We start from the raw sequence: 57,671 nt of genomic DNA on the forward strand, positions 1-57,671 counted from the left end.
AGACCCGCGCTTCCGTTGGGCGATGCGCAATGAATTTACGCTATGGAAAGACCTGAGCTTTTCATTTAACATCTACTCTTCGATGGGCCATAAAAGCCTATCAGGTAATTACCTGAACAACGATGATGATGGGGGCCGGATGGCCTATGGCCTGGCCAATCTGCCGGCCAAAGAATACTGGACACCGGACAACCCAACGGATCGCTATGGCCGGATCGAAGCCAAAGGACCTGTCGGGGCAGAGGGTGCCCAGCGGCTTTACGACCGCTCTTTTATCCGGCTGGACAATATTTCTGTGGGCTATACACTGCCGGCATCGCTGACATCCAGGTATCACTTAAACCGGGTGAAACTATATGGAACGGTGCGCAACGTGGCTACCTGGACCAAAGACTGGGAATATGGTGATCCCGAAACATTTCATCCCAGCAATAACCCTCAGGGATGGGCCTCTCGTGTATTTACCTTCGGTGTGAATTTATCTTTATAACCTGATTAATTGATAGCTATGAAATATACAATAAATACAACCGGATCTATCAGCAGGGGTATCGTCCTACTGCTTGCCGGTACGCTTGCAGTAAGCAGCTGTTCGAAAGAATTTCTACAGCCAGACCCGCTGTCTATCTATTTACCCAATGAGACCTTTAATACCGAGTCGGGACTGCTGTCGGCCATGGCCATCTGCGACCGTCATCTGAAAGGGTATTGGGCCACGGATAATAATGAAATGCTGACCCTGGGGACAGAATACATTTTCTCCGAATTGATGGTCGCAAGTAATACGGACAAACGCAGTATGATGGCAGACGTCGCCAACATGCTGACGCCGACCAGCGACAACTCCACCCTGCAGAATCTGGACCGCTCAAATAGTATGTGGTATTTATGGCAGGAAACCTATAAAGGCATCAGTTATGCCAATACGATTATCAAGTATGTGGATCAGGTGGAGACCTTGAGCGAAGAGGATAAAAATGCCTACAAAGGACGGGCTTATTTTCATCGTGCTTTTCGGTATATGGCATTGGTATTTCAATACGGTGACGTCCCTTTGGTCACGACAATTATTGATGGGCCAAAACAAAACTACCGCAGTACCAAACGCGACGCTATTCTGCAGCTGATCACCAAAGATCTGGAATTTGCTGTCCAATGGGTGCCCGACCAAAAAAATATGAACCTAATCGGCATGATCAATAAGGGGGCCTGCCGTATGCTGCTCACAAAATGTTACCTGGCCCTGGGAGAATATCAGAAGGCGAAAGAACAGACGGATATCCTGATTGATCAATCGGGTTATTCCCTGATGACCGAAAGTTTTGGGACGTTCAACGACGGGGGTGAGGCGCAGACCTGGCCCATTAGCCGCAATGTCATCTGGGATATGCACCGCCCCGAAAACAAATTGATCCCGACCAACCGGGAGGTGATCATGGGCATGCCCAACCGTGGTGCCGATGCGGAGTCTTTTGTCAAAATGTTAACCATGCGCATTCTATATCCTTTCGTATTCGATAGCCGGATCCAGACCACCGATGGGCAGCAGGCCTTGCTGAATATTAAACGGAACAGTGGGGATTATAATGCAAAATATGATTATATGCGCGCTTTCGGCCGAGGTATCGCTACATTCCGGCCCACGGCTTTCCAGTCAAAGGGGGTATGGTCTGTCAACGGTAAACTGGATGATGGCGACTTGCGCCACAGTTCCAAAGTAGGGAATTGGGTGCGCATGGAAGATTATAAGGTAAATAACAAAGCGTCAAAAGATTTCGGAAAACCGATCACATTGAACGATCCGGAAACGGGCAAATTGTTATGTACAGATTCCATTCGCCGTTGGTACGACGTACCGCATTATAAGTTTTTTCTGGATGATCCCGTCAGTGAGGCAAATATCAGCGGATCGGACGGCTCAAGGGGCGCAACCAATGGTAGTATTGCCGACTGGTATCTATACCGTTTGGCGGAAGCTTATCTTTTGCGTGCTGAAGCAAAATATTATATCAATCCCGCCGATGGAACGATAAAAGATGATCTGAATGCGGTGCGTCAGCGGGCAAAATGTACGGAACTGTATCCGGGCGCCGTAACTATCGGTGATATTATGAATGAAAGGGCACGTGAACTCTATTGGGAGGAATGGCGAAATGTCGAACTGAAGCGGGTATCCCTGTGCTTGGCTCGCAGTGGTAAACCCGATGAATGGGGGAACGTGTATAATCTGGAAAATTTCGATAAACAGAGCGGTACAGATGCTACCGGTGGGAGCTACTGGTACCAACGTATCGTGCATTACAGCCTGTACAATAAAAGCGTCATTCATGTGAATGCTACAGGCCTCAGTGATATCAACTACACCATGGATAAAAAGAATATGTACTGGCCAATTCCGAATGTGGCAATTACCTCCAACATTAAAGGGCAATTAAAGCAAAATTATGGCTACGACGGCTATAACGCGGCGACTCCAGTATGGGAAAAGTGGGAGGATGCAGTTGCGGATGAAGCCAAGGCAGAATAGTCAGGCGTATAGGGTCCGAGCTGATTTGCACAGACGCGAATCGCTCAGGCCTGTTTTTGAAAGTTCAATAGATTAAAAATCAATACTTTTTGTTATGATAAAAAATGTGTTTTTGTTTTTACTTTTTCTTCCGTTTAAATTTTGTATTGGACAAACGGAGCTAACAAATTTTCCTGCGGGAGCAGACCCAAAGGAAGTAGGCTATCGGATTGCGCACCGTTTTATCACGGGCAAACATATGCTCCATGCGGGTAAATGGATCAGCTATCCCGAGACTTTTTACTGGACGGGTGCTGTTAACTACGCCCACCTGACGGGCGATCAGCAGCTGACACAGGCGATGAAAGACCGCTTTTCTAAATTAACGTCAGTGGAACAAAACCTGTTGCCGATCAAAAATCACGTCGACCTGAATATGTTCGGAAGTCTCCCTTTACGGCTTTATCAACTCACTAAGGATAAAAGTTACCTAGATCTGGGGCTTCCTTACGCTGATACGCAATGGGAAGTACCGCAAAACGCCAGTCAGGCTGAAAAAGACTGGGCACAAAAAGGGTATTCCTGGCAGACGCGTCTTTGGATTGACGATATGTACATGATTACAATTGTACAGGCAGCGGCTTTCAGAGCAACTGGCGACCCGAAGTATCTGGATCGCGCGGCCAAAGAAATGGTACTTTATCTAGATGATTTACAGCGTCCCAATGGCTTGTTCTATCATGCGCCGGATGTCCCTTATTACTGGGGGCGGGGCAATGGATGGATGGCAGCAGGGATGACGGAATTATTGCGGATGTTGCCCCGTGATCACCGTGATCGGCCCCGTATCCTGAAAGGCTATCTGAAGATGATGAAGAGCCTTAAAAAATACCAGTCGAAAAGTGGTTTATGGAATCAATTGATCGATCAGCCGGATTGCTGGGCGGAGACTTCCGGATCGGCAATGTTTGCCTATGCGATGATATCAGGGGTTAAACAGGGCTGGCTAAATAGTAAACAATATAGCCCGGTAGCCCGGAATGCTTGGTTGGGATTGACAAAATATGTGGACGATAAAGGCGCTGTATACGATGTCTGTGTGGGGACCAATAAAAAGAACGACAAACAGTATTATTATGACCGTCCCCGCCATACGGGCGATTATCATGGACAGGCACCTTATTTATGGTGTGTCAATGCACTGCTGGAAGACGGCGACAAGTAGGTCATGTGACGTAGTCTGTTGCTAAGTGCACTGGTTGCAATGTACTTAGCAATAGACTGGTCCAAATAAAACGATTCGCGGGAGGTCGACGATTTCGTCGGTTAACTGCCGCCGTTTGCTATTCATCCCGCAGGCTATCCACCGGATTGACCATCGCCGCTTTGATGGATTGATAGCTGACCGTGAGCAGTGCCAGTGCCAAAGCGCCCGTTCCGGCAATAAAGAAAAGATCCCAGGTCATCTGAATGCGATAGGTATAAGTGCTCAGCATACGCTCAGTGATATAATAGGCGATCGGAAAGGCGACCAGGCAGGCTAAAAGCACCAAAAGAACAAATTCCTTTGACAGCATCCGCGTGACAGAGAAGATGGAAGCACCCAGCACCTTACGCACACCGATTTCCTTGGTTCTGTTCTCAGCCATAAAGGCGGTCAGACCGTATAAGCCCAGGCAGGAAATAAAAATGGTCAATAAAGAAAAGAGGCTGGAAAGCTTGCCCAACTGCTGGAAATCTTTAAATTTTTCGGCATACTTGGCATCCACAAAGTAATACTCAAAAGGATAGTCGGGATTGTATTTCTTGAAAATTTCCGCTATCCTGGACAGTGCGTCCGCTGTTTCGATAGATTTGTTTAACCGGATATTCGTGACATTGGAGCCCGAAAAAGCACCCTGAATAACAAGCGGTGTGATGGGATTAAAAGGAGATTCTTGTACGAAATCTTTGATGACGCCGATGATATGCCAGTTCCTGCCATCAACAATGGTCTTACCGACGGGATCATCAAAATTGAACACCTTTGCGGCAGACTCATTGATGAGCATGGCGGCAGAATCCGTTGGGAATTTGGCCAGGTCAAAGTCCCGGCCACGCACTAATTGCAAACCAGCGGTACGGACCAAATTGTCGTCTACACCCATACGCGCGAAAATGGTGTTGTCGTCTTTGGGCTTACCATCCCAGCCCATGGAGTTGTTGCTCCAGTTTTCGGTGAGCGGAGAGGAGGTTCTGGCGATATCCGAGGCAATGCCAGATTGAAGCAGCGCATTTTTGATCAGCGTCCCGTTTTTACGGATATCGCCTTGATCAACGACATGGATAAGCTTGTCTTTGTTATAGCCTATTTCTCGGTCCTGCGCATATTTTATTTGTTTCCGGATAGATAATGTTGTTATAATCAGTGTGATGGCAATACAAAATTGAGCAATAACCAGTACTTTCCGAGGATTAAATTTGCGTTGGATATGGAGCAGCTTGCCTTTTAATACTTTTACGGGAGCAAATGCCGATAGATAGAAGGCGGGATAGCTCCCCGAAAGAATGCCAGTCAGGAGTACAAAGCCCATAAATACTGACCAGAAAAGCATATCATTAAATGGTATGGATAATTCTCTTGAAATTAAATCGCTAAAGGAAGGGACTGCGATCTGGGTGATCAACAGTGACAAGAAGCCCGAAATAAAGGCAATCAGAATGGATTCGGTGAGGAACTGCCCGATTAATAATCCTTTATGGGCACCGATCACTTTTCTGACTCCAACTTCCTTCGCTCTTTTTTCACTCTGAGCCGTACTTAGGTTCATAAAATTGATGCAGGCGATGATCAGAATAAAAGAGGCAATAGCGATAAATGAATATACCATCCCGATGCGTTGTGAAGTCGGTTTGCCCATATCGGTAAAGTTACTGTAAAGCCATTTATCTGCAATAGGGGCGATAAAATTTTCCACTTTGGTTTCGGTATGCCGCTGCATAAAACCTTTTATTTGCTGCAGAAATTTGTCGCTATTGACATTTTTGTCCAGTTCAATATAGGTCTGTACAGACTGATTTCCCCAGTAATCATCCGAATAACCTATTTTTTCCATTAATGTCCAGGGGACCAGATAAGCTGTTCCTTTCATAAAGGAATTATCGGGGATGTCTTCAATGATGGCCGAGACTGTTGAAGTCTGGGTGCTGTCCAGTCTGATGCTCTGGTTGATGGGATCGGTATCACCAAATAAGCGCGCTGCCAAAGATCTGGTCAAAACGATCTGGCCGGGATTTTTCAGCGCTTCGACGGGATTGCCTGCGACAATTTTATAATCAAATATTTTTAAGAACGTACTGTCTACAAAAACACCTTGCTCTTTTGAAAGTTTGGTTTCGCCCCGCGTCAGTAGGAATCCGGTACCCTTGTTGACCCTCGTAACATGATTGATCTCCGGAAAGTCTGTTTTCAAAGCGGCAGCCATTGGCTTGGGGGTGTAAAAATGCTGTACAGGACTGCCTGCCCAAACATCCTTTATGCCGACGGCATAAATTTGGTCAGTCCTTGAATAAAAACGATCAAAGCTAAATTCGCTTTTTACCCATAACATAATCAAGATCGCTGCAGCCATTCCCGTCGCCAACCCGACAATGTTTATTGCTGTAAAACCTTTGTTCTTCAGGAGATGCCGAAAGGCTATTTTGAAATAATTTTTAAGCATAGGAATCGGTTTTTTATTCCTAGTGCTACCAATTCGTTTGCCAATCGGGTAATGTGTTGAAAATAAATTATTTATTATCTTTGTGCATGCGGAATTTTGTTCGATCCCGAACGGTTTTTGTACGGAAACGGACAGTTTTGAAGTGAAAATAGTTATTAAATTCAGTAATTTAATAACTATTTTTATAGGGTATTCGCTTATTATTGAACCGAGAGATGATAAAAATAAAAGCCATAATTGCTGTTGTCGCGATTTCTTTCTTTTCCTTGTCGCTTACAGCACAGGTGGACAACGAAAACATAACTAAGAAACTCGATAAAATCTATAAGCAATCATCATTTCCAGGCTTTGCTGTTGCCGTGATCAAAAACGATTCCATCCTTTTTTCCGGTGCCTATGGGTATGCAAACCTGCGCGAGAAAGTTAAATTTTCCGAGAATACCATTATGCCGATCGCGTCGGTAAGCAAAACAGTGATTGCTTTTTCACTGGCAAAAGCTTTTGAACTGGGTTATTTCACCGAACAGACCCCCATCAATACGATTCTTCCTTTTAACATTAGCAATCCACACCATCCCAATGATACGATCCGTGTCGAACATTTATTTACACATACTTCGGGAATAATTGATGATAAAGAGACCTTTATCAGCGGCTATCAGCTTTCAAATACACCAACTATTGCATTAGGTACTTTTTTGGAGGAACATTTGGATGCAAATGGACGATCCTATAGTCCCAATAATTTTGCCAGTGAACCGGTCGGAACCACATACAGCTATTCGAATATTGCAGCGGCATTGGCGGCTTATCTGATCGAAGTAAAAGCGAAAATGCCCTTTCATGCATTTACCGAAAAATATCTATTCAAACCGCTTAACCTGCAAAGTACCAGCTGGTTTTACGATCAGGGTAAATCCGATCGGTATGCCAAACTCTATGAAATCAATGTGCCGGATTTACCCTATTATAAAGCACTGATGAATGCAGATAAAAGCCTGAAAGATTATTGTTCGATTACCTATCCCGACGGAAGCCTGAGGACATCCTTGGTTGACCTGACGGCTTATTTAAGTGAAATCATGAGCGGCTATCAAGGTCGCTCGAAGCTGATGTCGAAGGCTTATTACGCCCCTGTTTTTCTAAAAAGGTCCGGGAAAAATGGACAGGCCATTACGGACAAGGGGATAGCGCAGCAAGCGATGTTCTGGAACTATAACAACAAAGGACGTTTGACCCATAACGGGAGTGATGCGGGGGTATTTGCCGTCGTTTCCATAGATGTTGAGCATAATATCGGTAGAATACTTTTGATCAATGCCAACATCGATACGGATAACAACATCAAATTGATCAATAGCATCAAAGAAATTTCGGGTGTTTTGGATACCATCTACTAAAGCTTTCCTAATTCATCGCTCTTATGCTGCATATCGCCTGCGGAGCACACAAATGCAGAATGATTTCTATACTGAAACAAAAGCATTATTTCGAAATTTAGGGGTTAATATATTCTTTACCTGGCCTTAATATTGGATTTGTATTAAACTTTGATCTTTACGGCAGGAAAAGAATTATTAGATCTACAAAATATGCTTGTGAAAACCATTGACGCGGTACTTTTACAACGTCTAAAAAATGTAGATTACGGTGCTTTTGATGAGATTTATGCGCATCATTGGCGTACACTTCTTCCTATCGCGTTGTAGAAGCTGGGCGATGTGGACCTCGCGATGGATCTTGTTCAGGATCTCTTTGTAGATCTGTGGCAAAGACGGCATATGATCGATATCCACAGTGGATTGCGGGCCTATCTTATTTCAGCGTTATATCACAAGCTTTTCCAACATTTTAGAAAGGCTGGCATACATGAAAAACATATCGAGCAATATAGTCTGATGATTCAGGATGGCCTACAGGATATGTTTCCGCTCGGTGGCTATGAAGAAAACTATACTGAAGTGTTGGTCGCTATCGAACAGTCTATCGTGGAAATGCCAGACCGGATGCGTGTTGTGTTTAACCTCAAATATCAACGTAGCCTCAGTAACCATGAAATCGCGGAACAATTGGGTATTTCACTGCAGACCGTCAAAAATCAATTGAGTAAAGCTCTCCATCTTGTGTGGCAGCAGATGCGCCATCAGCAACTGAATCCCACTGTTTTCTTATCCTTATCTTTTCTGCTTTTCTTTTAGGGTCTGGTGTTCGTTTCCTAAACCAATAAGATTCCCCGCTTTGGGCAATAGTTTCCCGAGCTTAATTGCCACAGCTTTAACAGAGTGAAAAAACTGTTAACCTTTAGGAATGCAGCCAACATCTATTACGCTTTAAGTTGTCAAACCAGTGAATTATTTCTTAAATTTAGTGGCTCAATACTTCACATCACATGCTACAAACACCTCATAATGACTAGATCTCTTTTATTGCTATGGCTGCTATTATCTTCGACATTTTCGTTTTCGCAAGGTTTTAAAAATGACAGCGTAAAATCATTTATCGATAAAACGATTGAACTGATAGCAGCCAACTCAATCCATACGGAAAACCTCGAGGCCATAAAACGTGATCTATACCATAAATCATTAAACCTAAACTCCATTGATGAAACGGCACCCTTATATGAGGATGTATTTAAACAGCTTCATGATTATCACGGCAGTCTAAAATATAAAGGAAAAACATACGGATGGGACAATCCCGATGTAATGACAAATGCCTATCTAAAAGGTAAGTTAAAAGTTGAAAAGAAAACATGTAGTAAGATCATTGATAAAAAAATAGGGTATATCCGGATTGTTGGAAACAGTGATTTTGCCTTTCTGAAAGTAGATAGTCTGGCAAACGATATCGTATCGCATATCAATTCTATAAATTCCGCGCAAATCAAAGCCTGGATTATTGACTTGAGATTAAATACCGGTGGGAATATGTACCCGATACTATTGGGTCTCAAGGAATTTATCGGGAATAATATCCTATTCGGTGGGTTTAGGAATGGGCAAGATCAACCTACGGGCAATTGGGAGATCAAAGCAGGAAAATTGCTGATTGATGGAAATGTGCTGGAAAGAAAAACAGCTTTGTTCCATCCGATACAAACGGATGTTCCATTGGTTATTTTAACGAGCTGCTATACCGCAAGTGCAGGTGAAATGACTGCGCTTTCTTTTATCGGACGGAATAACACATTTATTGTAGGGGAACCAACAGCCAATTATACCACAGCAGTACAGGGCTTTGAAATAAACGATCATGCAGGAATTAACCTGTCAACAGACTATGTCGTAGACCGAAATTTAAAAGTCTATAAATCCAATATTTTACCTGATGTTGAAGTCCTAGAAGGCGATAACCTGGAAGATTTAAAAAAAGACCGAAAAATAATAAAAGCACTGGAGTTGTTCGGTAAATAGGCTTCTCTTCGTAAATTATCTGCTATGCCTTTTAGCTAAATTCCGGCCGTCGCTATGTATTTCCGCACATGGTGAATTTGCCACTTTCAATCTCTGGAATATCACAGTGAAGAAAAAGCTGTTGAAAGAAACTGCGACAATCGGAATAACAATGACTGACCCTTTCAATAAGATAAAGAATTTAAGCAGCTACGCTCAGACCTCCAATATGATGCAAAAAAGCAACTTTTCTTTACCTTTCCGCTCTTTTGGACTCTCTTTATCCTGGCAATTCGGAAAGGGAAAATATGGTAGCTATCGATCGAAAGAAAAACAGATCAATAACGACGATCAAAAATTATAAGGAGGTTCTCTTGGATAATAATGTGTCACTATTTGTCAAGTGGAGGAGATTAAATTTTAGCCAATCGATTGCATGCCTATTATTTTTTTTAACTTGATTAAATCTCCTATATTTCATAGTCCAATTTGTTAGATAAACCATGAAATTTAAGTTATTGTTATATGCCCAAGCCTTCGTTCTAGCGCTGATGGCCCCAAATAGTGGATCTGCGCAGCCTAAGTCGCAAGATTGGTTAATCAGTAAAACTGCACAGTATCAATCCCGCATTGCGGTCGACGGCAAAAATATTGTTTTGGAGAATGGACTCGTGCGCCGCTCTTTTTGGATCAGGCCGAATGCCTTTTGCTATGATTTTACCAACTTAATCACAGGACAGCAGCTGATTCGAGCCGTACAACCCGAAGCCCAGCTGCAGCTCAATGGCAAGTGGTATAATGTCGGTGGGGTGGATGGGCAAAAGGAACGCGCTTACCTGCGACCGGAATGGATGCCCACATTTACGACAAAACCCGAAGATTTTAGTTATGTAAAGCATTAAATCAGTGAACTGGATCCGCTGCTACCTTGGAAGGGGGATAAATGGTGGTCTACACATAAGGTTGCCGGAAAAGGGAAGGTGCTGACCTTTACCTATGCCGCTCCGGCTGCCGTCCCATTATCTGGAATTGAAGTAAAAGTGCATTACGCCATCTATGACGGGATCCCGCTGATCAGTAAATGGGTGACCGTGAAGAATACGGGCAACCAGACGGTGCAGATCAATCAGGTGATCAACGAGAAGTTGGCGCTGGTCGAAGAGGAAAGCGCCGTGGTGGGTTCGGTAGAGGACATGAAGAAACAGCATGGCCTTTACGTCGAAAGTAATTTTGCGTTTAACAATGCCATGCGTTACCACCTGAGTGATCAGTCCTTACACTGGAAAGCAGATTCTACGTATACCTCACAGGTGAATTACGACCTAAAAACACCGGCGATCATGGAGGTCTACCCCACTGTGGGTGTAGGCATCAAACTTGCTCCAAAGGATAACTTCAGTTCCATCCGATCCTGGGAGCTGCTCATGGATAGTTATGATCGCGAACGCCGTGGCCTGGCCATCCGCAAAATGTATCGGACCATCGCACCTTGGACAACGGCCAATCCGATCTTTATGCACCTGGTCAGCAAAAAGGATGAGCAGGTTTACACCGCCATTGACCAATGCGCTGCCACAGGATACGAAGCGCTGATCCTCAGTTTCGGCAGCCACGTAAATATGGAGGATACGACGGCTGGGAACCTTGCCGCACTGAAAAAACTGGCGGATTATGCGCACAGTAAAAATATTAAAATAGGTGCCTATTCTTTGTTTAGCTCCCGCAAGATCAGTGAAGCGGATGATATCATCAATCCGAAGACGGGAAAGACAGGTGGTACATTTTTCGGCAATGCCCCTTGTTTTGGTTCCAACTGGGGGATAGGTTATGCTCAGCGGATCAAGACATTTTTTGAAAAAACTGGATTTGATATCTGGGAAAATGATGGTCCTTTTCCTGGCGATCAGTGTGCCTCGATAAGTCATCCCGGACACCATGGACTGGAAGATAGCCAATGGGTACAATTTAACATGCAAAAGCAGCTTTACCATTGGCTAAATGCCCGCGGTGTGTATATCAATTCGCCGGACTGGTATTTTCTGGATGGTTCTAACAAGACAGGAATCGGATATCGGGAAGTGAATTTTTCATTACCTAGAGAAAACCAACGAATACTCAACCGGCAGAATATCTTTGATGCGCTTTGGGAGCAGAACCCGTCCATGGGCTGGGGATTTGTCCCATTGACTGCTTATCAGGGCGGCGGAAAAGAGGCGGTACTCGAACCGCTAAATGAGCATCTGGAGGATTATCGGCAGCTGATGATGCAGTATTACGGTGCCGGTGTACAGGCCTGTTATCGTGGTCCCCGTCTCTACGATACGGAGGAGACCAAGCAGACGGTGATAGATGTGATCCAATGGTATAAAAAATACCGCGATATCCTCAATGCTGATCTGATTCATTTACGTCGTGCGGACGGCCGCGACTGGGATGGTTTTTTGCATGTCAATGCAACGGCGGCAGGGATCAAAGGATTGGGCATGCTGTTTAACCCCTTGAAAACTGAGATCACACGTACGCTGGTGCTACCACTTTACTATACGGGTTTGTCGGGCTCCGCAAAACTGACTTTTGATGATAAAACTGTGAAAAAGATGTCCTTGGATCCGCTTGCTAAAATGACAATGACCATTACCATCCCGGCCGAGAGCTACCGCTGGTTTACGGTGGAATAATCCGTCCCCAAAGTACACGGTTATGAAACTTTATCGGTGTATAGGAAATATCGACAGAAAGGGATTATTCGTTTGAATTAGGAGTAGAGGGGGAGCAACTGCCGGGTTTGTTAATTTACCTTAATGTTTGTTAAATGTTTGCCTTAGCCTGCAAACATTTGCAAATTAAGTTGTTAATTAGCTATAAACGGAAATAAAATGGTTTCTGAATTTATTAAAAATAAACATTTGGCGAATCGTGCGGGATTTGGAATCAGCCTTGAACAGATCTCCGCCTTCGAACGGCTGTCTACCGCCGAAGTTTGGCAGACATATGCTCGGACACGGGATTTCGAACAGATACGCTTTAACGACACGGACACGGATGCTGATTACGTCACGCTTTCAAAATTGAACGCGGGGGCGAAAAAACAAATTCAGCAGCGTAACCGACAGCAGAATATAGAAATCAACCTTAATTTTTTGACAGCTATGGTTCACTCGGAAGATCAGCTGCGGGAAAAGATGGCTTTTTTCTGGCATGGGCATTTCGCAAGCCGCGTGGTCAATTCAACTTTCAGCGCGCATATTCTCAATGAGATCAGAAAAAATGCACTGGGAAATTTTCGGGATCTGCTGTTTGCTGTTTCCAAAGCCCCGGCTATGCTCAGCTTCCTCAATAATCAGCAGAATAAAAAAGGACATCCGAATGAAAATTTTGCAAGGGAGGTCATGGAGCTGTTCACGATGGGACGTGGTCATTATACCGAAGCGGATGTGCGTGAAGCTGCACGCGCATTTACGGGTTGGTCCTATGATCGGGATGCCCGATTTATGGAAAGAAAGAAGTTTCATGATCCCGGTATGAAAACATTTTTAGGAAAAACGGGAAATTTTGATGGAAATGATATCCTGGATATCATCCTGGAACAACCGGCAACGGCAAGATTTATTACAGCTAAACTGTATCGTTTTCTGGTCAATGAACAGGTAGACAATGAACTGGTCAATAGGCTGAGCAAACAATTCTATGATTCGGGGTACGATATCAAAAAGTTGTTGGATCATATATTTACCGCATCCTGGTTTTACGAACCTAAAAATATCGGCAGCAAAATAAAATCACCAGTAGAACTGATAGTTGGTATTATGCGTATGTTACCGATGAAAATAGAAAATCCCGAACACCTGATTGTTTATCAAAAACTATTGGGACAGTTATTATTATATCCACCGAACGTAGCTGGATGGCCTTCGGGAAAGGCTTGGATCGACAGTTCCACACTTTTGCTCCGGATGCAGATACCGCAGATATGGAGCGGCCTACGCCCGCTTGATCTCTCCCCACAGCAGGACGACGACCTTGACATGGGCTTAAAACAAAAGCGGAAGCTGAAAGGATTCAAAAATCCGAATATGTCGATCGCCTGGCCGGAGGTTGAAGCAGCATTTGCAGGCAAGGAACCAATACAGTTATTGTTGCAGAAGGAACCTTCTTTTAAACAGCATATACTTGAAAAATACGCTGCCGGAGACATCAGGATGTCGATTATTGAAACCATGAGTATGCCCGAATATCAGCTCTGTTAACTAAAAAAATAAGACCATGATCATCAAAAGGCGTGAATTTCTTAAAGCAGGTTCCCTAGTAACAGCATCTATGCTGCTGCCCAATTTTTTAAAGGCAATGACTTTGCCCGATGCCCTGGAAAGAGATCAGAAAATCCTGGTCATATTACAGTTGAGCGGCGGAAACGACGGACTTAATACGATCATCCCCCGGCGCAACGATATCTATTTTCGCGAAAGGCAGACGATTGCTGTGACGAACGCGCTTCCCCTCACCGACGAAGCCGGTATTAATCCTGCTTTGGGGTTTTTTAAAGAATTATATGACAACGGTGAAATGGCTGTGCTCAATAATGTGGGGTATCCCAATCCCGATAAATCGCATTTCCGGAGCATGGATATCTGGCACAGCGCAAGTCGCAGCGACGAATATCTGGAAAGCGGATGGCTGGGAAGATACCTTGATGAAGCCTGCTACGACTGTACCCATCCCACACAGGCTTTGGAAGTCAATGATATGCTGAGCCTTGCCCTCAAAGGAAAACACAAAAAAGCTTTTGCTTTTAAAGATCCCAAAAAGCTTTATCAAACCAGTCGAGAAGAATACTTCAAGTCGCTCTATGAAAACCATCAACATGAAGATGAGACAGTAGGCTATCTTTATCAGACATTGGGAGAGACCATCAACAATGCGGATTATATCTTTGAAAAAAGCAAAGCGAAGTCTACGGTGGCTCCTTATCCCGATTCGGCATTGGGAAAGGATTTCAGGACGGTCGCCTCCCTGATCAAATCGGATATTAATACGCAGGTGTATTACCTGCAGATCGGTAGTTTTGATACACATATTAATCAACGGCAAAGGCAGGAGGGGCTATTCCAGATCATTAACGACGCAGTTGAAGCCTTTGTGGATGACCTGAAAAAAAATGGCCTTTTTCAGCGGGTCATGTTGATGACTTTTTCAGAGTTCGGCCGTAGGGTAGCACAAAACGCAAGCAATGGTACGGACCATGGAACGGCAAATCAGCTTTTTTTTATTTCAGGAGGTTTAAAAGGGAAGGGCCTGCGCAATGCGTTGCCTGATCTGGAGCACCTCAACGCCGGCGATCTGGTGTATTCGGAAGATTTCAGGAAAGTGTACGTCACGCTATTGAAAAACTGGCTAAATGCGGATTCTTCTAAAATATTGGGCTGGAAGAACGGTATTTATGATTTTATTTAAAGGTTTGCGATTATTACTTCATTATGGCCGGCATTATCTTAAGGGGTGCCAGCATCAGGTATTTTTCCACGTTATTTATCGAGATTTAAGTATTTTTACGTGATTTATGGCTGTTGCATTGTTTTTTGGTTTTTTATCTACATCTTTAAAGCGTTATAAACGTGAAATTTGAGTCCATTACACAACCTTCCTGAAGAAACCTTGATTCTTTTACTGAAAAAAAAGAACCAGCAGGCCTTTAGTTATCTTTACGATAACTATGCGGATGCCCTCTATGGGGTGGTGTGTCGTATTGTAGCTTCCACTGAACATGCCGAGGAAGTGATTCAGGATGTATTTGTTAAAATCTGGAAACATGTTGATCTTTTTGATTCCGAAAAAGGCCGGTTATACACCTGGATGATCAATATTGCACGTAACACGGCGCTGGATTACCGCAAATCCAAGGGTGTGGTCAACGAAATGAAAAACCAACCGCTCTCAAATATCGTAAATACAGATGAAGAACGGGATCAGAGCGGAAGCGAACAACATACGAAAGCAGATTTTATTGGATTCAGAAATATTTTGGATAAATTAAAGCCTGAATGTCGTATCTTGATCGAGATGGCCTACTATGAAGGATATACGCAACAGGAAATTGCCGAACAGCTTGATGTTCCTTTGGGTACCGTAAAAACACGGACCAAGGCTGCATTTTTACAGTTAAAACAATTATTAAAGGACTATCGTTAATTTTGGATATCGCAGCATACATATCGTCAGGGATTATTGAATCGTACGTTTTGGGGCTTGCTTCCGAAGAGGAAGTTAGCATACTGAACTGTATTCGAAAAAATAATGTCGAAGTGGAACAAGCTATCGCCGAGGCCGAAAAAGCGCTCGAGGGATTAGCCGATATCCAAGCGATGGCGATGCCTGCTGCCTTAAAACAGGATATCTGGAATAGACTTGAAGCTGAAAATCTGGTTTTGAAGGATGATCAACCAGATGGTCTGTCGACGGACGAAGCCATATCCCATGATACTGTTGTCCAGGCGCCAATATCGAACACTGAGGAGCTGCCTAAGCGGATTGTACCGGCTAGATCCTATGGCTGGGCCATAGCTGCCAGCATATTGTTCGTACTCAGCGTCGGCGCAAATTTATTCTTCTATCAACAGCAAAAGGAGAATAAGGAAATGCTTGTCCAGGCAAATACCACGCTAGATACGCAAAATGCTACATTAGCTATTTTACAGGAGAAATGGAGCTTGGTGCAGAACCCGGCGGTAAAAACCATTGCACTAAAAGGTGTTGAAAATAAACCTGATTTACATGCACTCGTATTTTGGGATCAGACTTCAAAGGCGGTATACCTCAGTCTCGAACAGATGCCAGCTGCGCCAAAAGGTAAGCAGTATCAGCTCTGGGCGATGGTCGATGGTCAGCCTGTGAGTGCTGGTGTATTCCCTCTGAATGCCAAAGAAGCTATGGCGAGCAAGATGCTGGATGTTTCTAAAGCACAAGCCTTTGCCATTACGCTGGAAGATGAGGGTGGTAAGCCAGTACCTACCCTCACCGAACTATGTGTGATGGGCAGCATCTAAAAAGGTACTTCCCGCATTTTCTTATCTCACCAACAGCAACCTCTTATTTACGGTTACAAGTACTTTGCCGATATTCAAAGATTTCGATAATGGTTTCTGCAAGTTCCTTTCCGTAATGTTGCTCCACCAGATAAAGCGCAGCATCTATTCCTGCGGTTATACCTGCTGTAGTAATCAACCGTTTCTGGTCGACAAACCGTACTCCACGTTTAACAATACTTTTGGGATTATGCTTTTCTAAGGCATCCAGCAACATGACATGGGTCGTTATTTCATAATGATCCAATATGCCTGTTTTGGATAAGAGCATGCTTCCTGTACAAACGGTAAAAATAATTGTGCCTTTGTCATAGTAGTCTTTTAACCAGTTTATTAACGTATACTGGAAATCGTCATCCTGCAGGTATGCCATAACACAGTCTGGATTGGCACCGGGAACGACAATCATGTCCGGTCGGGGTGCAGTTTGTATTGAGTGCATTGGGATAATTGCCATGGTATCCGCTTCCATTTGTACGGCTTCTTTGGTCTTCCCGACCGTGTAACAATTATAACTCCCGGGAGCTATAACATTTGCCTTGACAAATACATCTAGTGGACCGTTGAGGTCAAGTGCCTCTATCTGATCATAAATAAAAAAGGCTACGTTCATGCTCTTGTTGTTTTGTTTCGGATTCATCATGATATACTATTATTGATCGTTAAATTGAGATATAGTTTTCCCTGCCGGTGAATGAACGCCAGCATTTTTTTGTATTTTTAATTTGTAGAAATGGATTATTCGGTGCCTTTACAAGTCTTCCGATATTGGAGCGGGGAGATGGAGAGGTACTTTAGAAATAAGCGTCGAAGAGAGATTACGTTTCCAAAGCCACATTTCTGTGCGATCATCTCGAAACTCATATCGGTATATTCTACCATGTTCTTTGCCTGGTCCAGCCGCATTTTTTCGAGAAACTTACCCGGAGTCATGCCTGATTCTTTTAAAAAGACCCTGGAGAAATTGCGGACACTCATATTAAGTGATTCAGCCATATAGTCTATACTGATTGCCTGGCCCAGTTTATCTTTGAGTAAATCTCTGATCGCTTTAGTGAATGGGGTTAACAGGTCATAATCGGTAATCGCATCACCGAACTGGGACTGCCCCCCGGGTCTTTTTAAATGCAAAACGAGATGTTTGGCTACTTCAGAAGCCAATGGTTTTCCACAATCTTCCTCCAATAAGGCCAAGGCGAGATCTATCCCTGAGGAGACCCCACCTGAAGTATAAATCCCCTGATCGTGGATAAAAAATGGATTGACATTAACATCGAGGTCAGGATAAGTCCGTTGCAGGATAGCGGCATATTTCCAATGGGTTGTGACTTGTTTACCCTCCAGTAGCCCAGCTTTTGCTAAAACAAAAGCACCAACACAGACTGAGCCTATACGCCTTACATGTGTTGCAATACCTTGCAAATAATGGTAAATATCAGGGTTTACTTCGTCCAGCAAATTAAGGTCAGTACCAGCAACGAGTAGTGTGTCTATTGAGCAATTGTGATCATAAATGGAATGGCTGCATGTGAGAGGTATTCCAGCATTTGAGTATACAATCCGATCAGGTGTACTGGATATCAGCTGAACTTGGTACTTGGGTGCATTATCAACTGGAGTAAAAAAGTTGGCCGACATAAATACATCACAGGGACCGGCAACGTCCAATAACTGAACCCCCGGTAATATCAAAAGTGCAATCGTTTTTATTCCTGTTTGTTTTTTTGTGTTTTCCATAGCTCACTTTTATGCTACAAATGTACTAAGATGTCGATATGGCTACAATGACAAATAATAGACAGTTTCGGCCATTCTAAATGAGGCCAGGTAACTTTTTACCATGGCCTCTGATATGGGAATGCAATTCGATCAATTTTATTGATGTGCTTACCGTTACTTTTTAACCAATAAAGGTAGGTATTTTTCGTAGCCTTTATTCTTCATGTCTTCTTTGGGAATAAACTTGAGCGAAGCACTGTTGATGCAGTAGCGGAGCCCTCCTTTATCCACTGGACCGTCGTCAAATACGTGCCCAAGGTGTGCGTCGCCGGTTTTGCTCCGTACTTCCGTGCGCCGCATGCCATAAGAATTATCTGATAATTTTTCTACCAGGCTATCGCTGATCGGTTTGGAAAAACTTGGCCATCCACAGCCGGACTCAAATTTATCGGTCGAGACGAACAGGGGCTCACCAGTAGTGATATCTACATAGATACCTTCTCTAAACTCATCATTGTATTCGTTGGCAAAGGCACGCTCGGTTGCATTGTTTTGTGTTACATCATATTGCAAAGGGGTAAGTTCCTTTTTCAGAGTCTCCTTGTCAGTCTTTTTATAGCTGCTGGAAGGAGCGGAGGCTGCTTCTGTCGTTTCCGGATTTGCCTTGCGCGCCATTTCAAATAAATCGGGGCCGATGTGGCAATAACCACCCGGATTTTTGTCGAGGTATTTTTGATGGTAAGCTTCTGCATCGTAGTAGTTCTGCAAAGGTTCTAATTCCACCACGATCTGGTTGGGATATTGTTTGGCCAGTGCGGTTAGACTTTCCTTGATCACAGGGATATCAGCTGCATTGGTATAATAGATGCCGGTGCGGTATTGTGTACCGATATCATTGCCCTGTCTATTGAGTGAGGTAGGGTCTATTGTTTTTAGGAATAGGTCAACCAGCAATTTAAGGTCAATGACCTCCGGATCGTAACTTACTTTGACCGTTTCTGCAAATCCGGTTTTCCCAGTTGAAACCTGGGTATAAGTAGGATCCTGCAAGTTGCCGTTGGCATAGCCGACTTCTGTTGCAGTGACACCGCGAACTTGCTTGAAGAAATGTTCGGTCCCCCAGAAGCAGCCGCCGGCGAAATAGATGACCTGATCGTTGTTGTGTATATTATTCATAGTATGTTGTTTAGCTGATTTTGATCCTGCGGCTTTCTGTGAAAAGCCGAGCTTGCTGACAATGAATAGGCCGATGCCCAAAGCCAGCAGCACAAATAACTGTTTCATATGACCTCCCTTTTTATTCCCTTGTCTTTTTATCCGGGCGTGTTGATTTTAATTCGTTTTGAATTGCGTGATTTCATGCAATTGTCGCTCTTTTTATTGATGCAAACACCATTCCCTTTCCATAGCTTTTTGCCGTAAAAATGGTTATTTGGGGTCTTTAGCAATTCCTTTTTACACTGGACAGACAAAGCCGTGCCCTATATTTTTTAATCCTGTTTTTTTGACCAGAGTTCCATGTTCTGAAATTTGAATTTGGCATTGTCAAATAGCGGGGCTACTTTGGGTTTCTGCTACACCGGGCTTCTTATTTCAACAGTTAAAGCTGTCGTTGACAATCCCAATTATTCTTCCGGTATTGTCGTGGCAAGGAGATAACCGCTTGGGGTGAGCCCTGTTTGTTTTTTAAAAAAATTACAGAAGCTGGACTCATTCTTAAAACCACATTCTATGGTGCTCATTTTGATGGAACGGTTTTGATGGAGACGGGCTTTAGCTTTTTTCAGCAATTCTTGATTACGGTATTTCATAATCGTAATTCCAAAGCGTTCTTTATGAAGATAACTTAAGTAGGCTGGTTGAATATTTAGCGCGTAAGCAATATTTTTTATCCTTACCAGATCATCACTTTCGGCGATGCATTTGGAGATAAGCAGACGTGCCTGCTGTACTATCAGATCAGGATCATACAACTGTCGTCCGGCTATTAATAATTTATCTTTGCAAAGGTAAAGTAGATCTTCAATTTTTCGCAAGATGCGGATCTTTGGAATAAGTGGCTTATTGCCAAGTTCGATAGTAAGATCGCGAAGAATTCGCCGGGTGTGCTGTGAAGCTATAAAACCGATGCTAGCTTTATATTGCCGGGGCTTTAATCTATTTGTGGCAATGATTTCGGTTAAAAATCCAAATTCGGCCAGTTCACCGAATTCAATTAGGTTGACAGGCAAAGTAAATCCTTGTATATGGTAATTTCCGGGCTCAAAATATACGTTAATGATAGTCTCGGGAACATAGAGGAATACACCATGTTGTGGGGGGAACAGATATTCCTCACGGCTCTGGCATTGGCCGTATCGAACAGCCTTACGCCCGTCAATATGGTAGAGCAAATGGGTTTGAGGATTGTGGATCTGAAAATTGATAGCTGTGTGTGTCGCGACTTCAATGGTATAGCTATAACTTTCCAGATTTTCGATACTTAAATATTCTTCAAATATTTTTATGCTACTGTTATAAAACAGTCGTTTACGACTCCCTGGTAATCTTTCCTTTATGGATTTTGTTGGCGTACTCCCCGCTAATAAACACATATTTGCTTCTATCAAATGAAATGATTTGGACTGCATACAACTGTTGATTTTTTTTGAAATATTTCAGGTTATTTAGAAAAACTGGTTTGTTGTAAGAATTAAAACTTCTGGACAAATAAAATAAAGTATAAGGGGTAAAACAAACGGATTAATAATAAAAAGTTGGAATCAGTAATATTTTACGGAAAGTGTAATAGTTAACAAATATATAATTAAAGGAAATTTTGTAAATTTGGGTTGGCGGTAATTTTTGTTTTTGATTTAATGAAACGAATCAATGTTTGCTCCGTAGCGACTAAAACTTTATTATACCGTCAAATTTGGTAAAAGCCAATTATTGATAAGATACCAATAGCTGTCTGAAAAATTTCAATAAAAGATATTTTATGTTTTACTTTTCTTATGAAATAAATAATGAATAAAGTTGAAGAAAGAACTGAAATTGTAACTGATGAAAAAAGGATGCTAATGTCCCCAGATAAGAGGTCAAACATTCAGAAAAGACCGTCTTTTTTCCAAATGGATAAAGAATTCCCGCTGGAACCTTTGGTGACTCTTTGGAAAAGAGAACGGGATTGTTCGGCATTAATGGAATATATTTTGCGAAGAAGTGATAAATCTGAGCTGAATAATCAAAAAAAGATAAAATGCCTTCAGGCTGTAATTGTTGTGAAAGGTCCACGTAAATCAGATGTATATATGCAAGATGGTACTATCTCTTATATAGAGGTTACTACAAAAGTGTTGATGTCCAATCCTTGGTTAGTAAAGGTCAGTGCAACGGTCTACTTAAATATGCTGTATTTTAGAGTGTATTTACATCGTCCGGAAGAGCTTAAACTTAATTCTCAAATAAAGAAAAAATTAAAACGCTTGTTGCCTGATGAGAAACTCAAAAAAATGACTACACCTTCACGTGACCTTAAAAACAACTTAAATATTTTTTGGGGAGCATTGCAAACAATCGATGAAGGAAGGTTAAATGATGAGTTTGATTTAATTTAACAGGATATTAATTCGAATTGTAAATATTGCCATATTGTATCTAAGCAGTTTGAACTTTAAGTAAAACAGTTATAAAAAGCTGTTGTTATTACAGTCTAAACCAGTGTATCACATTGAATGCGTCAAAACACCTTATAATAGAATAAAATGGCTCATAAACAATACTGACGTACTGTTGTCGCACTTTCTATTATTTTTACACGAACAGCGAAAATACGGGCTGTGTTCGTTTTAGAAGCGAAATGCGAATCATGGCCAATAATCGGGACCTGGAAGTAAAAAAAAATGAAATGAATAGCGCACAACAAACAAAAGATATACAGTTCATCAGCATCCATACACAGGCGGAATGGCGGCAGTGGCTGGTAGAGAATCATTTTGTCAAACAATCCGTGTGGATTATCTGTAATACAAAGAATTCGGGGCGGCCTGCTGTCGCCTGGAGCGAGCTGGTTGACGAAGCCTTATGTTTTGGCTGGATTGACAGCACACGAAAAACGATTACGAAGGGCACTTTTCAGCAGTTATTCAGTAGACGTAAACCCCGGGGAACCTGGTCGAAGATCAACAAGGAAAAAGTCGAGAAACTTATAGCCAGTGGAAAGATGACCGAAGCGGGACTCGAGGTAATCAGGCTTGCCAAGGAAAACGGTTCATGGTCCGTGCTTAATGATGTGGAGGAACTGCTTATCCCGAAAGATCTGGACAGGGCATTAAAGAGTTGTCCGGGAGCCGAGGCTTTCTTTGCCGGTTTGAGCAGATCAGCAAAAAAAATGCTGCTGCAATGGATTGCTCTGGCAAAACGTCCTGATACCCGAAACAGGCGGATTATCGAGATTGCAGAGCAGGCTGCCAGCCAAATGAAACCAAAACAATTCCGATAATTTTAAAGACTTGAGCAAATAAGCGGCTTGTTATTTGCAATTATGCTATATAACACTTGCCGTCGAGATGACATAAGTACTTAATTTGTTGGTTGGCTATTTGGTCTGCGTGTTATCGGGATTCTTACAATAGTAGGGGGGACAGTCGGGGTATATTTCGTCAGCGTATCAAATGTTGAATTTTTAGGAATTTAATCGTGATGCCCATCTGTCCGAGGTGATACATGTCATGGTGGATTAAACCAGTTAACAGATACTTATAATCGTGTGGAAAAGACGGAACTGCATGTGGATAAGTCGTTTGGAGGAAAGTGTCATCTTTTCCTTCCAGAAAAGAAATAATATCTTGCTGTGCTGTGTGAAGATCTTGCATTAGACTCTCCCAGCCACGTTTTCTTAGCTCATTATTGTTTCGCCAGTTTGCAGCATCACTCATTTCAAGTCCTCTCGGGTTTCCTTTTAATCGGCTTAATACTTCTCTGCGCCATTCGATTAAATGTGATGCTAACTCTGCCATGCTATGCATTTCGGGGATAGGACGTTCAAAAGCAGTCGTGTCATCCACCTGAGACAGCTTCTTTTCAAAATTTTCATCAATCCAAAGGTCCGCTGCTTCGACATCCCTCAATTGTTGTTTAATATCTCTTATTAAAATATCTTTCATCATGCTAAGTTTTAGATCTTTCTTTTTATGGGGGAACAGTTGCCGGAGCATAATTGTTTAAACCTTAAAGGACAAGTTTGTAGCTATGTACGTCGACATCAAATCTAAACACTTATAAAATTTGGGGTTGCAGTTTAGGAGGAATTGTACCACAATCGAATGCTAAGACAGATGAATTGACCTATTCTCGGGGGCGGGGGCGGGCTGGCCAGTAGTCACCAGTCTGAATCTATCGAAAACCTTTTTCTGGGATGCAGTGTGAAAGTTTTATATAAGGTTGATACCAAAAGTTACAGATGCGACAACCGTGATAGGCAAACTCGATGGTATGCAATTTGACGAAAAGGAAAAGTAGGCTGGATCTTTATATGTTGTCAAATACCGGATTCTAACTAATCTGCTGGGGCGTGTTAAAATATGGATTTTTAATATTATTGTTGTTTGAAGTTTAATTTGTTATGATTTTTATATAAATAAAAAGTGTACTAATAATAGTGGGTCGATATAACCATTGGTTATGGCAGTATTTCTGGGTTTTTTTATGAATTTCTGGACTTTTAGAACCTTGTTTTGCCCATTGGGGAAGTTGGCTATTGCTGTGAACAAAGTTGTTTTGGCTAAGGTGTATGGCGGGGACTAAGGAATATTTGTGCAGATGCGGTCATCTACATAGCATTTCAGTGTGATATCAGCTGACATGCTATGTAAATATGAAAGAAGTTATTATAGTCTAACCAATGCAGTGCTGCATTGATGGATGTAGATGTATTAATAAGGGGATTAGCGGGAGGTTTGCCCTTTCGGCCTAGAGGAACTTCATTTTCGAAAGAAAATTGAACACAGCGGCTAATTGGGCTCTGGAATGGATAGTGCTGTGGTGTCATTTCGAGCGTTGCGTGCGTATTCGGTTTATATGGGATGACGCCATCAGTAAAAATCATTGTTTTCTCCATGGCACTGAAAATCATTTACTAGTACAGCTTGTGCAAGCGATGCTTATTTCTAGCCTTATAGCGAGAAATTTGGATTTATTATATTTTTAACATGTTGTTTTTGAGTTATTTGTTTTGTTTTAATTATAGTAACTATTAATGTTTGTGTCGTGCTTTTTTTGCAGAATATGCGAGCATGGTGAATTTTTTTTCTGTTTTTTCCTGATCTTTTGTTCCCTGATCTTTTGTTCCCTGATCTTTTGTGTCTCGAAGAAATTTTCCCTTGACCATCCATACTTCGGTTTGATCTGAATATGCGTTCGTACTCGTAACCGCAAGAATTGTATCATCGCTTAGTACGGTGAGGCTATTCCAGAGACAGGATTTATTTTGCGGGATGACAAACGGGACCGATTTGTTTTTGAAATTCATTGCCCGTTCATTTCCGATCAGCACTTTCATATCGGCATAATCCATTTTGTTGGTGCGGCCCTCTGTGCTCTGATAGGAAAGTATCGTCTCACCTGTGCTTAACTGTCTAATATAGGGGGCTCCAGCATAGACTTCATTTGCAATGGGATCATGTAATGCGTAACTGCGATCAGCACTCTTGCCGGAGATGGTATTTGCCCAATTTTTTTGAAGTGTATTGCGTAGTATATAGGGTTTAAAAGTACGAACGGCATTGTCTTCTATGGCTAGAACGATTTCTTTTTTATTCCTCAGCAATAGTGGTACAGGCATCCCGTCCCGTTTTCCGGGGCGAAAGCTGACGATAGATGGTGTTTTGCTCCAGCTTGCTCCATGGTCAATGGATCGCAGCATAGATATATTTTGCTCATTGCTTTTTGTGTAGGGTCCTTCATTGGCAAAAAAGAGCTGGACTTCGCCATTTGGTAATTGGATGGCCGATGGTTCCCAGCATCCATTTTCGAATTGGTGCCCAGCTTGGTAAAGTATCTGTTCGGCTTCCCAGCTCTGTCCACCGTCCGAGCTTTGTCTAAGATGGATGCCGAACTTCCGGCTTGGGGAAATGTCATAAGGACGTGCATTATAGAATGCGAGAATACGCTGATCGTCGAGTTTAATAAGGTCTGGTACGCACATTTTGACGCCTTTCTTCGCTGCTGAAATAACGATGGGCTCTGACCAGCTGTCACCAAGATTCTGACTTTTGGCAGCAACAATATTTCCGTCTGCTTCATACACAGCGAGCAACGATTCGTCCGATAGCTGGATAATTCGGCCATAGCCGGAATATCTGGCGAAATTGGGTGAGGAGATCCGACGTCGGCTGGAATCGTCCCATTGGATGGTCCCGTTCTGTTTTATGTTGTTTACGGTTGCCGGCTTGAGGACTTGTCCTTCTGAAAAAAACGGCAGGGAAAGGAAAATAAAAGTTAGGGCTGAAGCTGGTTTAATTAAGTATTGGTAGAGCATATTACAACAATTAAGGTCTAGTGGTCAATAAGAAATCGTTCTTTATATGAAGTTACGATTATTTTCTAAATGTTGTTTCTGATAAATAACATTCCGGTGAACCCAATAACTCTGTTCCACGGATGCCGCTTTTTTCGGAGGCTTATGCGAATCTCGCCGCAGGTTTTAATATTGTTTACTTGCTGTTTTTTTGTGTTGCTATTACTCATTTTTAAAAAGCCTACAGCACATGATACGTTCGCAGATGCTTAATCTACATTAAGTTTTACGCTTAAGCTAGGTTATTGGTTTGTACCTCCTTGATGGCGTAAATTTGACTATACAAAAGCAAGCAAGTGTACTGTTGCTGATGTATAGATTCATAAGATAGGAGTACTAAAAATGAAAAAATCAATTGAAAAAATATTCCCTCGTCCTTCAAAACCAGGTATGGTAGGTGATGGATTCCGCGTGTATAATATGATTCCCGGTAACGGAATTACCAAAAGGCGGATGAGTCCATTCCTTTTGTTAGATTTTAATGCGGAGTTTGATTTTGGTCCATCTGATCATATCCGCGGAGTAGATGTTCATCCGCACAAAGGATTTGAGACCGTAACAATTGCTTATAAAGGCAGTGTAGCGCATCATGACAGTTCGGGCAACAGTGGTGTTATTAATCCCGGTGATGTCCAATGGATGACCGCTGGAGCAGGGATATTGCATAAAGAATATCATGAAGAAAACTTTTCTAAAACTGGAGGTCCTTTCGAAATGGTGCAGCTTTGGGTTAATTTACCAGCAAAAGACAAGTCTGCCACAGCACATTATCAGAATATAACCGCGGATCAGATGGGCAAAGCACTGCTACCTGATGGGGCAGGTGTCATCAACGTCATAGCTGGTACATTTCAGGATACAAAGGGACCGGCTGAGACATATACGGCAGTCAATCTCTTTGATATAAAATTGGAAAAGTTACACCAGGCAACGTTTAGTGTTCCACAACATCATAATTCTGCTATTCTGGTCGTCAATGGAGAAGCAGAGGTAAATGGGCAGTTGGCCAAAGAACATAGTTTCGTGCTGTTTGAAAATAATGGTGAGGAAATAGAGGTCAAGGCCAATGAACAAGCCGTCTTACTGTTTATGAGCGGAGAACCTATCGACGAGCCTATTGTAAGTTATGGCCCTTTCGTGATGAATACACAAGCGGAAATCTATCAGGCTTTTGAAGATTTTCAGGCTGGTAAATTCGGCACACTTGAATAGGTTGTTGATTTTAATAACGGGTTTGTGCTGTTTTTTTTGTGGGATCGTCCACTGTAGGGTAAGTGGGCAAGCCAACGGTAAAAATGGAACCTTTGTGGGGGATACTCTGTATATCTACTACACCCTTATTGCGTTCGATCAGGTCTTTGCATAATACGAGCCCCAGACCCGATCCGGGCTCGTCTTCCGTACCGAATGATTTGTGCTGGATCACATTGAACAGCAGTGCGGATTTGGAAGGATTAATTCCAATGCCCTCATCCTGGATATGAATATGGGTGTACTTTTCATCCTCAGTACAATAGATGCTTATTTTTCCAGCTACATAGCTAAATTTGATGGCGTTGCTAATAAGATTTCGGAGAATAATGATCGTATGATCCCTATTCGCGAGTATATGAGTTAATTCTGGTATGTCAATTTCAGTCTTGAGCTGTTTCGCCTGTATCTGATCAGCAAATAGGGTTATGATATCATAAACCAATGGTTCGATTACTACCAATGTCGCCGGACTGGTAATTCCGCGCATACTACTGCTGCCCCATTGAAGAAAATCGTCCAGTGCCTGGTTTTGATGCAGAATTTGTTGATACAGTTGCTGTATATATTCTTTTGATATATTATTGTTGAGTATTTGATCGCGCAGCATCAATACCAGTGCTTCGAGACTGGCAAACGGGCTTTTGATGTCATGGGCGACGATGGAAAATATTTTTTCCTTGTCACGGTTCATGGATTCCAGTTTGCGACGTTGTTCCTCGATCTTCTCTGTATTATTATAAATAATCTGTAGGAAGAAATTAACTGCGATAACGATAAACGCTAGCGCATTACAGATATTGAAGATCAGTCTGAACTTAGGCACACGTTGAGCCAGGGGGACAATCGTGGGATAGAAATAGAGTAAAGTGATAGCAATAGCAGTTGCAAGGCAGAAAATAATATGGATGCGGCGGTCGTCATAGAGTAATATTGATGCAATTAACGTACACAGCAGAAAATACTCGCCTCCATTTTTAAATAATATAGCGCCTAAGAAGAAAAAAATAAAATTACTGACCAATAACATTGCTTTTGCAAAATTATGTTTACCATCATATTGCAAAAAGAGCACAGAAATCGAACAGATTGAATTGGATAGGTTGATGGTTGACAGCAGATAGCGCTGGTCCATGGTGTTAAGGACAAAAAAACAGAGTGTGGGCAATAAACAGAGCATGGCAATCAGATTGAGCATCTGTATCCTTTTGAGGTTAACATAGGACATATCCGGATGCGTACCGATATTCGTAAGTATGTTCCAATATCTTCGGATAAAGCTCATAATTTTATTTAATCTACTAGTGAATATGAATCTGCTAAATTAACATAAATAAGGTGTTAGAGCGATGCTTAACGAAAAAAATGTTCGCAAAACTTTAGTTAACAGATGGCTGGGGCAGCTACGGATGTCTGTTATCATTCAACTGACTTAAGGCCTTCTGGAAAAGCCTCAAATCAGTTGTTGGGGAATTAGCTATTGTTTGGTTGCAGCCAGATAACTTTTTGGGCCGATTTATGTTGTCGGCCGATAATCTCTTGATATAGCTCTGGCCTTCGGGCGTTGATATAGCGATGTCCACCAGCCTGAATTAGTTTTCCAGGTGTAATTGTGGTAGTGACAAAATCGTCTTCAAAGGTACGGCATTCGGCCAGGATATCGCCGAAGGGGTCTATGATCATCGAACAGCCATTCTTTAACTGGTCATCATCCATACCGATGGGGTTTGAAAAAACAACGTAGACCGCATTGTCGTAGGCTCGCGCGGGCAACCATTTCATCAACCAGCTACGTCCTTTCATTCCGTCAAATTCCAGACGTAGTGAAGTCGGATCGTTTTCGCGGTTATGCCAGAGCCCTAGATCCACAAAACCTGCGCCCGGTCTGGATGAAGGTGTGCACATGGTCACATGTGGCATAAAGATGATATCTGCTCCCAATAATTTTGTCGCTCGTACATTTTCTATGACATTGTTATCGTAACAGATTAGAATACCACATTTCCATCCTTTAATTTCAAAAATAGTATAGTCTTGTCCTGCTGTTAGATGTGGGCTTATAAAGGGATGTAGTTTACGGTGTTTGGCAATTAAGCCATTTTTGTCTACACAGATATAAGGTTTGTATAAATTGTCATTTTCATCTTTTTCAAACAGTCCCGCGAGAATGGTAATGTTGTATTTGGCGGCAATGGCGATCAGCTTCTGCGTACTTTCGCCATCCGGAACAGGTTCGGCAATGTCAAGCATCTGCTGCCTGTCTAAATTTCGCGCAAAGGTATAACCTGTAATGGAGCATTCGTGAAAGGCAATCACCTCGGCTCCCTGCGCAGCAGCCTCTTTAGAGAGTCTCTCTATAACGTTCAAGTTATAGGCTTTGTCCGCACTTCTATGCTCGAATTGTGCAGTAGCAATTTTTAGCTTTTCCATATTTCATTGATTGATCTATGGACAAATCTAGCCCCGGGCAGTTAAGATAAATTGTACAAACCCGACATTGGGTCGTGCATGTCGTTAAACTCCATAAAATTGACGGCTAATCTACTTGTACCGTTCAGATATTCGGAAGGTGTGATACCAGTGTATTTTTTAAATGCCCGAATGAGGTGAGATTGATCAAAATATCCACTTTCATGGCAGATGGTTGTCAGACTGGTTATATCGGATTTACTGCGAAGCAACTTCAAAAAAGTATGGAGCTGGACAATGTTGGTGAATTTCTTGGGGCTCATTCCGATCTGTTCAGCAAATATTCTTTCCATGTGCCGCTCGGTATAGCCAGTATATCGGACGAGTTGCTCAACAGAAAGTAGTCCCTTGTGTTGATTAATATGTCTTAATACTGAGGAAAGTAGGGGATGACCGGAAAATTTACGTTGACTCATTAAATCGTAAAAAAAAGCATTTAATATCTGTATCTTATCCGTTGGTTGTTTGTACTGTACGAGAGCCTCATGGAGTCTTGTCGCTGACTGTCCAAAAATATCTCGGGTATTGACAATCTGATCTTTTAATTCACGGGCTGAGATACGGAGTAACTGGTATAATCCATCGGGTTGGAATACAGTGATAATAAAGGATGTCTTTTCGGCTAAAACGAGATCTTGAAAATGACTTATCTGACCATACAAAAATGATGATGGCAAGTAAAGACTATTATTCAGGGATAAACGGCCCTGACGAAGCAGAAAAACCATTCCGGTATTACCATCAGAGAATAAACGAAGTGTTTTTTGCTGAGCAGCATTACTTTCCAAAAAAAGATAGTGCTTAATGTAGGGCAATAATTCTTTTGAAGGGGGGATCTGCATGACCTGATCTGTGAGTTGATTTATTTCAAATTTACATATTTCCTTTTGCATGGAAAATTAAAAAAGGATTTGATATTTGGAACGATCAACTTTAGCTGTTAATACTTCTGACCGCTCGTCCCACTTTCATTGTTCCATTGTAAATTCAATTCATTTATAAACAAGGGACAAGTGAAAGTCCTCTCGAAATTAAATGACAGGGGAGAATCTCTATTCGCTGAAAAAAACATTATTCAGCGCTAGTATCCCGTATATTGCATTATCGTTTGGAAGTAATACCGGTATCTTGTAAGAGGTTTTCATGCTTCGACAGAGACCAAAAAAGAGAAATTACCGAATTGATCATTATCGGACGAACCTTATTTTGGTAAAAAGGTGTAATATGTTGTTATTAAGCCTATTCCAGGTATAGGTGTAGCTGCGTGCTTTGTAAATATTAGTTCTCCATGGACTGACGGGATTTGATTTCTTTATTAATTTGTGTATGATTTATATAGATCGGTATAAAAACACAGAATAGAGAGGCTGAAATGCCGGAGAGTGCATATTTTTTGGTCTTAATAGAAAGATAGAGTAGCACTACAATGGCTATGAACATAATAATACCGAAGGATATCATGACACCTAAAGATTGTTTTTTCTTGATGTTTAACTCATCGATAGTTAATTCGGATAAAGTTTTATTTTTAGGCATGGCTCAATTGGGTTAGTTACTATGGGCTCATTTCTATTAAGTAAACAATTTTTTATAGGATATTGGCAGATTTAAAGAAGAAAAGGGATATAAAAAATATCAAACGCTTTAGCCTTTTTGTTGTTCTTTATTTGAAATGGTATTACAACCAAATTTTGATCGTCTTTGCCCGGATGTTTACAGTGGTAGTAATACGATTGAATATATCATAAATAACCAAAAAACAGTATAGATGAAATCAACGAAATATATTGTGCTCAGTTTTCTCGAAAGTTTAAATAGGGAAGATTTTGCCGCCGCGTATGAGTTATTGGATAAGGATATGGTCTTTGAAGGAGTATTGGGGAGCCGACACACGGCTGATCATTACATTGCGGATATGAAGAAAATGAAATTTAAATATAATATCAAAGAAGTGATGACAAACGGTAACCATGTTGCAATCTTCTATAATATTGATATGGGAGGTAAGGAGATCTTTAGCGCCGGTTGGTACCAGGTTGAAAACGAACTTATTCTTAAAGTGAAGGTAGTCTTTGATCCACGGCCATTGATAGCAGATAAATAATAGCCCAGGGGTTTGTCGTTCTGGGCTTTTCAGTAAGTTATTCGGCCCTTTGTCTGAGATCTTCAGCAGCCCCGGTTTTACGTGACTGAACTGATTTACTGGATCCAAAATTATAGCTGTAAGATAAGGTCAGGATACGGGGCTCTCTTCTGCTCTTGAAATTTTCCTCGTAATTATTGTAGACAGTCAGTCCCTTTCTATTATTGCTGTTAAACGCATCGGTAAGGGCGAGTTTCAGGCTGTTCTTTTCCTTAAATTTCTTCTGCAACCCAATATTGACATTCCAGTAAGGGGAGATACGGGCAAAGGCATACACTTCTGTAGCTTTATAACTAGCCGCCAGTTCGGCGGCGAAATTTTTACCCAGTTTAAGGGTATGGATGCTATTTATATCGAGGGTAAAATTACCAATGTTGTTGATCTGTGTGCCCGAGACGTTACCCGTATAGGAACCATAATAGAAGTTGGCGTTATTGTTTATATCCCACCAATTGGTCAGCTTGAGCGGCGCGATCAGGTTGAGCGAATAATAGGCGGCTGATTTCAGGTTTTCCTCGGTCTGAACGTTGATATTTTCTCCATTTTCGAGTATGGGTTTTACAACAGTCGTGATGTTGTCGCTTATTTTACTATAACTCAGGGTAGCTATATATTTACCTTTGAAACTATATGTCAACTCGTAGTTTTGTGATGCCTGCGCATTTAGGTCGGGATTGCCAACACGGTATGTCGTCGCATTGATATAGTACTTAAAGGGATTGAGCTGTTGATAATTGGGGCGGTTAATACGACGGCTGAGATTAACTTCGAGATTATGGTCTGCTGTGAACTCATACGAAAAAACGACACTTGGAAATAATTGCGTGTATTTCCGCTTATTAATTTGGTCGGTAGTGAGCTGTGTTCCGGTAACATTGGTGTTTTCTATGCGCAGGCCGAGTACAGTTTTCAGCTTATCCCACTTTTTGGTTACATTCCCATAGGCTGCGTGGATGTACTCCTGATAGATGTAATGGTTGGATTTATTGCTGTCAGGCACTGCCGGTGATGTACTATGATCATAAAACTTGATATCGTTATCCGATTTAACATAACTCGTTTTAAAGCCGGTCTCCAGTTTGAGACCTCTTGGAAGGATCTTGATCCAGTCGCTCTTTAACGCATAGATATTCAAATCACCGTCAGTCTTGCCTTTTAAGAGATAGGGTGTACCTATAGGAGCACCGTTATTATCGCTGGTCCTGGTATCAAAACTTTGATTTGATGCGTTGATATAGCGAATGAAATCGAAATCGGTGCTCAGTTCGGACCCAAGGGTATCCATACGGTATTTATGATTGAGGTTTGCGGAGATGTTTTTTGTAATATTATCAGTCTGACTTAGTGTAGCGGTATGGTTGAGTGGTTGACAATCGGAATCCATTAATGTTGTTTTGCTATCGCCAAATGGTTTAAATACATTACTTGTGAAGCTGACAGAGGCACCCACTAAGTTTTTGTCCGTCAGGTTGTAATCGAAGCCAATTTTACCATTGTGGTTGCGGGAGCTGAACTTAAAGAAATTATCCTGAATGAATGTTTTCTCTAAATGACCTTCCTTATAAAATCTTCGATCGATCATAAGATCATTATAAGCCTCACGATAGGCAAAATTATAGTTGGCAAAAAGGTTGAGCTTATCATTACGGTGATTAATACTAAAGCTGTTGTTATTTTTAAGGTATCTGGCCGCGCCTAATGCTGTAGAGAAGCTGCCATTGGTCCCTTTATTTGTTCCTTTTTTCAGTTTTATATTGATAATGGCTGTTCCGGCAGCATCGTATTTTGCGGAGGGGTTGGTGATGAGTTCAATTTTATCGATGGCAGATGCGGGGAGTCCGCGCAGGTAATTGGCGAGTTCCTCACCGGTAAGCGGCGAATTTTTTCCATCAATCTGGACAAGAATATTACTTTTCCCCCGCAGAATAATATTGTTATTCCCGTCTACAGTGACACCGGGAGCTTTTTCAAGTACTTCCAGCGCTGATCCGCCTGTATTTTGGAGACTACTTTCCACATTTAAGATCAGTTTGCCATCGTGTCGTTCAATATAAGGGCGTGACCTGTTGATCACAACAGTCTCCAGCCGTTGTTCGTTAATGCGAATTTCTGGCAACACAATATGCTGTTGTGTGACTTGGATCACCTCGGAATTGTAGAGGTCTGCTTGACCGCGACGAATTTTGAAGTAATAGGCTCCTTTGGGAAGTGCTTCAAAATTGAATTCACCCTGCTGATTGGGGAATTCGGTCTTGATCAGCTGGCTATCCGCATTGAATAGGTGGATTTCCAGTGTAGATATTTCTGTATTCGCTATTTTTCCCGATAATGTAAATTCATTTTTCTGAGCTTGTTGGGCTAAGAGCCGAGTTGCCAGTAAACACAAGGATAGGCTTTTGAATACCACTAAAATGGATCTTTTTATTGAATGGCTGAGCATGATCGTGCAGGGGTTCCGTTGGGTTCGCATTTTCTTATTTTATATCACAGCGTATGTTTCGCTGTTAGGTGTATGTCGCAAAAGCTATTCAGATGTTGCAGATTAATTTGATAGGGGAAAATAGCTGAATATCCTCTTTGTCGCAGACAATTATGATTCGTTGGGATTAATTTAAGATTCGTCTAGTGACGGCCAAAAATAACTTGATATCTTTGAGTCAATTAGTTCATTTGATATTAAGCTTATCTAAGCTCGTATTGGAAAAAGTCTTTCTTGGAAAAAGGACAGAAACAAGGTGTTCGTTGGCTAGTTACAGATCATAAGACAAAATGTGTTAAATAATCTCAGCTAAAAATGCATATCATAGAAAAAATACCCCTGGTCATACTATGCATCGGAATTATCAGTTTAATCGCTGGTGTATATTTATTGCTGCTGTATTTGGGACTTACGATTATATCGGCAAAAGGTTTTGGGAAAGACCGGATTGAAAAGGTATTTCGCTTAGCATATAATGTATTGCACGTAGGGATGCTCATATTTCTATTAGGATTGGCTGGAATGACGGTCTGTATGGCTATTGAGGGGCTAAGAAAAGGCGAATATAAGTTGAGATTTAGCAGAATCGGAGGTGGCTATACAAGGATAAATTGGACAGACAGACCGATCCGGTTTGCTTTCCAGACCGTAGCCTATATCGGTTTTTCTAGTTGGCTGATCTATTTTTTGGTCAAACAAATACGATCTTTTTCAAGGAAGAAGGGATAGTGTAGCAGAAAATAGTGAAAAATAGCACTGTGCTAATAGTCTGATAAAAATAGGTCTTATGAAAAAAGTTTTTACATTGATTTTAGCAGTTGGGACGATATTACAATCCTGCCGTTATAAAACCCAGGATCAGGGCAGGGAAAAAAGAGCTTCTAAGTTAATAAAGGCTACTATTCAATCTGATTCCGTAAAAAGGGGAACTACTTCTGCCGCTTCTTTTATTGGTAAAACAACCGATCAATCCGAGGTGTCGAAGATGCATACCTGCCTTGGGGCAATGTTAGCGACGGGCGTATCAAAGGATAAATATGCACTTTCACAGTATTCAACCAGTGTTGATCATTGCCAGCGGGGGCAGAGCAAATTTGTGATAGAGCGATTTTTACGCCATGAACCAAACGGAAAATCTGTTTTTTTGATTGTAGACGAACTGGATGTGGTGGCCGATTATCCAAGGATCTGTTATAGGAAGTTTCAATTAGCGATAGAAAATAATACCCAGGGAGATTATCTTGTGGAATTTTATGACACTAATGCCGAAATCATTACGCAAGTCAACAAGATATGGCGCATCGATCTGGAAAAAGAAAAGTTTGTGGAAATTGCGAAACCCAAGAATTTAACATTAATGAATCCAGATTATGTTGAGTCAGATGAAGATTCCACATTTACATCTTCTCCTTGATTTTTATGGACTTGCTGGGGTACAGTGCAATATTTAACCGAAAATATTTATTCTATTATCTCAATGATTATGGACAATGAAAACAAAGATGGTATAGCTCGAAACAATGGGAGATACAGTTTTACGATAAAGAAAAGCATTGTTATTGGTTTGGCTGTTGTAACTATACTAACCTGTGGTTGGCTTATCCTTAGTCTGGTGGATTCCTTGGATATTCCGTCCAATAAGAATGATCAGTTTGCAAGTGAGCAAAAGTGGCAGGTGGATCAACGGAGTGATCTTGATTCCTGCGAAAAACAAATGATCAAAAATCAGATAGATCTGAAACGTGTCAATGAAAGACAAATTTCGGGGAAGGCTTTTCAAACCCAACTATTCGCGCTTTTGATCATTGTATTGCAATTGATATTAATTGTTTTCGTGGTATTGATATACCGAAAGCCCTATTCTTCACGACAGATTTCCTAATATGCGATTATTGAAATTTATGTCTGTTGCGGCAATAATAATTGCCTGTATTTTTTGTCTTGTTTCGTTTTTGAAACCGATACGTTATTCTAATAGCTGCGGAGAGGATAATCTCTACAGATACCGTATGGGTATCTATCAGATACAAACAAATACTCTCAAAGAAAAGGAATTACAGAAACTTGGTGGGCTGTTGTCGTTTACAGGAATCCAAAATATTAGATGCCTCAATGAGCTTGAGAGACAGCGGTACAAAATGCTGGCACAAGCAATTGATAGCACAAATAGGAGCTTAAAATGGAGACTTGTGAAAGATGATCTGTGGATTAATAAAAAAGGAGACATCGGATTAAAAGAAGTGATCGTTATTGGAAGTGAGGGTTTTACTTTCGTTGATAGTTATCTTACAAGAATGGGATTTAATACGGAAGAACCATTGAATACAATTATTGATACCAGTACATTTCAAAAGCTAAACAGTGCATTTTATAAAGATAAAAAACATATTTATCGCCATTATGCAATGGCTTACGGGGGAAGCTTTTCTACTTTTGAAGAAGCTGACCATGCGACTTTTGTAGCTCTTAGTGATTGTTATGCGAAGGATAAAAATCATATCTACGAAAACCGTGAGGGGATTTTAAAAAATGTAGACTATAAAACCTTTAAAGTAAAAAGTACGGTGTCCGGTTGTTTTGCTAAAGATAAAAATGGCTATTTGTCTTGGAGTGATAGGATTACAGGGGATGGACTCAATGATGAATATGTAAAAAAGGCGATCAGCGAATTGGATAAATAATAAAAGTACTCCTTTCCTTTGGGTCAAATCTGGTTAAGGAGATTTATCGGCTGTTTTCACCCATTTATAAAATTCACTTGACAGGATCAAACATCCTGGTTTCAAAAAATAAAATATTATTGGTTGGAAGGGCAAATAGGGGGCAAATTGTAACAAAACAAACCAACTATATTAAAATCTCTTACAAAATTGATGTCTATGTAAGTTGTTGATTAGTATATTGTTGGTTTGTTTTTTTTGTATATTTACTTGCCGATACAAAACTTAGAGCTCATTTTAAACCATTGTTTATTAGTTTGTTATGATTTTCGAGGGACAAATAGGTCGCACGATAAATTTAACTGTAATAAACTGTGCCAAAGATAGTTATCTGATTGGATAATACCAAATCAATTTAAATAATGTTTCATTCAATTAGAATTTAAGGTTTTTCGTATTCGAACTCTTTTAAAACTATGTGTTAATTGGGATAAGAGCTATTTATAGTTATAGTAGGGTAAGTTATCTATTTACTTTTTTTGCTGAGAGTGCCTACAGGCTACAGCTGAGCACGAACCTTTACTTGCGAATGTTAATACTATTAGAAGAACCCCCAAAACCACTATATAAGTTTCTCTATCCATAAGTCCGGTGGTAATTATTAATAGCGCAAAAGTCAATTTTAACAGACCTGCGATTGTGAAATTTTTTAAAAAATTTAACATATTTCGTTGATACTTGTATTATATTATACCGAGGAATAAAATCTTCTAACAAGACTATAGAAATTGAGAAAGGCACCATGTATAATAATCCCCTTTACTTTTAAGTTCTTGCTTACAGTGTTCGTAGCTGTCCAAACTGTAAAAATTCAGCTGGTTTTTAAGATTTGGACAAACTGGAAAGATAATCAGCGATTCTTGCCATCGCTACCAATAATGATCCATCATCAAAGCAGGTATAGACAATTCTAAACATACCTTTTTTTGTATGACCGAATCCAATTCCTGGCGTTAATAAGACACCTGTATTTTTGTAAAGGTTTTCCCAAAATTCCATTTCACCTGTCAATGTTTCTGTTTTTAAAAATTTCGAAAAATCTGCCCATACAAATAAACTTCCGTAGGAAGGAACGAATGGAATGTTTAGTTTTTTTAACATCTCAACTACTACAATATATCCTTTGGTCAGGGCTTGCTGCTGTGCATCCAGGAAATTGCGCATAAACTTTTGATCTCCCAATACATTCTCCAATAACCATTGTGTATGATTTGAAACCATGTGTGGAAGGCTTAAATTATTAAAAGCGCTTAAGAAAGGTTGGTTAAGTGAGTATACCGTACCGACTCTCATTCCTGAAATGCCAATATCTTTAGAAAGGGCATACCATTGATGTAAATATGGGCTGTTCTTTTGATGAATTATAGATAGGAATGACGTAAATTGATGTTGGTGTGCATAATCAGTAACGATTGATGGGTGTTTTGTGTTAATGGTTACGAGTCCATAAATTTCATTGACGATAAAGTGAATTTTTCTTTCGATACACCAGTCGGCGATAGTTTCCAATTGTTCTGCGGTATATAATCCTCCGGTCGGATTATCCGGATTGGTAACTACCAGAAGTTTAAAATTTGAACCTTGGTATTCAATATCCTGTTTGGCTTTTTCCAGATGTTCAATCGACAGAATTGGTCCATGATGGATAGCATCACTATCATGATGCGTAATTAAATCATATCTTTCTACGCCTGCTTTATTCATGATGTCGCGGCTGTATACCGGATATGCAGGGGCTGGAAACACGGCAACATCCCCTTTATCAGCAAGAATGATAGCGGATAGTTCGATCACGGCGGTAGCTCCAGCAGCGACTCCTATATTTTCAGGATCTAAAGGGCGATTTGCTAAAAAATTACCCACAAACTCTGCTAATGCTGCTCGGAACGTTTCATGACCCCGTCCAGAAGTATAGCCTGAAACCCAGTGAGGAATTTTTTGTGTAGCGGATATATGCTGAAGTTTTTTACTTAGTATTGACCAATTGAGATTGTTATCCGCTACATTTAAAGGGAAAGTGCCATGTGGATTATCTACCGGATGATAAATGTTTTTAGATGCTTCAAAGTACAATTCAAAATCTGGTCTAACAACAGTGTTGTAAGCTCGATTGCCTCTTAAAGATATATAGGATAAATCTGACATGGGATGTTGTTGATATAAATTAAATATCCCAAAGTTAGGCTGTGGGTATCTTCGAAAGTATGGACAAAACTGAAAAAAAATGGTACTTATAGACAGCATTCGGGTTTGTTCCTGATCATTTACGGAAGTAAAGATTTAAAATTCTGTATACCTGATTTTTTGGAAATGAATTAAGTCATGCAGGGAGCTGCTTTTTGTATGATCTACAGGTCTGATTTGTCTGCGCTTTTATCTCACTAATTTTGGTGAAATATATAGTGTTCAATACATCTTCTGTATGAGTGCATAATTGCATATCATCATTTTGGACTTTAATTATTGTTATCTCATCTGCAACATGCTGTTTTGAGCTTCGGGAATGTGAGTGAATCTGAAATTACTTCTATATTTGCATAAATATTACGCTAATCATAATTTAAGAAATCATATGAAAAAGCAGAAAGAGGAAGCTATCTATGAGTATCATTTAAAGCCTGATGCTCCAAACAAAATGCAGTTTGAGGTCCAGTCTTTACAAGATGTGATCAAAGAGCATCAGGAAGATATGGCCAAACCTCATATCCACAGTTTTTATCAGGTTATCTGGTTCAAGTCAGGTAATGGAAAACATTTTGTTGATTTCAACGAATATGATGTATCGGAAAATACGATCTTCTTTATTGCTAAAAACCAGGTTCATGCTTTTGATCATAATCCAGATTACCAAGGATTTGTCATCCATTTCTCTGAGGATTTTTTGGTTCAAAAGGAAAACGATGTTGATTTTTTCCTCAAGTGCAGCATGTTCAATAATCCCTATCAGATTCCTTCATGCTGTGTAGGAAGTGGAAATGAGTACAAATTGGATGAGTATATTTCCCAGATGCAGACTGAGCTTAAAGAGCATGATAAATATGGTCAGGAAGAATTGCTCAGGCTTTATCTGAAAGCTTTTCTGATTCAGGTTCAGCGCCGTAAATATGAACTTGAACAACTTAATAAGGGACTTGCGCCTTTTATTGTGGATGAGAAACGTACCCAGTTGATCCATTTTGTCAATCTGATTGAAGAAAACTATACCAAAGGACTTCCTGCATCTCAATATGCCGAAATGCTTTTTGTTTCCCTAAGAACTTTATCAAATCTTACGCTGCAACTGCTCAATAAAAAACCATCAGAAATGATCCATGAAAGGATCGTATTGGAAGCAAAAAGACTATTGCTTCATTCAGAGCTCAATGTCAATCAGATTGCTGATAAAATAGGTTTTGAAGATCCATCTTATTTTATCAGATACTTTAAAAAATATACCGGTCAATCACCAACATCTTTCCGAAAATCCTTTCAATAGTTGTCCGGGCGGGAGATTCTATTACGATATGGATATTGTAAAACACATCAGCCAGCATACCCGGAACTTGATTGACGGACTGATGCATTCTTCCTTGGAGCAAAGAAAAAGTTTAGCCATAGCCCTATTGGGATTTTATAGTCAATTGCCCAACTTTAAGGAGACTCTGCATCAATACCTCCACATCAACATAAAAAAACGGCAGTTAATCTCCGACATCCGTAGTGGGCATCTTCAGAATTACGTAGATGCTATTGAAAAAAGTAATGCTGAGGCAGACGTGTATGCGGACAACTATGAAGAGCCGGAGCCAATCGAACTCTTGATCTTAGATGCATTTGCTGGTATCACTTCTGACTTGAAATTCTCAGCATCTTTAGTTCCACTTTTAGTTGGAATAATTGACACCTTGGACTATTATGAAAATTTTTCTGATCGTCCAGAGTTTTGGCACCAGTTATTAGAGAAAGAACTACAGTTTCAAAATGAAATCTTGATTCAGCTCCGCTCAGAGCAAAATTTTCACGCTTCGATCTATGAAAAAAGATATGAACATGTAAAGTTTACTCAACTATGATTTGAGTTCTGAATAGCTGGTACCTGGGGAATTTCAATTAAGTCCTCAAGTAATTTGATTTACCCCTGTTTCTGATCTACCTAACCCTAAATCTTTGATTATTTATTTCTGGACAATAATCTGTTAGGGGAGAAGAACGATCATCATCAGGAATCCTTCAATAGTCAAAATTCATCTATTATTAAGTCTTAGGTATTCGTTTTAAAAAAAGCAGTATTCCATATGCAACAAAAATTCGGCCACTCAGCTTGATTTTGTCCTCTTATTATCAGTTTATTACAAAGTTATCGCATGGGAATTTGAAAGTGTAATCCGATCAATAAGTACCACTTGTTTTCAGTTTTGTCCATTTTCTTGATGCTTTCCAGCCATTACCTTTGTAGTAGGAAATTTAAAAACAGATGGTACTGATCTTTGGGACTATATATGTTCTTCCTTACTTGTAGATTGATTGTCGATAAAAAACTAAAATTTAATCCCAGCAATTTCTAAGGCAAAGAAGTATTCAGTAGCTGTCATTCATATTTAAAAAAGGGGAATTATGATACCTATTTCATTATTAGAATTAGCGTTCATTTCTGAAGATAGCAATGCTCGTTCTACATTCGAAAAAACTAAAGAATTGGCCCAATTGGTCGATAATTTAGGATACAAACGTCTCTGGTTGGCTGAACACCATAATATGGTTCATGTCGCCAGTACTGCAACTTCAGTTTTGATTGGACATCTTGCTGGCCACACTCAAAATATACGAGTAGGCTCGGGAGGTATTATGTTACCTAACCATTCGCCTCTGATTGTTGCTGAGCAATTTGGAACCTTAGCTCAGCTTTATCCAGATCGGATTGATCTGGGTTTGGGAAGGGCACCTGGAAGCGACATCCAAACAGCTTTAGCTATTCAAAAAGATTTTTATGAGCAATCTCAACGGTTTCCTCAAAATGTGGAAGCATTAGAAATGTATTTTTCTCATAAGAATCCCTATGCCAAGGTGCGTGCTTTTATAGCCGAAGATACACATGTTCCGATCTGGATCTTAGGATCTAGTACAGAGAGTGCCGCTTTAGCAGCATCCAAGGGATTACCATATGCTTTTGCGGGTCATTTTGCTCCAAGACAAATGTTGGAGGCCTTTGCACTGTACCGTCAGAATTTTAAAGCTTCTGATGTTTTGAAACAGCCTTACACGATAGCAGCTGTGAATGCTACAGCTGCAGAAACGGATCAGCAAGCAGAAAAGTTATCGACCAGTCTGTATCAGATGTTTCAAAGTTTAGCACAAAATTCAGCGAAATTTTTACAACCTCCAGTGGACTCGTTAGCAGGGCTCCTGGACGGCATGTCTGAGCAGGTACGTTTACAAGTGGAGCAAATGACGGCCTGTTCTTTTGTTGGAAGTAAGGAGAAAATCCGTCATGACTTAAAGGCCTTTTTAGGGCAGACAGGTGTAGACGAATTGATGATTCATTCGCCTGTCTATGATCATAAGGAAAAATTGAAAAGTATGATGATCATGAAAGAGGTGATGGATGATTTAAATCGTTAAGATTCCCTTTTTCCGTAATCAGATAATGCCTGTTTAAGATCATATTTAATGACTCACATGATCATTATAATCAGAAAATATCCTGCATTTCCTTAATACAATACATTACAATACAACTGTTAATAATTTAAAAATATAAAACAATGGATTTAGCAAATAAAATAGAATCAGAACAATTGACCATGGTTAATTTTCATGCGACTTGGTGTCCTCCATGTGTGGCCATGAAGCCAAATTTAGATGAAGTGGTTGCGGAATTTGATGATCTTATTCATTATGAACGTGTGGATATCGATAAATATCCAGATTTAGCAACCCTATTTGAAATCAGAAGTGTACCGACTACGATGCTTTTCAAAAAAGGAGAAATGAAATGGAGACACTCCGGTGTTGTGCCCTCTCATGAGCTTGGTCAGTTGGTAAAGGAGAACCTTTAATTCTATAAACTTGAACTTAACATGAAAAGATTACTGCACATTATCAGTTCGCCGAGAAAGGAAAAATCTAAATCAGGAGCCATTGCTCAGGAATTTATGGAACACTATAAACTGTTGAATCCGGATGCTGTTATAGATGAACTGAATCTTTGGAACTTAAGTATTCCTACCTTTGACGGGGACAAAGCTGCGGCCAAGATGACTTTCTTCGGTGAAGGCACGTTAAATGAGGAATTAAAAAGTTCATGGGATAAAGTTGTGGAAGTAACGGAACGTTTTTCCTCAGCAGATGAATACCTGATCACGGTTCCGATGTGGAATGGCGGTATTCCATGGGTATTGAAGCACTATATCGATACCATCTCACAGCCGGGCCTGACTTTTGGCTTTGGAGCAGAAGGGTACTTTCCATTACTAAAAGATAAGAAGGCATGTGTTATTTATACCTCAGGCGTATATGGTGCAGGTGTACCGATTGAACTGGGATTAGATTTCCAGTCTACCTATTTAAACTGGTGGTTGGGGCTTGTTGGTATTACTGAAGTTCATTCGGTTAAATTTTTAGGAAATCTAGTGAATCCAGATGCTGATAAAGAGTTTTTAAATGCGCTTAAATCAGCTCACGGTATTGCAAAAGATTTTTTTTCAGAGTAGTTCATTGATGCTAACTTGAAGAGTTTAGCTCTTATAAAAGATTTTGTGAAGAAGTCAAGTGAGCTATTTATCCTTTTCTTATCTGAAACTAAATTACGTCATTCAAAACAGCAAAAGGCCTCATGATAAAAAGGAAGTCTCCCATAATTTGGGGAACTTCCTTTTTTGATAAGTGCAAGGTAACTAGTGATTTGATTTTTCAATCAAGTAGGTTCGGATGGTCCGACTTATCTTTTCGCCAATATATTTTAGAAAGGAAATTTGACTATCTAAAAGGGTGGAATCGAATCAATAAGTGCTATTTGTTTTCAGTTTTGTCCATTTTCTTGAAGCTGTCTAGCCAGTACCTTTGTAGTACAAAATTTAAAACAATTGGTTATGTTAAACAATGTAAATTTAGAAGCATTAGGAAATTATGTAGAAGTAATTTCTAACAAACCTACTGAAGCAATTGCAGCATTAGGTGTAACCGCAACCTGGAAAGGTGGTGTAAATACCGAAATTATCACTCACAGTAAAAAGATAGGAAGCGTTTCGGTTGAAAAACAATTCAAATATCAGATCGGGGAGCCCGCAGAATTGTTGGGAGACAACCTGAATCCGAATCCTCAGGATTATATTTTAGGCGGTTTAGCCGGATGTATGATGGTGGGTTTTGTGGTAGGGGCTACCAGTAAAGGAATCAAGCTTGACAGTGTTAACTTAACGATTGTAGGTAATCTTGATCTGCGTGGCTTTTTAGAAGTTGATCCGAATGTTTCGGTTGGATTTGAAGAACTTCAATTCAATTTTGAAGTTAGCGGTAGCGGAACCGAAGAAGACTACGCAGCTATTGCGGAACATGTTCGCAAAGTATCTCCGGGATACCGGACCATTGCAGAACCCGTAAAAATTAGTATCAATAAGAGCCTAAAGGCTGTGATCTAATTTCGTGTATGACAACAGCGATGTTTTGAAACGGAATATTGCTGTTGTTCACCATTTTTAAAGATCAAAAAAATGAATTTAGCTAATAAAATAGAATCTGACAGGCTGACCATGATCAATTTTCACGCCTCCTGGTGCGGTCCTTGTATCGCCATGAAGCCTCATCTTGATGAAACCGTTGCAAAATATGGAGTGGCCATTCACTATGAGCGGGTTGATATCGATCGGAATCCGGGGTTAGCAAAAATATTCGAGATTAGGGGAGTACCTACCAAGATGCTGTATAAAAGCGGTAAGATGAAATGGAGACATTCCGGTGTTCTGTCATCTCAGTAGCTTACTGAAATCGTCAATGAGAATCTCTAAATAACTTTTAAAATAACAAAGCAATGAAAATACAGGTATGGTCGGACATTATGTGTCCTTTTTGCTACATCGCTAAGAAAAATTTTGAGCAAGCGTTAGCAGATTCTTCCTTCAAAGATGAAGTAGAAGTGGAGTGGAAAAGTTTCCAGTTGGATCCTTCATTAAAAGAAAACTCTGGGAATATGAGTATCAGCGAGTATATGATGAATCGTAAAGGTTTTTCTAAAGCTAACCTTGATCAGTTCTTAAATCAATTAAAAGAAATGGGCAAAAATTCTGGAATAACTTTTAATTACGATCAGGTCATTGCTGCAGATACTTTTCCTGCCCATAAGCTATTGCATTTTGCAAAAGAAAATGGTCAAGCTGATGCCATGGAAGAGGCTTTGTTTAAAGCTCATTTTGTCGACGGAAAGAATATTGCCGATGTTGAGTTTTTGGTTTCCCTTGCTGATGAACTGGGTTTGGATCAATCAAAATCACGAAAAGTATTATCGGAAGATGATTACAATTATGAAGTAAAGCAGGATATTATGGAGGCACAGAATCTGGGTATAACAGGTGTACCTTATTACATTTTGGATGGTAAATATGCCGTTTCGGGAGCACAGCCTGTTGAACTTTTTGCAAAAGCCCTTGGACAGACCTATCAGGAAAGCATGGTTAAGCTGTCCCAAGAATCTGGAGACAATATGTGCGGAATTGATGGATGTAGCATCTAATTTCAACATATAAGTCATTTCGTATTCACAATTAAAAAATTAAATAAAATGTCACAAATAATAGCAACTACCTACGAAGGTAAATATCATTCAAGTACCAAATCACCGTTGAACGCTGATTCAGTTAAAGTCGATTTGAAATTTGGTCCTATTGATCTACTTATGGGTTCATATGCAAGCTGCATGCTTGGAACAGTAGATTTTTATGCAAGAAAAAAGGATTTTGAGGTCAATGGATCAAGAAGTGAGCTGTCTTATGACATGTCAGCAGAAGGCGGACAAGTTGGTGCAATCCATGTGAAGTTGTTCTTTGACAAATCCTATACGGCAGAACAAAAAGAAATCATCGAGCATTCGGCAAAAAACTTATGTCACGTAGGAAACAGTCTTAATCCTTCAATCGTAAAAAACTACGAGTTCTTTTACGAGGCAAAATAAAAAGAGTAAATCTTTTACTGATCTGAACTTTAGAAAAGATTTATTTACAACTGAATGATATGCGGTCACCAATAGAGATCGGAGCAGATATAGCGTAGGGGGTGTCCGCATCAACATTCTAAATCAATACAAATTAATAACAAAAATTTAACAACATGTCACAAGTAATAGCAAGTACCTACGAAGGTAAATATAACTCAAGTACAAAATCAACATCGAATGCTGATCCGATTAAAGTAGATCTGAAATTTGGTCCTATCGATCTTCTTATGGGGTCATATGCAAGCTGTATGTTAGCTACAGTTGATTTTTACGCCAGAAAAAAAGATTTTGAGGTAAACGGTTCAAGAAGTGAACTGTCTTATGAAATGTCAGCAGAAGGCGGACAAGTAGGAACCATCAACGTTAAGTTGTTCTTCGATAAAGACTATACAGCAGAACAAAAGGAATTGATTGAAAATTCAGCAAAGAATTTATGTCACGTTGGCAACAGTCTTAATCCTGCCATTGTAAAAAACTATGAATTTACTTACGGAGCTTAATCCGAAGGTAAGATCGCATAAATATTAATTTTAATTATTTCCAAGGCGGAAATAACATAACGAATATAAAAAATATAGAAAAATGGAACAAGCATTAATCGTAGGTGGTTCAACCGGAATAGGTAAATCCACGGCAGAATTATTAATCGGAAGAGGAGTTGAAGTGGCACTAGTAGGAAGAAGTGTTGAAAGCTTAAATAAAGCTAAAGCGGAATTGGAAGAAAAAGGTGGTATAGTCAAGATTTACTCGGTAGATCTTTCCGATATGGATGCTGTCGTTGATTTCAATAGTAACCTAAAAAATGAATTGCCAAATTTGAAGTATTTGGTTAATGGGGCAGGACATTATAATCCAATTTCATTTTTTGATCATACGGAGAAAGACTATGATAGCTTTCAGACGTATACCAAAGCTTTCTTTTTTATTACACAAGCAGCGGCTTTAATTATGAAAGAAAATAAAGGTGGATCTATTGTTAATATTGGTGCGGCACTGATGCATCATGCGCTTAAAGCAGGACCTGCATCAGCCTATATGGTTGGAAAAGCTGGATTGGTAGCACTTACGAAACAATTGGCTATTGAATTAGCTGAATTTAACATCCGTGTAAATTCTGTCAACCCAGGGTTTGTGGTGACACCAATCTTCAAGACATTTATGCCAGAAGATAAAATTGCTGAAAATCTATCTGCATTTGATGCATACCATCCATTAGGAGGTGTTGGTCAACCGGAAGATGTTGCTAAGACAATTGACTTTTTACTTTCAGACCAAACAAGCTGGGTTACCGGAGCAACTTGGACTGTTGACGGTGGATTACTAGCAGGACAAAATTAAATTTCAGTCCATTTCATCTGGACCATATAAAAGGCGGTTGTAAAATAAATGTACAACCGCCTTTTTTATCAACTAAATCAGACAATTTTTTGTGTACTTCAATAAATAGCAGTAAATTAGCAGATCAATGAACAGGATTTTGTCACATATTCCAAAATATTATCAACGGTACTTAATTGTATTTGCTGCGATCATCTTGGTCATGCTTACTTCCTGTCCTGTTAAAAGCAGTATTAAAACTTTAGTTGGCCTTCCGTCTAATACGGAACAAGGCTTACCTAAAGGAACTGTCGGGTATTCCGGAAACAGTTCTGAGAAATGTCTTACTAGTGAAACGGCAGAAATACGAATCTCAAACGATCTCTCACAAGATATTAATCATTTTTCGCCGGTAATTTTATTTACCGTTACTTTTCTTTTTCTTCTTGCTTATTTATTAGGCCGAGAAAAATCACATCCCCGCTACGGAAATTTAAAAATTTCAGGAAGTCTACCAATTTTTCTGCAATACCGTAAACTTATCCTATAATACCTTACTTATTTTCTTTTATACCTATTGAACCACTTGTTTCAACGGGGAAACTTCTATTATTTTTTTACAGTAATCGGTCGCTTGGCGACCTATCATAAACTTATAAATAGTATGATAAAATATCATATAGTAATCACATGCATGTGCTTTACTATTGCTGCTGTGTTACCCGTATACGGGCAGCAGCAAAAAGAAAATTCCTTAGGTACTTTATGGTCCAGGGTAGCAGGATATTATCCTGGTATCGGCGCTAAACAATCTGCTGTAGACGCGTCAAAACTTCATGAGCAAGCTGTTAAAAGCGAAATGCTTCCGCAATTGAAGGCACAGATGCAAAATTCGTATGGCACTTATGAAGGTAGTTCTGGAGCCTTTTTTCCACAACCAGGCTTTTTTAACGTCAGTGGTTCAGGGAGTCCCATAGCAGGAAGTACTACTGCTGCCAATAGTTTTGCTTCCACCACTATCGAGTGGGAAATCTTTTCGTTCGGAAAGCGACAAAAAGATAATGAAGCGGCCAAAAGCCTAACCCATAAAACAGTGAGTGAAAAAGATGCCTATCTTCTTCAACTCAAAAAAATATTATCTGAACGATACATCAATTTGCTTTATAATGATGCTAAATTAAATCTCTCGCAACGAAATACAGAACGTCTCGACAGCATCCGCAGGATCACCACAGGTCTTTCTGCTGCCGGTCTTAGGCCTGCTGCAGACAGTCTGCTTGCATCATCATCATATGTGCAAGCAATGGGCGAGTATGACAAATGGAATGGTGTTAAAAGTGCTTCCTTTATTAAACTATTGGAATTGTATGGAGGGGATTCGGTAGATTTTTCGGCTTCAGCCATTCGTTTTATTGATCCCGTGGGAAATCAACAAAATAATGAAAGTGTCATTCAAACATCGCATCCCATACTTGCGGCCTTAGATCGACAATCGGAATATTATACCCTGAGCGGTGAAGCACAAAAGAGAGCATCACTACCTTCTTTAAACATTCTGGGAGGATATGCCTACAGAGGTACAGGGATTCATCCCAATGGTACAGTTTCCGGGAACTGGAAAGATGGATTTAGCAACACAACCAATAATTTCCTTGTAGGGGTTGGTATAACCTGGAATTTGACCAGTATGCGAACCAACCATTATAAAGGAGAAGAGCTTTTTAAAGAAGCCGAAGGAGCCAAAATGCTTCATTCTCAATATGAAAAGGCAATGCAGGCTAATCTTTCCGCTGCGCAGACCGAAATTTTGTATCAGTTTGAGCAGCTTCAAAAGACGAAACTGGCCGTAAGGCAGTCTCAGGATGCCTATGGCATGTACCTGGCAAGATATAAGAGCGGTCTGATCACGCTTAGCGAATTGTTGCAGGTCAGGACTATATTGGAACAGTCCGAGAATATCCATGTAGAGGCTTCACGCGATTATTGGCTGCTTCTAGCTTCAGAAGCAGCGTTAACTGCTGATTTCGAATTTCTCTTTAACAACCTTTAATTCTTACGTATGAATTTAATCAGATTTGCTTTAAGGAAACCTATAGCCATTATGGTGATGGTATTGGCTATTACCTTTTTTTCTTATAGCGCCATAAAAAAAATAAATGTAGATATCTTTCCGGAGGTTGAATTACCTGCGATGTATATCGCCATGCCGTATGGTGGGCTTTCTCCTTCATATATGGATGGTTTTATGGCCAATGAGTTTCAAAAAGTACTACTTTTTGTCGGTGGGGTCAAAAATATTGATTTTAAAAGTGTTCAGGGACTTACCCTGATGAAGCTGACCTTTTATCCGGGGACGAATATGTCGCAGGCAGCAGGAGAGGTCTCCACATCTGTTTCAAGAGCTATGGGGTTCTTACCGCCGGGAGCAGTTCCACCCATAGTTGTTCGTTTCGATGGTAGTTCGTTACCCGTTGGACAGCTGGTATTTGAAAGTGACAAAAGATCGGTCAACGAAATACAGACGCTGGTGCTGACGAAAATCAGACCCATGTTTGTCGAGATAGCGGGCATCACTGCTCCCGCTCCTTTCGGTGGAAATGTCAGATCCATTGTTGTCAATGTAGACCCCGAAGCAATGCAGTCCAATGGTCTAAGTGCAGAAGATATCACCATGGCAATTACCAGGAACAGTCTGCCGTCTGCAGCCGGAAATATTCGTATTGGAGAACAAAACTTGATGGCTCCTATCAATTCGATTGCCAAGAGTCCGGAGGAATTCCTGAATACACCGGTTAAAACAAATGAGGGTCGAACCGTTTATGTACGGGATGTTGCCCATGTCACTGATGGCGCGGATCAGACCGTTGGATATGCCCTGATCAACGGGAAGCGTTCTGTTTATCTACCCATTATCAAGAAAGCAGATGCTTCGACGCTGGATGCCGTTCAGAACCTGAAAAATTCGTTACCGCTGTTGAAAAACCAATTGCCGGAGGATGTAAATATCCGTTACGAGTTTGACCAATCTACTTACATTGAACGATCACTATCCAATCTGATCCACGAGGGGATTTTGGGTGCCGTTTTTACAGGACTGATTATCCTGCTTTTTTTGGGTGATACCCGTGGAGCACTGATCGTTGTGATGACGATCCCGATTGCTGTTCTATCGGCAGTTTTGGTGCTCTATCTGATGGGGCAAACGATTAATATTATGACGTTGAGCGGTTTAGCGCTGTCCATTGGAATTCTTGTCGACGAAGCTACCGTAACCATTGAGAATATCCATCAACATATGGAAATGCGAAAAACCAAGCAGCGGGCTATCGTTGATGCGCTGTTGGAAATCTCTACGCCCAAGTTATTGATTTTGCTCTGTATCCTGGCTGTACTGACACCAGCCTTTATTATGACAGGGATTCCAAAAGATATGTTCATGCCACTATCAATGGCTGTTGCCTTTGCGATGATCGCTTCTTTTATAGCTTCGCAAACTTTCGTTCCTATATTGGCCAATTGGATGATGAAGAACAAGCATAATGTAGTTGCTAACACGCTGCGAAAGCGTGCGTTCTTTGAAAAATTTAGGGTGAATTATTCGTATCGGATGCGTAAATGGTCTACCAAATCATTGCTGTTATTTATCGGCTATGTGGTTGTGACAGGTGGAATCTCAGCCTTGCTAGTAAAGACTGTCGGAACCGATGTGATGCCCGTGTCCAACAGTGGCGATTTTCAGCTCCGAATACAGGCTCCGCAGGGAAGCCGATTGGAAGAGACAGAACGTCTTGTGCGCGATATTACGGATGAAATAAAAGCTCAGATTCCGGAAGATGGAATCAATATTACATCCGCCTTTGTCGGAATGCATCCTGCAGGTTCTCCGATTAATCCCATTTTTCTATTTACAAATGCCTCGCATGAAGCCGTACTTCAGGTATCGGTCAATCAATCTGTTTATAGTGGATCGATGGAAGAGCTGAAGGAGAAAATTAGAAAAGTAATTATCCAAAAACACCCTGATTCCAAATTTAATTTTGAGCCGACAGAACTGACCGAAAAAATTATGGGTCAGGGAGCGATGACACCGATCGAAATAAAAGTAGGTGCCGGTCAGGTAAAGGGTGCATTTGCCCATGCATCGAAGATTGAAAGCAATCTGCAAAAAGTACCTTATTTGCGAGATGTACGTATTCTTGAACCCGTTTTTTATCCAACATTAGAGATTGAAGTCAATCGTGATCTTGCTGGTCAGTTTGGTCTAACCATGCAGGATATTACGCGGAGTGTGGTTACAGCGACCTCCTCCACACGTTTTACGGATAAAAACCTTTGGGTTGATCCCAAGTCAGGATTAGTATTTCAGGTTCAGGTGCAGATCCCCGAAGGAATTATGTCCTCAGAGGAAAAATTGAAATCATTGCCACTGAAAAATGGAAGCATGCGTCCAATACTGGACGATGTTGCTACCATCCGTAGGGTAACATCACCAGCACAGGTAAACCGAAAGGGGCCCAATCGATACGTGACGGTTGTCGCTAATATTTATGGTAAAGATTTGGGTACGGCCTCAGCTGCGGTTAAAAAAGCCATTCAAGATGCCGGTGAACCCCCACGTGGAACTACGGTTTGGACAGAGGGAACTTTACAGTTGTTAGATGATACATTAGGAAGTTTATTAGCAGGTTTAGGAGTTGCTGTCATCGCCATCTTCCTGATGCTTGCCGCATTCTATCAATCGTTTAAGGTACCATTGATTATCCTTGCTGTGTTGCCCGCAGTTATTGCCGGAAGTCTGATCATTTTATTTCTGACGGGAAGTACACTAAATCTCCAGTCTTATATGGGAATGATTATGTCGATAGGCGTGTCGGTATCGAATGCGGTTCTGCTGGTGAACCAAGCGGAATATTACCGAAAACAACTGGGACTAAAACCTTCGAATGCAGCACGACTTGCTGCTTCGTCTCGATTGCGGCCGGTATTGATGACCGCTGTTGCCATGCTTGCCGGTATGTTGCCTATGGCAATGGGTATAGGCGATGGGGCAGAGCAAGTTGCTCCATTGGGCAGAGCAGTTATTGGCGGACTGATCGCATCCACGGCAACCATTTTACTACTGCTTCCGCATTTCTTTTCGTCGTTAATGTCCAGAACAGCTATTGTTAGCCCTTCGCTGGATCCTGATGACAAGGAAAGCAGGTATTATTTAGAGCAGACCCAATCTTAAACATAAAAAATAGAATCAGATGTATCATAGAATTTTAAGAAATAAAATAGCACAGGTGACCACCTTAATCGGGTGCTTGCTGATCTTACTGCTGGTTTCCTGCTCAGAGAAAGGAAATCAAAAAAAACAAAGTACGAATAAAGAAGCAAAGGCTACTTCATACCCCTGGGTTGCTATCAAAATGATGAATCCCGAGTATGAGCTATCAGTACCAGCTGAACTGAAACCCTATGAACAGGTTGTTGTTCATGCACGGGTTGAGGGTTTTGTTAAGCAGTTATATGTAGACCTTGGAGATCATGTTCGTAAAGGTCAGCTATTAGCTGTACTGGAAGCTCCAGAAATGAATCAAAAGTATTTATCTGATAAATCCACGGAACAAAAGATCTTCAGTGATTATCAGTATGCAAAACAGGCCTATGACCGCTTGGCAGATGCAGCTAAGACAACCGGTGCAGTAGCTGCCATTGAAATAGACCGGGCAAAAAGTGTGATGGAAAGCGCAAAATCAGCTTATCAAGCTTCGAAAGCCGGTACGGCACAGTCTTCACAATTGAACCAATATCTGCGGATAACAGCACCGTTTGATGGTGTGATTACAGCACGTAATATCTCTGTTGGGGCCTTGGTGGGTTCAGGGTCTGATAAACCTTTGTTTATGATGGCACAGGGCAATAAGCTCCGTTTGACCTTATCCTTACCTGAAAAGCATGCATCATCTATCAATAAGAAGGCAGAAGCCGAATTTACGGTTAGTTCACAGCCTGGGAAGACGTTCACGGCGCATCTTTCCCGCACATCAGGACTGCTGGATCAACAGGATCGTTCGTTAAAGTTGGAATTTGATGTCAATAATTCTTCAGGGGAACTGCAGGGAGGTGACTATGCGCAGGTTAAACTGAAGTTACAACGGAAAAATCCCTCGTACTGGGTACCTGCTCAAAGTATTTTAAATACACAGTCCGGTATCTATGTAATGACTTTTAACGATAAGATTGTAAAAAGAATCAGTATAAAAGAAGGTATTCAGCTGGACGGTCTGGTAGAAGTTTTTGGCAACCTTTCTGTAGATGATCACATCATAACTAAGCCGTCTGAGGAGATTCAAGAGGGAAAAATTAACTAAATCATTAAAAGATATGAAAATGCAAAGAAATATAAGAGCAAAAATTGTATTCACCTTTGTGATGGTGGTATGCTTTAGTTTTGCGGCATGCAGTCAGCAAGAAAAAGAAAAACAATCAGTAAACGCCGTTGAAGGGGAACAAGTAAGGGAGGACAACACATCGGCTTCTGGACCGGATGTCACTTTCACGAATGAAAATGGTGATGCAGTGTCATTACAGTCCCTGAAAGGAAAGGTTGTTTTTATTAATTTTTGGGCTACCTGGTGTCCGCCTTGTATACATGAAATGCCTTCTATTAATAAGCTTAAAAAAGATTATGAGGGCAACAGCAATATCATATTTTTGATGGTAGATGTAGACGGAAAAATGGAGAAGTCAAAAGCATTTATGAAAAAGAATAATTACGACTTACAAGTATATATCCCTAAGAGCAGTATTCCAACCGAATTTTTGGGCAGAGCAATTCCTACAACAGTGATACTAGACAAGGAAGGGCAAATGATCAGCAGGATCGAAGGAGGAAGGGATTACAGCAGTCCCGAAATTGCTCAAGCGCTCAATGAATTGATCGAAAGTAACTAGGAAAGAATCCCTAATTTTTAAATATGAAGTATATGGCAGATAACAAAGATCTTCGAAAAGAAAAGCGACACACAAATATCCTTTGGGAAAGCATCAAAAAGAACGGTTTCACTGTTTTTATGGGCATTCTCCTAGTCACCTTATTTGTTAGCCCTGATGCGAAATCATGGATGCTTCAACAATTGATGAAGACTGGAATTTTCAATGCCAGTTTGGAAAAGAAAGAAGCTGCTGCGATAGCAGAGTCGACTGCTGACTTTGAGTTCAAAGATCAGCATGGGCTTGTGCAGCATGCATCCTCCCTACGCGGAAAAGTGGTATTTATTAATTTTTGGGCTTCCTGGTGTCCACCTTGCAGGGCGGAATTTCCCTCCATTGAGTTCCTGTATTCCAAATTTAAAGACCATCCACAGGTTTTCTTTTTGACCATTAATGAAGATGACGATATCGCTGCGGCAAATGCCTATCTCAAAAAAGAAAAGTTTTCGATACCGTTTTTCAAAGCAACAGGTCCTATTCCCCATGTTATCTACAATGGGGCTTTGCCTACAACAGTTGTACTGGATAAGAACGGTAAGATTAGGTTCCATCACGAAGGTTTTGCAGATTACAGTTCGGATACATTTGTAAAACAACTGGAAGAATTGATAAAGGAGTAGCTTGTAACATGAAATTTGTCAGTTGGTTAACTGTTAATTCCTTAACTTTCAATTGACATGGTTTATTGAGGTTATGGATACGATACCAGCTGGAGATTATTATTTCGCAGCACTTATTACGATGCTCTTAAGTGATGGAGATCCACAGCAAGCTTTAGATTTTGCAAGCGTAGAGGGTGCTATTGAGGCAAACAACCCTGGAGCCAATCCTAAAATAAAACCTGCTGCGATAGCCGAATTTTTAACAAAAGATGCTTCAATAATCATAATTAATAAAAAAGACTGCCTAAAGCAGTCTTTTTTATTAATTATCCTTGAATTATTTCTATTTGATAGGAGGTTGTATATGTTTGCACATATCCGATGTCAGGGTGATCTGGCAAATAGACATTACCGCGCTTTTCTTGATCTGATACGACTTAGAGTCTCTTTTGTAATACCTAAATAGTTGGCCAGAAGATGTTGTGGTAACTTCAGAACGCTCTCTGGCATGGTATTCATAAGATCCTCGTAGCGTTTCTGTGGAGAATGATACATGAGAGATATGAGTCTTTCATGATGCCTACAGAATTCAGTTTCAGCAATTGTTCTGCCGATCTTCTGATAAACCATATCCTGATCGAACAATGCCAGTACTCTTTCGGTTGGAAGGCAGGCCACCCGGGAAGACTGGTTGGCAATAATTTCAAAAGATGCTGGTTTGGATTGTAAAATACCATAGTAATCTGATATAAATTCATTTTCTACGGAGAAATCAAATGTTCTATCGTTGTCATCCATATCAATGATATATCTAAAGCTGCCCTGAATTACAAAACCGATAACGCTGCAGGGATCTCCTTTCAAAAGAAATTTTTCATTCTTTTTATAATTGCGGATCTCAACGAGTTCCGCAATTTCATCTCGGTGTCTTTGATTCAGGGAGATCATGCTTTCAAGGACATTAAAAAGTTCCATAGCGTGTTTATTTCTTTAATTATTGATTACGATCAACGTTTGGTGCAGATTAAATTATCCAAATTTGCACCGCTAGATCAGTATTGCCCATTCAGCAATACTAAAAAGGGCCTTTGGGCAGATTGATAGCGCAAAAATAAACGATTTTAAGTATAGTCAAATCTATGAGCGAGAAAATAAGATGCATTCCGAAACTACGAAGGAGTAAAATATTGCTTTTGCTCATCATAGTCCCACTTTATGTCGATGCTCAGGAATCAGAGTTTTTCTCCTCAACTTATTCCAGTGTAGCAAGATCAAAACTCGAGCATGGTGATCAACTGGGTGTTGGAGTTGTTGATATTAACTTGATAACGCCGACGATCAAAATGGGTGAACACACCAAGCTAAATAATATGTTTGCCTATAGATCTCTGAATTATAATCAGGAATCACGCAGTGAAAAAGGTCTCCATTTTCCAGGTAATCTTAGTGATATTCAATATGCTTTACTGATCAGACAAAAGCTAAACGATCGCTGGAATCTTGTTGTTGTCCCTCAACTTATTGTCCGGTCTGATTTTAAGAGCAGTTTTGGAAGTCGCGATTTTTTTCCAGCGCTGGCTGCGGTGGCTATGCATCAATCGGGAAAACATGAAGGCTTGCAATGGGGATATGGTGCTTCTTACAGCAGAGATTTTACGAAAAATACATTTACACCGCTTTTTGCAGTTACTTATTCCTCTCCCGACTATCGAATCGACATGATGCTTCCCATTAAAGCCCAATTTGTCATGACGCCCAGTAAGTCCTGGGAATATGGGATTGATGCCAATTTTGAAACAGGCATTTACAATATAGGTACAAAAAATGATGTTGGTGCTCACAATGCAAGGGTGATCAATATACCGGTTGGTTTGACTGCAGCTGCAAAAATATCGGGCATGTTTTGGGTCAAAGCAAAAGTAGGCATGCAATTTATGAGGGAGTATGATTTTCTAGATAGCAGTTATCAGGTCCTGAAAGGTCAGGGAGGCAGTATGGAATCGTCAGCATATGCCTCTATCGGGATAAGTTTGCGACTGAAGGAATAGCTTCGAACTTGCTACAAGCTTACCTGGTGTTGGACAACAATTCATTGAGGTATACCTCCAGCATGGTGTAGCCCGTTGCAGCGTAATGATTTCGGTCATCTGGCTCATTTGGATCAAGGCTATTTTTCTTTTCCCATTCATCAGGCATGCCATCCTGATCGGTGTCTAGCGGTGGAGGGAGTGTTGTGAGTAGGGGAAGACCTTTTACATCATTTGGAGAATCAATCAAACCTTTTTTACCATATGTATAGGTGCCTGTCAGTACCTCTTGAGCAATTCTCTGATCAATGGCATCTCTAGAAAAAGAAGCTCCTGCACTGGCAACAACTAATGGATATGCATTTAAAGCCGTTTGTTGTGTTATCATTGGAGCAGGGAAAGCTGGAGATTTCGCCCTGTTTTTTACTTCCGATGCACCATTTACAAAGTCAATGCCACCTGCCCAATTATCCTTGGTCACATCTGGCGAGCCAACAACAAAATTCCCTTCGGCATAGAGTGCGGTTTCATATACTTTGGAAT

At 40.7% G+C, this 57,671-nt stretch carries 54 protein-coding genes (2 of these 54 only partly in view); 40 read left to right on the forward strand and 14 right to left on the reverse strand.

The window, feature by feature from the left end:
• From DCO56_RS09945 to DCO56_RS09955, 3 genes are all read left to right on the forward strand, one after another.
• Positions 1-490, forward strand: the end of a protein-coding gene (locus DCO56_RS09945) for a SusC/RagA family TonB-linked outer membrane protein (protein ID WP_219929354.1). 2,867 nt of this gene lie to the left of the window's left edge; the window shows 490 of its 3,357 coding nt (coding positions 2,868-3,357); the start codon falls outside the window, past its left edge; it ends in the stop codon at positions 488-490.
• 18 nt (positions 491-508) lie between these two features.
• The gene (locus tag DCO56_RS09950) at positions 509-2,527 is read left to right on the forward strand and encodes a RagB/SusD family nutrient uptake outer membrane protein (protein ID WP_108633578.1); all 2,019 of its coding nucleotides are present in this window, start codon (positions 509-511) and stop codon (positions 2,525-2,527) included.
• Between the two features lie 106 nt (positions 2,528-2,633).
• Positions 2,634-3,731: a glycoside hydrolase family 88/105 protein gene (locus DCO56_RS09955; RefSeq protein ID WP_245935820.1), complete on the forward strand. Its 1,098-nt coding sequence runs from the start codon at positions 2,634-2,636 to the stop codon at positions 3,729-3,731.
• A 118-nt stretch (positions 3,732-3,849) separates the two neighbouring features.
• Here DCO56_RS09955 and DCO56_RS09960 read toward each other — a convergent pair whose 3' ends face one another.
• Positions 3,850-6,207: an ABC transporter permease gene (locus tag DCO56_RS09960; RefSeq protein ID WP_108633580.1), complete on the reverse strand. Its 2,358-nt coding sequence runs from the start codon at positions 6,205-6,207 to the stop codon at positions 3,850-3,852.
• Between the two features lie 215 nt (positions 6,208-6,422).
• On the opposite strand from DCO56_RS09960, the gene DCO56_RS09965 reads away from it, so the two are divergent.
• The 10 genes from DCO56_RS09965 to DCO56_RS10005 all read left to right on the forward strand — a co-directional run bounded on the left by DCO56_RS09965 (position 6,423) and on the right by DCO56_RS10005 (position 16,642).
• Positions 6,423-7,607 (forward strand): serine hydrolase domain-containing protein, encoded by a 1,185-nt coding sequence (locus DCO56_RS09965; protein ID WP_108633581.1) that lies wholly within the window; start codon positions 6,423-6,425, stop codon positions 7,605-7,607.
• Between the two features lie 321 nt (positions 7,608-7,928).
• Positions 7,929-8,405 carry a sigma-70 family RNA polymerase sigma factor gene (locus tag DCO56_RS09970; protein WP_146191015.1) on the forward strand — a complete coding sequence of 159 codons (477 nt, stop codon included), beginning with the start codon at positions 7,929-7,931 and terminating at the stop codon, positions 8,403-8,405.
• A gap of 210 nt (positions 8,406-8,615) precedes the next feature.
• Complete coding sequence (locus tag DCO56_RS09975; RefSeq protein WP_108633583.1) at positions 8,616-9,623, forward strand: S41 family peptidase; 1,008 nt, start codon at positions 8,616-8,618, stop codon at positions 9,621-9,623.
• A gap of 58 nt (positions 9,624-9,681) precedes the next feature.
• Positions 9,682-9,966, forward strand: coding sequence for an outer membrane beta-barrel protein (locus DCO56_RS09980; protein WP_281259376.1), 285 nt, complete (start codon positions 9,682-9,684; stop codon positions 9,964-9,966).
• A gap of 139 nt (positions 9,967-10,105) precedes the next feature.
• Entirely contained in the window at positions 10,106-10,504 is a 399-nt protein-coding gene (locus DCO56_RS29730; protein WP_245935812.1) for a hypothetical protein, read from the forward strand.
• Between the two features lie 78 nt (positions 10,505-10,582).
• A complete protein-coding gene (locus DCO56_RS09985) occupies positions 10,583-12,280 on the forward strand; it encodes an alpha-galactosidase (protein ID WP_245935813.1) in 1,698 nt (565 codons plus the stop codon).
• Positions 12,281-12,478: 198 nt separating this feature from the next.
• The gene (locus DCO56_RS09990; protein ID WP_108633585.1) at positions 12,479-13,849 is read left to right on the forward strand and encodes a DUF1800 domain-containing protein; all 1,371 of its coding nucleotides are present in this window, start codon (positions 12,479-12,481) and stop codon (positions 13,847-13,849) included.
• A gap of 16 nt (positions 13,850-13,865) precedes the next feature.
• On the forward strand, positions 13,866-15,053 hold the full coding sequence (locus DCO56_RS09995) for a DUF1501 domain-containing protein (RefSeq protein ID WP_108633586.1): 1,188 nt from the start codon (positions 13,866-13,868) through the stop codon (positions 15,051-15,053).
• Between the two features lie 168 nt (positions 15,054-15,221).
• A complete protein-coding gene (locus DCO56_RS10000) occupies positions 15,222-15,788 on the forward strand; it encodes an RNA polymerase sigma factor (RefSeq protein ID WP_108633587.1) in 567 nt (188 codons plus the stop codon).
• Positions 15,789-15,790: 2 nt separating this feature from the next.
• Positions 15,791-16,642 (forward strand): anti-sigma factor, encoded by an 852-nt coding sequence (locus DCO56_RS10005; RefSeq protein WP_108633588.1) that lies wholly within the window; start codon positions 15,791-15,793, stop codon positions 16,640-16,642.
• 43 nt (positions 16,643-16,685) lie between these two features.
• Here the strand turns inward: DCO56_RS10005 and DCO56_RS10010 are convergent, their stop codons facing one another.
• From DCO56_RS10010 to DCO56_RS10025, 4 genes are all read right to left on the reverse strand, one after another.
• Entirely contained in the window at positions 16,686-17,324 is a 639-nt protein-coding gene (locus DCO56_RS10010) for a DJ-1/PfpI family protein (RefSeq protein ID WP_206531763.1), read from the reverse strand.
• A gap of 95 nt (positions 17,325-17,419) precedes the next feature.
• Positions 17,420-18,418, reverse strand: coding sequence for a GlxA family transcriptional regulator (locus DCO56_RS10015; protein ID WP_108633590.1), 999 nt, complete (start codon positions 18,416-18,418; stop codon positions 17,420-17,422).
• A 156-nt stretch (positions 18,419-18,574) separates the two neighbouring features.
• Complete coding sequence (gene msrB, locus DCO56_RS30060) at positions 18,575-19,684, reverse strand: peptide-methionine (R)-S-oxide reductase MsrB (RefSeq protein WP_108633591.1); 1,110 nt, start codon at positions 19,682-19,684, stop codon at positions 18,575-18,577.
• A gap of 341 nt (positions 19,685-20,025) precedes the next feature.
• Entirely contained in the window at positions 20,026-21,030 is a 1,005-nt protein-coding gene (locus tag DCO56_RS10025) for a helix-turn-helix domain-containing protein (RefSeq protein ID WP_108633592.1), read from the reverse strand.
• 378 nt (positions 21,031-21,408) lie between these two features.
• On the opposite strand from DCO56_RS10025, the gene DCO56_RS10030 reads away from it, so the two are divergent.
• Together DCO56_RS10030 and DCO56_RS10035 are read left to right on the forward strand one after the other, a co-directional pair.
• The gene (locus DCO56_RS10030; RefSeq protein ID WP_108633593.1) at positions 21,409-21,999 is read left to right on the forward strand and encodes a hypothetical protein; all 591 of its coding nucleotides are present in this window, start codon (positions 21,409-21,411) and stop codon (positions 21,997-21,999) included.
• Positions 22,000-22,289: 290 nt separating this feature from the next.
• Entirely contained in the window at positions 22,290-22,883 is a 594-nt protein-coding gene (locus tag DCO56_RS10035) for a YdeI/OmpD-associated family protein (protein ID WP_108633741.1), read from the forward strand.
• A gap of 160 nt (positions 22,884-23,043) precedes the next feature.
• Here DCO56_RS10035 and DCO56_RS10040 read toward each other — a convergent pair whose 3' ends face one another.
• Positions 23,044-23,598, reverse strand: a complete 555-nt coding sequence (locus tag DCO56_RS10040; RefSeq protein ID WP_108633594.1) for a DinB family protein — start codon at positions 23,596-23,598, stop codon at positions 23,044-23,046.
• Positions 23,599-24,635: 1,037 nt separating this feature from the next.
• Positions 24,636-25,919 (reverse strand): sialidase family protein, encoded by a 1,284-nt coding sequence (locus tag DCO56_RS10050; protein WP_108633596.1) that lies wholly within the window; start codon positions 25,917-25,919, stop codon positions 24,636-24,638.
• 381 nt (positions 25,920-26,300) lie between these two features.
• Between DCO56_RS10050 and DCO56_RS10055 the strand changes: the two genes are divergently transcribed.
• Positions 26,301-27,170 (forward strand): pirin family protein, encoded by an 870-nt coding sequence (locus DCO56_RS10055; protein WP_108633597.1) that lies wholly within the window; start codon positions 26,301-26,303, stop codon positions 27,168-27,170.
• 10 nt (positions 27,171-27,180) lie between these two features.
• On the opposite strand, the gene DCO56_RS10060 is transcribed toward DCO56_RS10055, so the two are convergent.
• The 3 genes from DCO56_RS10060 to DCO56_RS10070 all read right to left on the reverse strand — a co-directional run bounded on the left by DCO56_RS10060 (position 27,181) and on the right by DCO56_RS10070 (position 30,571).
• Entirely contained in the window at positions 27,181-28,494 is a 1,314-nt protein-coding gene (locus DCO56_RS10060; protein ID WP_108633598.1) for a sensor histidine kinase, read from the reverse strand.
• A gap of 188 nt (positions 28,495-28,682) precedes the next feature.
• On the reverse strand, positions 28,683-29,639 hold the full coding sequence (locus DCO56_RS10065) for a nitrilase family protein (RefSeq protein WP_108633599.1): 957 nt from the start codon (positions 29,637-29,639) through the stop codon (positions 28,683-28,685).
• 41 nt (positions 29,640-29,680) lie between these two features.
• On the reverse strand, positions 29,681-30,571 hold the full coding sequence (locus tag DCO56_RS10070; protein WP_245935814.1) for an AraC family transcriptional regulator: 891 nt from the start codon (positions 30,569-30,571) through the stop codon (positions 29,681-29,683).
• Between the two features lie 875 nt (positions 30,572-31,446).
• Here DCO56_RS10070 and DCO56_RS10080 point away from each other — a divergent pair.
• Positions 31,447-31,782, forward strand: coding sequence for a nuclear transport factor 2 family protein (locus DCO56_RS10080; RefSeq protein WP_108633601.1), 336 nt, complete (start codon positions 31,447-31,449; stop codon positions 31,780-31,782).
• Positions 31,783-31,819: 37 nt separating this feature from the next.
• On the opposite strand, the gene DCO56_RS10085 is transcribed toward DCO56_RS10080, so the two are convergent.
• On the reverse strand, positions 31,820-34,291 hold the full coding sequence (locus tag DCO56_RS10085; protein WP_108633602.1) for an outer membrane beta-barrel family protein: 2,472 nt from the start codon (positions 34,289-34,291) through the stop codon (positions 31,820-31,822).
• A gap of 324 nt (positions 34,292-34,615) precedes the next feature.
• Between DCO56_RS10085 and DCO56_RS10090 the strand changes: the two genes are divergently transcribed.
• From DCO56_RS10090 to DCO56_RS10105, 4 genes are all read left to right on the forward strand, one after another.
• On the forward strand, positions 34,616-35,029 hold the full coding sequence (locus DCO56_RS10090; protein ID WP_108633603.1) for a hypothetical protein: 414 nt from the start codon (positions 34,616-34,618) through the stop codon (positions 35,027-35,029).
• Between the two features lie 58 nt (positions 35,030-35,087).
• Positions 35,088-35,714: a hypothetical protein gene (locus DCO56_RS10095; protein ID WP_108633604.1), complete on the forward strand. Its 627-nt coding sequence runs from the start codon at positions 35,088-35,090 to the stop codon at positions 35,712-35,714.
• Positions 35,715-35,783: 69 nt separating this feature from the next.
• A complete protein-coding gene (locus tag DCO56_RS10100; RefSeq protein WP_146191016.1) occupies positions 35,784-36,182 on the forward strand; it encodes a hypothetical protein in 399 nt (132 codons plus the stop codon).
• A gap of 127 nt (positions 36,183-36,309) precedes the next feature.
• Positions 36,310-36,981, forward strand: coding sequence for a DKNYY domain-containing protein (locus tag DCO56_RS10105; RefSeq protein WP_219929355.1), 672 nt, complete (start codon positions 36,310-36,312; stop codon positions 36,979-36,981).
• Positions 36,982-37,842: 861 nt separating this feature from the next.
• Here the strand turns inward: DCO56_RS10105 and DCO56_RS10110 are convergent.
• The gene (locus tag DCO56_RS10110) at positions 37,843-39,165 is read right to left on the reverse strand and encodes an aminotransferase class I/II-fold pyridoxal phosphate-dependent enzyme (protein ID WP_181390512.1); all 1,323 of its coding nucleotides are present in this window, start codon (positions 39,163-39,165) and stop codon (positions 37,843-37,845) included.
• A 427-nt stretch (positions 39,166-39,592) separates the two neighbouring features.
• On the opposite strand from DCO56_RS10110, the gene DCO56_RS10115 reads away from it, so the two are divergent.
• From DCO56_RS10115 to DCO56_RS29525, 18 genes are all read left to right on the forward strand, one after another.
• Complete coding sequence (locus DCO56_RS10115; RefSeq protein ID WP_108633608.1) at positions 39,593-40,495, forward strand: helix-turn-helix domain-containing protein; 903 nt, start codon at positions 39,593-39,595, stop codon at positions 40,493-40,495.
• Between the two features lie 28 nt (positions 40,496-40,523).
• Entirely contained in the window at positions 40,524-41,072 is a 549-nt protein-coding gene (locus DCO56_RS10120; protein WP_108633609.1) for a hypothetical protein, read from the forward strand.
• Between the two features lie 541 nt (positions 41,073-41,613).
• Positions 41,614-42,618, forward strand: coding sequence for an LLM class flavin-dependent oxidoreductase (locus DCO56_RS10125; protein ID WP_108633610.1), 1,005 nt, complete (start codon positions 41,614-41,616; stop codon positions 42,616-42,618).
• A gap of 143 nt (positions 42,619-42,761) precedes the next feature.
• Positions 42,762-43,055, forward strand: coding sequence for a thioredoxin family protein (locus DCO56_RS10130; RefSeq protein WP_108633611.1), 294 nt, complete (start codon positions 42,762-42,764; stop codon positions 43,053-43,055).
• A gap of 21 nt (positions 43,056-43,076) precedes the next feature.
• Positions 43,077-43,709, forward strand: a complete 633-nt coding sequence (locus DCO56_RS10135; protein ID WP_108633612.1) for an FMN-dependent NADH-azoreductase — start codon at positions 43,077-43,079, stop codon at positions 43,707-43,709.
• A 378-nt stretch (positions 43,710-44,087) separates the two neighbouring features.
• Positions 44,088-44,636, forward strand: a complete 549-nt coding sequence (locus DCO56_RS10140) for an OsmC family protein (RefSeq protein WP_108633613.1) — start codon at positions 44,088-44,090, stop codon at positions 44,634-44,636.
• Between the two features lie 72 nt (positions 44,637-44,708).
• On the forward strand, positions 44,709-44,972 hold the full coding sequence (locus DCO56_RS10145) for a thioredoxin family protein (protein WP_108633614.1): 264 nt from the start codon (positions 44,709-44,711) through the stop codon (positions 44,970-44,972).
• Positions 44,973-45,025: 53 nt separating this feature from the next.
• Positions 45,026-45,724, forward strand: coding sequence for a DsbA family oxidoreductase (locus tag DCO56_RS10150; protein WP_108633615.1), 699 nt, complete (start codon positions 45,026-45,028; stop codon positions 45,722-45,724).
• Between the two features lie 48 nt (positions 45,725-45,772).
• Entirely contained in the window at positions 45,773-46,162 is a 390-nt protein-coding gene (locus DCO56_RS10155) for an OsmC family protein (RefSeq protein ID WP_108633616.1), read from the forward strand.
• A 155-nt stretch (positions 46,163-46,317) separates the two neighbouring features.
• Positions 46,318-46,704 carry an OsmC family protein gene (locus tag DCO56_RS10160; RefSeq protein ID WP_108633617.1) on the forward strand — a complete coding sequence of 129 codons (387 nt, stop codon included), beginning with the start codon at positions 46,318-46,320 and terminating at the stop codon, positions 46,702-46,704.
• Between the two features lie 82 nt (positions 46,705-46,786).
• Positions 46,787-47,542 (forward strand): SDR family NAD(P)-dependent oxidoreductase, encoded by a 756-nt coding sequence (locus DCO56_RS10165; protein WP_108633618.1) that lies wholly within the window; start codon positions 46,787-46,789, stop codon positions 47,540-47,542.
• 127 nt (positions 47,543-47,669) lie between these two features.
• Complete coding sequence (locus DCO56_RS10170; RefSeq protein WP_108633619.1) at positions 47,670-48,071, forward strand: hypothetical protein; 402 nt, start codon at positions 47,670-47,672, stop codon at positions 48,069-48,071.
• Positions 48,072-48,185: 114 nt separating this feature from the next.
• Positions 48,186-49,571 (forward strand): TolC family protein, encoded by a 1,386-nt coding sequence (locus DCO56_RS10175; protein WP_108633743.1) that lies wholly within the window; start codon positions 48,186-48,188, stop codon positions 49,569-49,571.
• Positions 49,572-49,580: 9 nt separating this feature from the next.
• A complete protein-coding gene (locus DCO56_RS10180) occupies positions 49,581-52,751 on the forward strand; it encodes an efflux RND transporter permease subunit (protein ID WP_108633620.1) in 3,171 nt (1,056 codons plus the stop codon).
• A 19-nt stretch (positions 52,752-52,770) separates the two neighbouring features.
• Complete coding sequence (locus DCO56_RS10185) at positions 52,771-53,877, forward strand: efflux RND transporter periplasmic adaptor subunit (RefSeq protein WP_108633621.1); 1,107 nt, start codon at positions 52,771-52,773, stop codon at positions 53,875-53,877.
• Positions 53,878-53,896: 19 nt separating this feature from the next.
• Positions 53,897-54,460: a TlpA family protein disulfide reductase gene (locus DCO56_RS10190; protein WP_108633744.1), complete on the forward strand. Its 564-nt coding sequence runs from the start codon at positions 53,897-53,899 to the stop codon at positions 54,458-54,460.
• 32 nt (positions 54,461-54,492) lie between these two features.
• A complete protein-coding gene (locus tag DCO56_RS10195) occupies positions 54,493-55,119 on the forward strand; it encodes a TlpA family protein disulfide reductase (RefSeq protein WP_108633745.1) in 627 nt (208 codons plus the stop codon).
• A gap of 73 nt (positions 55,120-55,192) precedes the next feature.
• Complete coding sequence (locus DCO56_RS29525) at positions 55,193-55,567, forward strand: hypothetical protein (RefSeq protein ID WP_108633622.1); 375 nt, start codon at positions 55,193-55,195, stop codon at positions 55,565-55,567.
• Here DCO56_RS29525 and DCO56_RS10205 read toward each other — a convergent pair.
• Complete coding sequence (locus DCO56_RS10205; protein WP_108633623.1) at positions 55,510-56,076, reverse strand: Crp/Fnr family transcriptional regulator; 567 nt, start codon at positions 56,074-56,076, stop codon at positions 55,510-55,512. The two genes, DCO56_RS29525 and DCO56_RS10205, sit on opposite strands and share 58 nt — an antisense overlap.
• A 164-nt stretch (positions 56,077-56,240) precedes the next feature.
• On the opposite strand from DCO56_RS10205, the gene DCO56_RS10210 reads away from it, so the two are divergent.
• Entirely contained in the window at positions 56,241-57,149 is a 909-nt protein-coding gene (locus tag DCO56_RS10210; RefSeq protein ID WP_108633624.1) for a DUF6268 family outer membrane beta-barrel protein, read from the forward strand.
• Between the two features lie 19 nt (positions 57,150-57,168).
• Here DCO56_RS10210 and DCO56_RS10215 read toward each other — a convergent pair whose 3' ends face one another.
• On the reverse strand, positions 57,169-57,671 hold the final stretch of the coding sequence (locus DCO56_RS10215; RefSeq protein ID WP_108633625.1) for a pectate lyase family protein. 880 nt of this gene lie beyond the right edge of the window; 503 of the gene's 1,383 nt are visible here — the last part of the coding sequence; its start codon lies off the right edge, out of view; its stop codon occupies positions 57,169-57,171.

Source organism: Sphingobacterium athyrii (assembly GCF_003071065.1).
Taxonomy (GTDB): Bacteria; Bacteroidota; Bacteroidia; order Sphingobacteriales; family Sphingobacteriaceae; genus Sphingobacterium; species Sphingobacterium athyrii.

Coding starts and splice junctions, on each gene's coding strand:
- DCO56_RS10205 (WP_108633623.1), bottom strand. CDS start 56,076: ATGGAACTTTTTAATGTCCTTGAAAGCATGATCTCCCTGAATCAAAGA.
- DCO56_RS10140 (WP_108633613.1), top strand. CDS start 44,088: ATGTTAAACAATGTAAATTTAGAAGCATTAGGAAATTATGTAGAAGTA.
- DCO56_RS29525 (WP_108633622.1), top strand. CDS start 55,193: ATGGATACGATACCAGCTGGAGATTATTATTTCGCAGCACTTATTACG.
- DCO56_RS10025 (WP_108633592.1), bottom strand. CDS start 21,030: ATGCAGTCCAAATCATTTCATTTGATAGAAGCAAATATGTGTTTATTA.
- DCO56_RS10085 (WP_108633602.1), bottom strand. CDS start 34,291: ATGCGAACCCAACGGAACCCCTGCACGATCATGCTCAGCCATTCAATA.
- DCO56_RS10120 (WP_108633609.1), top strand. CDS start 40,524: ATGGATATTGTAAAACACATCAGCCAGCATACCCGGAACTTGATTGAC.
- DCO56_RS10170 (WP_108633619.1), top strand. CDS start 47,670: ATGAACAGGATTTTGTCACATATTCCAAAATATTATCAACGGTACTTA.
- DCO56_RS10035 (WP_108633741.1), top strand. CDS start 22,290: ATGAATAGCGCACAACAAACAAAAGATATACAGTTCATCAGCATCCAT.
- DCO56_RS10090 (WP_108633603.1), top strand. CDS start 34,616: ATGCATATCATAGAAAAAATACCCCTGGTCATACTATGCATCGGAATT.
- DCO56_RS10100 (WP_146191016.1), top strand. CDS start 35,784: ATGGACAATGAAAACAAAGATGGTATAGCTCGAAACAATGGGAGATAC.
- DCO56_RS10190 (WP_108633744.1), top strand. CDS start 53,897: ATGCAAAGAAATATAAGAGCAAAAATTGTATTCACCTTTGTGATGGTG.
- DCO56_RS09975 (WP_108633583.1), top strand. CDS start 8,616: ATGACTAGATCTCTTTTATTGCTATGGCTGCTATTATCTTCGACATTT.
- DCO56_RS10050 (WP_108633596.1), bottom strand. CDS start 25,919: ATGCTCTACCAATACTTAATTAAACCAGCTTCAGCCCTAACTTTTATT.
- DCO56_RS10095 (WP_108633604.1), top strand. CDS start 35,088: ATGAAAAAAGTTTTTACATTGATTTTAGCAGTTGGGACGATATTACAA.
- DCO56_RS10065 (WP_108633599.1), bottom strand. CDS start 29,639: ATGGAAAAGCTAAAAATTGCTACTGCACAATTCGAGCATAGAAGTGCG.
- DCO56_RS10155 (WP_108633616.1), top strand. CDS start 45,773: ATGTCACAAATAATAGCAACTACCTACGAAGGTAAATATCATTCAAGT.
- DCO56_RS10115 (WP_108633608.1), top strand. CDS start 39,593: ATGAAAAAGCAGAAAGAGGAAGCTATCTATGAGTATCATTTAAAGCCT.
- msrB (WP_108633591.1), bottom strand. CDS start 19,684: ATGAAACAGTTATTTGTGCTGCTGGCTTTGGGCATCGGCCTATTCATT.
- DCO56_RS10185 (WP_108633621.1), top strand. CDS start 52,771: ATGTATCATAGAATTTTAAGAAATAAAATAGCACAGGTGACCACCTTA.
- DCO56_RS09960 (WP_108633580.1), bottom strand. CDS start 6,207: ATGCTTAAAAATTATTTCAAAATAGCCTTTCGGCATCTCCTGAAGAAC.
- DCO56_RS10055 (WP_108633597.1), top strand. CDS start 26,301: ATGAAAAAATCAATTGAAAAAATATTCCCTCGTCCTTCAAAACCAGGT.
- DCO56_RS10130 (WP_108633611.1), top strand. CDS start 42,762: ATGGATTTAGCAAATAAAATAGAATCAGAACAATTGACCATGGTTAAT.
- DCO56_RS10135 (WP_108633612.1), top strand. CDS start 43,077: ATGAAAAGATTACTGCACATTATCAGTTCGCCGAGAAAGGAAAAATCT.
- DCO56_RS09995 (WP_108633586.1), top strand. CDS start 13,866: ATGATCATCAAAAGGCGTGAATTTCTTAAAGCAGGTTCCCTAGTAACA.
- DCO56_RS09990 (WP_108633585.1), top strand. CDS start 12,479: ATGGTTTCTGAATTTATTAAAAATAAACATTTGGCGAATCGTGCGGGA.
- DCO56_RS09965 (WP_108633581.1), top strand. CDS start 6,423: ATGATAAAAATAAAAGCCATAATTGCTGTTGTCGCGATTTCTTTCTTT.
- DCO56_RS10145 (WP_108633614.1), top strand. CDS start 44,709: ATGAATTTAGCTAATAAAATAGAATCTGACAGGCTGACCATGATCAAT.
- DCO56_RS10180 (WP_108633620.1), top strand. CDS start 49,581: ATGAATTTAATCAGATTTGCTTTAAGGAAACCTATAGCCATTATGGTG.
- DCO56_RS10010 (WP_206531763.1), bottom strand. CDS start 17,324: ATGATGAATCCGAAACAAAACAACAAGAGCATGAACGTAGCCTTTTTT.
- DCO56_RS10060 (WP_108633598.1), bottom strand. CDS start 28,494: ATGAGCTTTATCCGAAGATATTGGAACATACTTACGAATATCGGTACG.
- DCO56_RS10080 (WP_108633601.1), top strand. CDS start 31,447: ATGAAATCAACGAAATATATTGTGCTCAGTTTTCTCGAAAGTTTAAAT.
- DCO56_RS10125 (WP_108633610.1), top strand. CDS start 41,614: ATGATACCTATTTCATTATTAGAATTAGCGTTCATTTCTGAAGATAGC.
- DCO56_RS29730 (WP_245935812.1), top strand. CDS start 10,106: ATGAAATTTAAGTTATTGTTATATGCCCAAGCCTTCGTTCTAGCGCTG.
- DCO56_RS10105 (WP_219929355.1), top strand. CDS start 36,310: ATGGGTATCTATCAGATACAAACAAATACTCTCAAAGAAAAGGAATTA.
- DCO56_RS10015 (WP_108633590.1), bottom strand. CDS start 18,418: ATGGAAAACACAAAAAAACAAACAGGAATAAAAACGATTGCACTTTTG.
- DCO56_RS10110 (WP_181390512.1), bottom strand. CDS start 39,165: ATGTCAGATTTATCCTATATATCTTTAAGAGGCAATCGAGCTTACAAC.
- DCO56_RS10150 (WP_108633615.1), top strand. CDS start 45,026: ATGAAAATACAGGTATGGTCGGACATTATGTGTCCTTTTTGCTACATC.
- DCO56_RS10210 (WP_108633624.1), top strand. CDS start 56,241: ATGAGCGAGAAAATAAGATGCATTCCGAAACTACGAAGGAGTAAAATA.
- DCO56_RS10195 (WP_108633745.1), top strand. CDS start 54,493: ATGGCAGATAACAAAGATCTTCGAAAAGAAAAGCGACACACAAATATC.
- DCO56_RS10165 (WP_108633618.1), top strand. CDS start 46,787: ATGGAACAAGCATTAATCGTAGGTGGTTCAACCGGAATAGGTAAATCC.
- DCO56_RS10160 (WP_108633617.1), top strand. CDS start 46,318: ATGTCACAAGTAATAGCAAGTACCTACGAAGGTAAATATAACTCAAGT.
- DCO56_RS10040 (WP_108633594.1), bottom strand. CDS start 23,598: ATGCTCCGGCAACTGTTCCCCCATAAAAAGAAAGATCTAAAACTTAGC.
- DCO56_RS10070 (WP_245935814.1), bottom strand. CDS start 30,571: ATGCAAAAGGAAATATGTAAATTTGAAATAAATCAACTCACAGATCAG.
- DCO56_RS09950 (WP_108633578.1), top strand. CDS start 509: ATGAAATATACAATAAATACAACCGGATCTATCAGCAGGGGTATCGTC.
- DCO56_RS10175 (WP_108633743.1), top strand. CDS start 48,186: ATGATAAAATATCATATAGTAATCACATGCATGTGCTTTACTATTGCT.
- DCO56_RS10030 (WP_108633593.1), top strand. CDS start 21,409: ATGAATAAAGTTGAAGAAAGAACTGAAATTGTAACTGATGAAAAAAGG.